Origin of the sequence: Anaerofustis butyriciformans, from assembly GCF_036289385.1 — a bacterium.
GTDB lineage: Bacteria > Bacillota > Clostridia > Eubacteriales > Anaerofustaceae > Anaerofustis > Anaerofustis butyriciformans.
Window position 1 is genome coordinate 1 of sequence record NZ_JAYFFH010000009.1, and the last position, 57671, is coordinate 57671.

The 57671-nt window shown below is 29.9% G+C and carries 44 protein-coding genes and 1 other annotated feature (1 of these 45 running past the window's edge); of the genes, 28 read left to right on the top strand and 16 right to left on the bottom strand.

From position 1 onward, the window contains the following. Nucleotides 1-16 precede the first annotated feature (16 nt). Nucleotides 17-139 carry a sortase B protein-sorting domain-containing protein gene (locus V2W16_RS11205; protein WP_425353964.1) on the top strand — a complete coding sequence of 41 codons (123 nt, stop codon included), beginning with the start codon at nucleotides 17-19 and terminating at the stop codon, nucleotides 137-139. Nucleotides 140-315: 176 nt separating this feature from the next. After that, nucleotides 316-5505 (top strand): Spy0128 family protein, encoded by a 5190-nt coding sequence (locus V2W16_RS10145; RefSeq protein WP_329385382.1) that lies wholly within the window; start codon nucleotides 316-318, stop codon nucleotides 5503-5505. A gap of 41 nt (nucleotides 5506-5546) precedes the next feature. On the opposite strand, the gene V2W16_RS10150 is transcribed toward V2W16_RS10145, so the two are convergent. Next, a complete protein-coding gene (locus V2W16_RS10150; protein WP_329385385.1) occupies nucleotides 5547-7910 on the bottom strand; it encodes a SpoIIE family protein phosphatase in 2364 nt (787 codons plus the stop codon). A gap of 164 nt (nucleotides 7911-8074) precedes the next feature. On the opposite strand from V2W16_RS10150, the gene V2W16_RS10155 reads away from it, so the two are divergent. The 10 genes from V2W16_RS10155 to V2W16_RS10200 all read left to right on the top strand — a co-directional run bounded on the left by V2W16_RS10155 (nucleotide 8075) and on the right by V2W16_RS10200 (nucleotide 18125). Beyond that, on the top strand, nucleotides 8075-10138 hold the full coding sequence (locus tag V2W16_RS10155) for a U32 family peptidase (RefSeq protein ID WP_329385389.1): 2064 nt from the start codon (nucleotides 8075-8077) through the stop codon (nucleotides 10136-10138). A 9-nt stretch (nucleotides 10139-10147) separates the two neighbouring features. Next, entirely contained in the window at nucleotides 10148-11002 is an 855-nt protein-coding gene (locus V2W16_RS10160; protein WP_329385391.1) for a PHP domain-containing protein, read from the top strand. 90 nt (nucleotides 11003-11092) lie between these two features. Next, entirely contained in the window at nucleotides 11093-12355 is a 1263-nt protein-coding gene (locus V2W16_RS10165) for a UDP-N-acetylglucosamine 1-carboxyvinyltransferase (RefSeq protein WP_329385394.1), read from the top strand. Nucleotides 12356-12438: 83 nt separating this feature from the next. After that, on the top strand, nucleotides 12439-13227 hold the full coding sequence (locus V2W16_RS10170) for an MBL fold metallo-hydrolase (protein ID WP_329385398.1): 789 nt from the start codon (nucleotides 12439-12441) through the stop codon (nucleotides 13225-13227). A 9-nt stretch (nucleotides 13228-13236) separates the two neighbouring features. Next, a complete protein-coding gene (locus V2W16_RS10175) occupies nucleotides 13237-14349 on the top strand; it encodes a S1C family serine protease (protein ID WP_329385401.1) in 1113 nt (370 codons plus the stop codon). A gap of 86 nt (nucleotides 14350-14435) precedes the next feature. Then, entirely contained in the window at nucleotides 14436-15071 is a 636-nt protein-coding gene (locus V2W16_RS10180; protein WP_329385404.1) for a phosphatase PAP2 family protein, read from the top strand. Between the two features lie 82 nt (nucleotides 15072-15153). After that, nucleotides 15154-15888 (top strand): tRNA1(Val) (adenine(37)-N6)-methyltransferase, encoded by a 735-nt coding sequence (locus V2W16_RS10185; RefSeq protein WP_329385407.1) that lies wholly within the window; start codon nucleotides 15154-15156, stop codon nucleotides 15886-15888. After that, nucleotides 15866-16735, top strand: coding sequence for a DNA-3-methyladenine glycosylase family protein (locus V2W16_RS10190; protein WP_329385410.1), 870 nt, complete (start codon nucleotides 15866-15868; stop codon nucleotides 16733-16735). The genes V2W16_RS10185 and V2W16_RS10190 overlap by 23 nt, the downstream gene beginning before the upstream one ends. Then, nucleotides 16735-17376 (top strand): HAD family hydrolase, encoded by a 642-nt coding sequence (locus V2W16_RS10195; protein WP_329385413.1) that lies wholly within the window; start codon nucleotides 16735-16737, stop codon nucleotides 17374-17376. Before V2W16_RS10190 ends, V2W16_RS10195 begins: the two co-directional genes overlap by 1 nt. A gap of 194 nt (nucleotides 17377-17570) precedes the next feature. Next, nucleotides 17571-18125 (top strand): manganese efflux pump MntP, encoded by a 555-nt coding sequence (locus tag V2W16_RS10200; protein ID WP_329385416.1) that lies wholly within the window; start codon nucleotides 17571-17573, stop codon nucleotides 18123-18125. Nucleotides 18126-18279: 154 nt separating this feature from the next. On the opposite strand, the gene leuB is transcribed toward V2W16_RS10200, so the two are convergent. The 6 genes from leuB to V2W16_RS10230 form a co-directional block, all read right to left on the bottom strand. Then, complete coding sequence (leuB, locus tag V2W16_RS10205) at nucleotides 18280-19350, bottom strand: 3-isopropylmalate dehydrogenase (RefSeq protein ID WP_329385419.1); 1071 nt, start codon at nucleotides 19348-19350, stop codon at nucleotides 18280-18282. Nucleotide 19351: 1 nt separating this feature from the next. Further along, nucleotides 19352-19846, bottom strand: a complete 495-nt coding sequence (leuD, locus tag V2W16_RS10210) for a 3-isopropylmalate dehydratase small subunit (RefSeq protein ID WP_138268001.1) — start codon at nucleotides 19844-19846, stop codon at nucleotides 19352-19354. Beyond that, on the bottom strand, nucleotides 19846-21126 hold the full coding sequence (gene leuC / locus V2W16_RS10215; protein ID WP_329385423.1) for a 3-isopropylmalate dehydratase large subunit: 1281 nt from the start codon (nucleotides 21124-21126) through the stop codon (nucleotides 19846-19848). Before leuC ends, leuD begins: the two co-directional genes overlap by 1 nt. A gap of 22 nt (nucleotides 21127-21148) precedes the next feature. After that, nucleotides 21149-22810, bottom strand: a complete 1662-nt coding sequence (leuA, locus tag V2W16_RS10220) for a 2-isopropylmalate synthase (RefSeq protein WP_329385425.1) — start codon at nucleotides 22808-22810, stop codon at nucleotides 21149-21151. A 95-nt stretch (nucleotides 22811-22905) separates the two neighbouring features. Further along, nucleotides 22906-23162: a binding site (T-box leader), on the bottom strand. A gap of 210 nt (nucleotides 23163-23372) precedes the next feature. Beyond that, the gene (locus tag V2W16_RS10225) at nucleotides 23373-23621 is read right to left on the bottom strand and encodes a TM1266 family iron-only hydrogenase system putative regulator (RefSeq protein ID WP_138268004.1); all 249 of its coding nucleotides are present in this window, start codon (nucleotides 23619-23621) and stop codon (nucleotides 23373-23375) included. Nucleotides 23622-23631: 10 nt separating this feature from the next. Continuing rightward, a complete protein-coding gene (locus V2W16_RS10230; protein ID WP_329385429.1) occupies nucleotides 23632-24330 on the bottom strand; it encodes a gamma-glutamyl-gamma-aminobutyrate hydrolase family protein in 699 nt (232 codons plus the stop codon). A gap of 162 nt (nucleotides 24331-24492) precedes the next feature. Between V2W16_RS10230 and V2W16_RS10235 the strand changes: the two genes are divergently transcribed. From V2W16_RS10235 to V2W16_RS10260, 6 genes are all read left to right on the top strand, one after another. Continuing rightward, nucleotides 24493-26073 carry a clostripain-related cysteine peptidase gene (locus tag V2W16_RS10235; protein ID WP_329385432.1) on the top strand — a complete coding sequence of 527 codons (1581 nt, stop codon included), beginning with the start codon at nucleotides 24493-24495 and terminating at the stop codon, nucleotides 26071-26073. A 126-nt stretch (nucleotides 26074-26199) separates the two neighbouring features. Then, the gene (gene pfkA, locus V2W16_RS10240) at nucleotides 26200-27159 is read left to right on the top strand and encodes a 6-phosphofructokinase (RefSeq protein ID WP_329385435.1); all 960 of its coding nucleotides are present in this window, start codon (nucleotides 26200-26202) and stop codon (nucleotides 27157-27159) included. A gap of 40 nt (nucleotides 27160-27199) precedes the next feature. Beyond that, on the top strand, nucleotides 27200-28927 hold the full coding sequence (gene pyk / locus V2W16_RS10245) for a pyruvate kinase (protein ID WP_138268008.1): 1728 nt from the start codon (nucleotides 27200-27202) through the stop codon (nucleotides 28925-28927). A 25-nt stretch (nucleotides 28928-28952) separates the two neighbouring features. Beyond that, nucleotides 28953-29825: a YitT family protein gene (locus V2W16_RS10250; protein ID WP_329385440.1), complete on the top strand. Its 873-nt coding sequence runs from the start codon at nucleotides 28953-28955 to the stop codon at nucleotides 29823-29825. A gap of 2 nt (nucleotides 29826-29827) precedes the next feature. Continuing rightward, nucleotides 29828-30757 (top strand): RluA family pseudouridine synthase, encoded by a 930-nt coding sequence (locus V2W16_RS10255; protein WP_329385444.1) that lies wholly within the window; start codon nucleotides 29828-29830, stop codon nucleotides 30755-30757. 67 nt (nucleotides 30758-30824) lie between these two features. Then, on the top strand, nucleotides 30825-31742 hold the full coding sequence (locus V2W16_RS10260; RefSeq protein WP_329385449.1) for an immunoglobulin-like domain-containing protein: 918 nt from the start codon (nucleotides 30825-30827) through the stop codon (nucleotides 31740-31742). A 23-nt stretch (nucleotides 31743-31765) separates the two neighbouring features. On the opposite strand, the gene V2W16_RS10265 is transcribed toward V2W16_RS10260, so the two are convergent. From V2W16_RS10265 to recF, 4 genes are read right to left on the bottom strand one after another with little or no spacing between them, the layout of a single operon-like run. Beyond that, complete coding sequence (locus V2W16_RS10265; protein WP_138268011.1) at nucleotides 31766-32413, bottom strand: lactate utilization protein; 648 nt, start codon at nucleotides 32411-32413, stop codon at nucleotides 31766-31768. Between the two features lie 14 nt (nucleotides 32414-32427). Continuing rightward, complete coding sequence (gyrA, locus tag V2W16_RS10270) at nucleotides 32428-34890, bottom strand: DNA gyrase subunit A (protein ID WP_329385454.1); 2463 nt, start codon at nucleotides 34888-34890, stop codon at nucleotides 32428-32430. 12 nt (nucleotides 34891-34902) lie between these two features. Next, the gene (gene gyrB / locus V2W16_RS10275; protein WP_253230279.1) at nucleotides 34903-36816 is read right to left on the bottom strand and encodes a DNA topoisomerase (ATP-hydrolyzing) subunit B; all 1914 of its coding nucleotides are present in this window, start codon (nucleotides 36814-36816) and stop codon (nucleotides 34903-34905) included. Further along, entirely contained in the window at nucleotides 36800-37912 is a 1113-nt protein-coding gene (recF, locus tag V2W16_RS10280; RefSeq protein WP_329385459.1) for a DNA replication/repair protein RecF, read from the bottom strand. The genes gyrB and recF overlap by 17 nt, the downstream gene beginning before the upstream one ends. Nucleotides 37913-38125: 213 nt before the next feature. Between recF and V2W16_RS10285 the strand changes: the two genes are divergently transcribed. The 7 genes from V2W16_RS10285 to V2W16_RS10315 all read left to right on the top strand — a co-directional run bounded on the left by V2W16_RS10285 (nucleotide 38126) and on the right by V2W16_RS10315 (nucleotide 44433). After that, nucleotides 38126-38731, top strand: a complete 606-nt coding sequence (locus V2W16_RS10285; protein ID WP_329385462.1) for a hypothetical protein — start codon at nucleotides 38126-38128, stop codon at nucleotides 38729-38731. 113 nt (nucleotides 38732-38844) lie between these two features. Next, nucleotides 38845-39201 (top strand): Asp23/Gls24 family envelope stress response protein, encoded by a 357-nt coding sequence (locus tag V2W16_RS10290; RefSeq protein WP_138268016.1) that lies wholly within the window; start codon nucleotides 38845-38847, stop codon nucleotides 39199-39201. Nucleotides 39202-39220: 19 nt separating this feature from the next. Further along, nucleotides 39221-40870: a DAK2 domain-containing protein gene (locus V2W16_RS10295; protein ID WP_329385465.1), complete on the top strand. Its 1650-nt coding sequence runs from the start codon at nucleotides 39221-39223 to the stop codon at nucleotides 40868-40870. A gap of 1 nt (nucleotide 40871) precedes the next feature. Further along, the gene (gene recG, locus V2W16_RS10300; RefSeq protein WP_329385468.1) at nucleotides 40872-42899 is read left to right on the top strand and encodes an ATP-dependent DNA helicase RecG; all 2028 of its coding nucleotides are present in this window, start codon (nucleotides 40872-40874) and stop codon (nucleotides 42897-42899) included. 11 nt (nucleotides 42900-42910) lie between these two features. Further along, entirely contained in the window at nucleotides 42911-43453 is a 543-nt protein-coding gene (gene rsmD / locus V2W16_RS10305; RefSeq protein WP_329385470.1) for a 16S rRNA (guanine(966)-N(2))-methyltransferase RsmD, read from the top strand. Beyond that, nucleotides 43454-43942: a pantetheine-phosphate adenylyltransferase gene (gene coaD / locus V2W16_RS10310; RefSeq protein WP_329385474.1), complete on the top strand. Its 489-nt coding sequence runs from the start codon at nucleotides 43454-43456 to the stop codon at nucleotides 43940-43942. It abuts the gene before it with no gap. Beyond that, nucleotides 43942-44433 (top strand): BAR domain-containing protein, encoded by a 492-nt coding sequence (locus V2W16_RS10315; RefSeq protein ID WP_138268021.1) that lies wholly within the window; start codon nucleotides 43942-43944, stop codon nucleotides 44431-44433. Before coaD ends, V2W16_RS10315 begins: the two co-directional genes overlap by 1 nt. Before the next feature lie 12 nt (nucleotides 44434-44445). Here V2W16_RS10315 and V2W16_RS10320 read toward each other — a convergent pair whose 3' ends face one another. Genes V2W16_RS10320 through murI form a run of 5 tightly spaced genes read right to left on the bottom strand, consistent with a single transcriptional unit; the run spans nucleotide 44446 to nucleotide 54411 of the window. Beyond that, the gene (locus tag V2W16_RS10320; RefSeq protein WP_329385477.1) at nucleotides 44446-45537 is read right to left on the bottom strand and encodes a hypothetical protein; all 1092 of its coding nucleotides are present in this window, start codon (nucleotides 45535-45537) and stop codon (nucleotides 44446-44448) included. A gap of 14 nt (nucleotides 45538-45551) precedes the next feature. Further along, nucleotides 45552-46745, bottom strand: a complete 1194-nt coding sequence (locus V2W16_RS10325) for a nucleotidyltransferase (protein ID WP_329385480.1) — start codon at nucleotides 46743-46745, stop codon at nucleotides 45552-45554. A gap of 1 nt (nucleotide 46746) precedes the next feature. Further along, nucleotides 46747-50262, bottom strand: a complete 3516-nt coding sequence (addA, locus tag V2W16_RS10330) for a helicase-exonuclease AddAB subunit AddA (protein ID WP_329385483.1) — start codon at nucleotides 50260-50262, stop codon at nucleotides 46747-46749. Then, nucleotides 50249-53593: a PD-(D/E)XK nuclease family protein gene (locus V2W16_RS10335; RefSeq protein WP_329385486.1), complete on the bottom strand. Its 3345-nt coding sequence runs from the start codon at nucleotides 53591-53593 to the stop codon at nucleotides 50249-50251. The genes addA and V2W16_RS10335 overlap by 14 nt, the downstream gene beginning before the upstream one ends. Before the next feature lie 8 nt (nucleotides 53594-53601). Continuing rightward, entirely contained in the window at nucleotides 53602-54411 is an 810-nt protein-coding gene (murI, locus tag V2W16_RS10340; RefSeq protein ID WP_329385489.1) for a glutamate racemase, read from the bottom strand. A 95-nt stretch (nucleotides 54412-54506) separates the two neighbouring features. Here murI and V2W16_RS10345 point away from each other — a divergent pair, with 95 nt between their 5' ends. The 3 genes from V2W16_RS10345 to lysS all read left to right on the top strand — a co-directional run. Next, a complete protein-coding gene (locus V2W16_RS10345; protein ID WP_329385492.1) occupies nucleotides 54507-55391 on the top strand; it encodes a hypothetical protein in 885 nt (294 codons plus the stop codon). Nucleotides 55392-55452: 61 nt separating this feature from the next. After that, nucleotides 55453-55929 (top strand): transcription elongation factor GreA, encoded by a 477-nt coding sequence (gene greA / locus V2W16_RS10350; protein WP_253230289.1) that lies wholly within the window; start codon nucleotides 55453-55455, stop codon nucleotides 55927-55929. A gap of 17 nt (nucleotides 55930-55946) precedes the next feature. Continuing rightward, nucleotides 55947-57671, top strand: partial view of a lysine--tRNA ligase gene (lysS, locus tag V2W16_RS10355; protein WP_329385497.1) — the 5' portion only. Its footprint extends 186 nt past the window's final position; only the first 1725 of its 1911 coding nucleotides appear in the window; the start codon lies at nucleotides 55947-55949; its stop codon lies off the right edge, out of view.

Here is a 57671-nt window from a genome sequence, read left to right on the forward strand (position 1 = left end):
AGGTGATATATTCTATATAGATTCTGTTAAAACTTCTGATGAAAATAATATGGGATTATACATGTTATTATCATTTATAAGTTTAGCTGGTGTTATTGGAATTGGAATAGGTTTAAAGAAAAAACAATCTAATTTATAATAGTATCTATAAGGTAATTCTAAAATAAAAAAGAACGGGGAACCGTTCTTTTTTTGTATAAAATTAAAAAAATCTATATATTATCAATTAAATTTCTAAAATGTGATAATAGTATGATATACTGTATAATAGTATAAAGTCGGATTATACGTTATAAAACAAAGCGGGGGATGTTTATGAAAAAGTCGATAACTCTAAAAAGAATTTTTGTTCTTCTTTTAATGTTTTCAATTGTTTTCTCAGGAAACGGCATAAATGTAAAAACAGTTAAAGCCGCAGATGAATTAGTTCCTGGGACACAACAATACTATCAAGCAAGATGGGAAGACGCAAAAGTAAAAGCCGGCAATCTTTCAGCCGGAACATCTTATACAACTTACCTTGGAAACAACGATACAACAAAAGTTGAAGGTCCTTGGATGGTTGAAAATCTAAAAGAAAAATATGATAACGGAGATATCTCTGCCCCTTGGGATGGAACTGCAGTTATGCCTACGAAAACTGATAACGGAGGAGCATATGATGCAGCAAGTAACCCATGGAAAGTGTATACGGCAGAAGAGCTTAGATGGGTAATGACTAACCATCAATCATTTAAACTTCAAAATGATATTGACCTTGGTGGATATTTAGGAAAAGTATGGACTACGCCAGCGACAGCAAGTAATACTTGGACAGCTGATGGTAATGGGTATACTGTTTATAATTATTATTGTAATACAGCAAGTAGCTATACATCTATGTTTGGAGCATCAAGTAATATCAATATAGCAGACTTGCGTGTTGCTAATGCATATGGTAATTATTCAGCTGCTAGTGAACATGCAATAATTATATCCGGTGCAAGTAGTGTAAAAATAATTGATTGTGCTGTAGAAGATACAATGATGTATTGTAATACTCCTGGAGTTTGGGTAAATAGTATAATTGCAAATCGTTGTAACGAAATAACAATTGAAAATACATATACAAAAAATAGTCATATTGCAACCCTTGCTAGAAGTAGTTATTCATGTTGTTGCCAAATTATTGAGGGATGTACAAATCCTATTGTAAAAAATACATATGCAATAGATGGCAGTGTAGTAGGTGATGGTGGACATAATGGTGGTTTTATGAGTTGCAACTTTGGTTTGGCTAAAATAGAAAATTGTTTTTCAAATATAGATGTTTATGGAAATACAACAGCAGGAGTATTTATGGGAGTATCTCATGGTGCAACAAATTTTAAAAATTGCTTTACTACAGGTAAAATTGAAGGAACAAACTCTTTAGGAGGTTTTGCCGGTCCTGTTGATAGTGTTGCAGGTAGTGCTCCATATAATCAATCATTTGAAAATTGTTATAGTACTGCTTTGGTAGGTATTGTTGGAAAACCAATAAATGTTGGTGGTTTTTTTGCTACTGATACAGGTCATGCTATATCATTAAAGAACTGTTATACAGCAGGCGAGGTAGGAAATATTTCAACAGTAGTAGATAGTACAACTGCACCTGGAAATACAGGTGGATTTACCGGAACATATAATGCTAGCAGATTCACATTTGAAAATTGTTATTATGACAAACAAACAACAGGAATGAAAGAATGGGCGATAGGTAATATGACCAGCGACCAAATGTCAAATAACGGACTAAAAGGTGTACTAACAACAACAAGTGAAAAAAGCGGAGCAGGTTTAACATCTGCACCTGGAAATAATGGGTTCACAGGATTTGGAAGTGATGACGATAAATGGACATATGAGGAAGGATACTATCCACAATTAAAAGTATTCACAAATCCAACAACATTCACAAATACAAACTGGATGAGTGAAGAAGATCTTCATAATACTATAAAAGCATACTCAAAAGCATCAGCATCAACAGTAAAATTAAATACATATGATGAAGATTATGCAGGGAACAAACTTTCCAAAGAGACATATGACACGGTAAGGGACGTAACAAGTAAATTCCCGCTAAGCAGTGATGAAGGAATTGAATGGAAAAGATGCGGTGTAACAGGACAAGGAACATTAGCAACGGGAGAAGGGGCGAAATCATATGCCTTTGTAACGGGAGATAACGATGTGATGTCCGATGTAATCAACCTATATAACGAAGAAGGAACATGGTATGGAAATAATCCAATGCCTGGAATAGACTGGTTAAGAGTAAATGCAAAAGAAGGAAACATCACAGGAACAAGACAGCTAAGAATATGTCCGACAGTAGGTTTAAGTGCGGGGCTGTCAAAAAATATAGGTGCAAACACTTATTATGACCATGCAGACGATGTAAGACTTGTATATTCTACAGGAGCAAGAATGGCAGCAAACAGCAAGGACTTCACATACGGGGTATATCCTGATAATCCTTTAGAGCAAAGTCAAAAAGATATTTTAAACACTTCAGCATATGCAAATGTCAGCGCATTAGAAAACAAATATACACAAAGCGGACAAAATGATGCATTTGGTGATATTGATGTATTGCATATGGAAAGAACAGGAACAGCATTAGACAGCGGAGTACCTGCAATTACAGCCAGTGAAACCGGTGCAAAAATTAATGAAGTAAATATATATGAAATATCTGCAGAAAACAGCGATGGTTCTGTTAATGCAAAAACAAAGGTAAACCTAGAAAATACAGAAAACCAAAATAAATGGAATGGAAAAGATTTCTTTGCAACAGACGGTAAAGACCATAAATATTCCGTTGAATATGTATGGTCATTGGCAGATGGAAGATATGTAAGAGATACAAAAAGAATAGAATCTACTCCTGTAACCCATAGTGCTACAGTTGAAGTTCAAACTCCAAGCGGAAACCCATATCCTGGACAAGCATATTTGGATGTATATTCAAAATCAGATGAAAATGGTGCGGTTGATCCTGGTATAAAAGAAGATTTTGGATCATCAACAAAAGTAAAAGATGAGCTGGAAAGTCAACCTTATGGACACCCTGCAGAAGTTGCATGGAAATGGGTAGATGGAGCAAACAGTTTAATAGGATGTGATATAACATTTACATCATCTGATAAACTAACATCAAATAAAGTAACATTAAAACCATCAGATATCCCAACAACACCGGGAGAATCAAAATCATTTAAGGTAGAAACACCATATAGATCATATAGTTATGACAATAATGGAAATATTGTATGGCAACAAACAAATGTAGAAAAAACATACAGCATTCAACTGGGAAATGACGGAGTATATAGATTAACATTTGACGTAGAAGAAAAAGACTATGGTGATGGAGTATATATAGATGATTTAGATTTCAATGTAGCAGTTGTTTTAAAAGTAGAAATTCAATCTGAAACAATAAGCGGGGATACAATAAAAGTTCAAAAAGACTTTAGCGGAAGAGAAAATGATGAATGGTATAATACCGATAAATTCAGCTTTAAGTTAGAAGGAGCAGATGAAAAAACAAAAGAAGCCATAAAAAATGGCGGTATTGTTTTACCTGAAAGCTCAAAAGGTTTAACTATTGGAAAAAATACAGAGAACAAAGAAGCTGTGTTTGGAGATATTGTATTTAAAAGCGAAGGTGAATATACATTTGCAGTAAGTGAAATATTACCTGAGGGTGTTAACAAAGATAATCCACAAAAAAATAGCATTAAATACGATACAACCATTAGATACATAAATGTAAGTGTAAAACTTGAAGGAAGTAAATATGTTGCAACTATTAAGAAAGCAGACAGCTTGATTTTCCATAATGAATTCATTCCTAATAAAGGAAGTATAGGAACCGGAGAAATAAGCGGACAAAAACAAGTAGAATCAGTTGATGACAGCTTTACATTTAAAGGTGATGATTTTAAATTCTATATGTATGGGGTAAGTGCTGTTGATAAGAATTATCAAGAAATAAAAAGCTGGGATAATGAAAAAATTGAAGTAACAAACGATGAAAACGGAAATATTATTTTCCCAGAAAGAAGATTTGACCAAGAAGGAACTTATACATATGTAATAGGCGAAAGCGGTAAAGAAACATCAGTGGGAATAGACCAAGATGAAAGTCTGCTTATAGTAACATATAAAGTAACATATGATAAAGAAGCCAATAAGCTAACATATACAAGAACAATTACAAAGAATAATGCAGAACAAGATGATATTACTTTTATCAATAAACATGACCCTAATCTATCTGAAATAAGTGTAGATGTAAATGGAATAAAGGTACTTACAGGAAGAGCATTAAAAGAAAATGAATTCACATTTGAATTAAAAGCTTTAAATGGTGCTCCACTACCACAAAATACACAGGTAAAAAATAATAAAGATGGAAGCTTTACATTTGGGAATATAGTATTCGACAGAGAAGGTGTATATGAATACGAAATAACAGAAAAGGTAGAAGACTTAAGCGGTGTTGAATATGATAAAAGTGTATGCAAAGTAATAATAACCGTAACAGAACAAAAAGGTGTTTTAAAAGCAACAGTAGAATACAAGAAAGACGAAGAAGATGTCGATAATGTATATTTCTTAAATAAGTTTGATATAGACGGACAAACAGATGTAGATATAGACGGGGATGGAAATCCAGATATTAATGTTGATACGGACGGGGACGGAAATCCTGATATAAATATCGATACTGATAACGACGGCGATCCAGATATAAACATTGACACTGACGGCGACAAAAATCCTGATATCAATATTGATGTTGATGGAGATAAGATACCAGACATAAATATAGATACAGACACAGATAAAAAACCTGATATCAATATAGATACAAATGGAGATAAGAAGCCTGATATCAATATAGATACAGATAATACAGGAACATGGAAGCCAAGCGGTGAAGGTGGAAATGGGGATGGAATATGGAAACCTGACACAGATTTAGATACAAACGGAGACGGAAAGGTAGATATAGACCACAGCTATAGACCTGGCTATGATAATGATAAAGACGGAGTAGATGATAACTGGAAACCGGATAAAGATGTAGACTTAGACGGAGATAAAATACCTGACTATGACACATCACATCCGAATATCAACGTAGACACAGACGGGGATGGAAATCCTGATATAAATATCGATACTGATAATGATGGTGATCCAGATATAAACATTGATACAGACGGAGACGGAAATCCTGATATTAACATCGACACAAACGGAGACGGTAAACCTGATAAAAATATCGATAAAGATGGAGATGGAAAAGTAGATCCTGAAACTGGCAGCAGTAATGATTCAGAAAAAGACAGTGCAAGTGTTGATACATCTGATAATAATAATGTAAATATGTATATATTTATTGCACTAGCAAGTATTGTTGCTTTAAGTGGAACATGTTTAATATTAAGAAAGAAGTTTAATAACTAAGATTTATAATTAAAAAAAAGAACGGGTAACCGTTCTTTTTTTTAGTCATATATTTCTTCTCTTACTTTAACTACAATTATGCTTACATCGTCTTTAAGCTTGCCAAGGCTTCTTGCATAAGCTTCATTAAACAGTTCATCAGCAATCTTTTGAGGATTTCTATATTCCATGTTAAGGATTTTTTCTTTTATAAGTTCTCTATCGTTCATAAATGCTTCTAAAAAGCCGTCACTTACCATATAAATATAATCATTGTTTTTTAATTTTATGGTCTCTTTTGCTATATCTATATTTTCTATTATTCCTATTGGAAGAGCCTGAGCAGAAAGACTGGTTACTTCACCATCTCTTTTTAAGTAGCTTTCGGTTGCTCCTGCTTTTATAAATTCAGCTTTCGCTGTAAACAAATCAAATAATATAATATCAAGTGTAGAAAAAACTTCTTTTTCTTCAAGAGATAAAATTGTATTTATGGTGTTTATACTGTCAATTTCTTCACTTTCGCAGCCGAGCATTTCTTCTAGAAGATTTAATACTCTTTCACTTTGCATATTGGCTTTTTCTCCCGTTCCCATACCGTCTGCAAGAGCGATTAAGTGTTTGTTTGTAGGAAGAATTATATTTGAGTAATTATCTCCACATTTCTCTTTATCGTTTCGTTTTCCTCTTTTAATTCCAACACTTAGAGAAAATGGCATTCTTTCCGTAAAAGTATATTCAAAAGCTTCAAGAGAGGACTCAGTGAAAGAATCATAATCATACATGATATTTTTATTTAATATCTCACTTAGGAGTAAAGGTACTGTTATTCTGTATTCTTCAGAGGATAATCGTTTGCTTGTTTTAATGTATATTCTCATTTTCCCTTGAAAATCTTCCAAAACGACACTTTCTTTTGCTATAATTCCCATAGCAAAAAGGCTTTCTCTTATATTTTCTTCATCTTTTGAAAAGTAATTTAATCCCTTTTTTATGTTTGTATAAATATTGTCTAAAGTTTTATTTATACTTTTGAACTCTATTTTCATAAGTTCTTTGAATTTAGATAGTTTATTTTTGTAATCTTTTTTTATTTTGAGATTGTCACATAAGTAAGATGCGCTTTTAAAAATAAAGAAGTTGTATTTGCATTTATTTACAAAACTTTTGGGTAAATCTTTTTTTGATGTTATTTTACCATTATACGTATCAAGTATTACTTGAGAAAAGTTTACAAATGTTTCTTTTCCGTCTTCATTCCAACACTTAGCAAAGTTCTCACAGTTTGTGCATATATCGGCAGTTAGAACTTTGCAAATACTTTTTGTTATATTCTCATTTTTTTCTTCTTCCTCTAAGGTTATGTTATAACTTACTTCGTTTATCATATTTTTCTTATTTTCAATTTCTTCTTTTATTGTCTTTTTTATGGCACTATTAAATATATTTCCGTGAAAATCTTTTTGTTTTGTATTTATCAAATTTAAAATTTTTTGATTAAAAGATGTTGATACAATAAGAAATATAACACCTGCAATTAATACATCAAGTATTGGGATAGTAAACATAATACTTTTATTTACATAGCAAGAAAGGGTAAGAGTAGTAAATATAAATACCAAGGTGCTTATTCCTTTTGATAAATTTTTTGTCATTGAAGAGAATAAAGTTGCTACTGTAAAAATTAAAATTATATCAGTACTGTATCCACCTTTTAGAGTAAGTAAAATACTTCCTATAAGTGAAAAACTAAGGCAAAGGCTTAATGAAAAGTAGGTAGATACAAAAAGCAACATGAAAGAGGTTATAATAAGAGCAATGGAAACTGTAAATATTTTTATATCACTTAATCCAAGTACTATTATTGAAAAAATAATAGATAGGCTTATTGCTTCAAAAGAGGAGAATTCTTTTTTTAAATCAAAATTTTCTATAAGATTATAAGAGGTATTAAAAACAAAAAATACCAATATTAAACTTAAGCTTTCGATTAATGAATAAACGTTGTTAATCGGTGGGTTTTTAAAAATATAATTAACAAAGAAACCGCTTAACAAAGTAATAAGGGCACATATAACGGAATATGTGCTTTTATTTTCTTTTACTATATAATTTTGATTTACTATAAGCATAAAGCAAAATGCAATAATTAACCTAAAAGCTGAGGATATATTTAAAGTGAAAGCTGTTAACACTGTCATAATAATTAAAGGTAAATTATTTAATTCCTTTTTATAAATTATAAAAGCACCAAATCCAAAAACAAATGGCAGTGTATAAGAAAAGAAAACACAAAAGCTATTTAATATTGACATAACGAGCATGAAAACATTGCGATAAGTTAAGAATTTGTTTTCTTTTCTTTTATTTTTTAAATTTTCAGCGTATGTATTGTTGATTTTTAGTATACCTTCTCTACTTATCATATTAAAGCCTCCCATAAGTTATATAAAAATTATAAAAAGCCTCGTTGGTGAAATTTGATGAAAAAAAGAATAAAACTAAAAAAAATAAAAAACCTTTTAAGTATTTGTATTTAATTTGCTAATATTATATACTTACAGTGTAAATTAACTTAGAGGATAAAATCATGTTAGTAAATGGAAATGAAATAGAAATTTTAGCACCTGCTGGAAATTTCGAAAATTTAAAAACAGCAATATTAAGCGGTGCGGATAGTGTATATTTTGGACTTGGTAATTTTAATGCAAGAAGAAACGCGAAGAATTTTTCTACATTTGAAGAGGTAAAAGAAGCGGTTGATTTTTGCCATTTAAGAGGTAAAAAAGCTCATGTAACTTTAAATACTCTTGTTTATGATAATGAAATAGAAAAGTTAATCGAAGAAGTTGAAATGATTAATAAAGCCGGTTTTGATGCTATTATAGTTCAAGACCTTGGAGTAATAAATATATTAAAGCAAATATCTCATGTTCCTCTTCATGCTTCAACACAACTTAGCGTTCATAACGTAAGCGATGCGAAAAAGCTAAAGGAAATGGGTTTTGACAGGGTTGTGTTATCAAGAGAATTATCTCTTGTGGAAATTCAAAGAATACTTGATGAAGTAGATATCGAAGTTGAAATTTTCATGCACGGTGCTTTATGCATGAGTGTTTCCGGACAGTGTTACTTTTCTTCAGCACTTGGAGAAAGAAGTGGAAACAGAGGATTGTGTGCCGGGGTGTGCAGACTTCCATTTTATGTAAATGATAAAAACAGATATAACCTATCTTTAAAAGATGCTTGTTACATAGATTATATTGATACTTTTGCAAAAATGGGTATTGCTTCTTTAAAAATAGAAGGAAGAATGAAAAGCAATGAGTATGTTAAAAGTGTTGTTTGTGCTGTTAAAGATAAAGTTGAAAAAGGATATTATAATAAAAAACAACTTGAAAATGTATTTTCAAGAAGCGGTTTTACCGATGGATATATAACAGGAAAAAGAAATGATATGTTTGGTATAAGAAGCGAAGAAGATAAATCTTATACTAAACAAATAAGTGAAGAAATCAAAAATATGGATATTGAAGAAGAAAAAGTTAAAGTTAATGTGACTTATGACTTTTCTTTGGGTGAAAAAGCATATGTTAAAGTAACCGATAAAGAAGGGGTGTCGGTAGAACAGTTTGGTCCTATAATAGAGCAGGCAAAAAATAAACCTACTTTAAAAGAAAATATAGAAAAGAATTTAAGTAAGTTTGGTGATAGCATATATTTTGTAGATAAAATGGATGGAAATACTGATGATAATATTTTTATTCCAGTATCAGCTATTAATGAAATGAGAAGAAATGCCATAAAAGAAATGGACAGTATAAGACTAAACAGGTTTAAAACTTATGATATAGATACGTTAAAGAAGATTAATAAGAAAGATATTGTAAGAGAACATAAAAATATTGCCGTATTAAGTAATATAAATTTATTAACAAATAAAGTTTTAAATTACTTTGATATTATATTTGTTCCATTATTTCAAGTTAAAAAAATATCTAAAGATGTAATAGAAAAGTATAGTGAAAAGCTTGGGGTAAAAATACCAAGAATTTATTTTGACAGGGAAGATAATATAGAATTAATGCTTGATACTGCAAAAGAGATTGGAATAAACAAAGCATTATCTCATACCATAGGTAAAATATACTTAGCCGATGAAAAAGGATTTGATGTATACAGTGGATTTGGCAGTAATATAACAAATTCATACAGCGTAGATATACTTGAAAAAAATATTAACAATTTAAAAAATATTACTTTATCTTTTGAAAATACCGTAAATAATATAAATAAAATAAAAACAAATACTCCTTTATCTGTAATAGTTTACGGATATTTACCTTTAATGACTGTAAGAAACTGTCCTGTTAATGAAGAAGTAGGATGTAAGAATTGCAATAAAAATAAAAGCCTTACGGATAGAATGGGTAAAAATTTTAAAGTTAAATGTAACGGACAAACCAGTGAAATTTTTAACACATATCCCGTATGCATATTTGACAAATTAGATAAACTAAAGGATAATATTGATAGAGTATTCTTATTTACAAATGAGAATAGTAAAGAAGTTGATATTGTAATTGATAAATATTTACGAAAAGAAAGATTAGCAGAAAGTACTAAAGGTTGTTATTTTAGGAAGTTATTATAGGAGGTAACTATGGAAAAAGTTGATTTTCATATTCATACTAACGCATCTGACGGGAGTTGGGATAGCGAAGAAGCTGTAATAAATATAAAAAAAGCAGGAGTTAAATATTGTGCTATATCGGATCATGACAGCATCTCAAACGTTAAATTAGCAGAATATATAGCAAAACAAGAAGGAATAAATTTAATCAGGGCAACTGAAATATGCTCTAAGTCTTATGATAAAGAAGTTCATATTTTAGGTTATGATATTGATATAGATGATATAGATCTTACTTATACAATGACAAGAACAAAAAGAGTAAGACAAAACAGAGATACAAGAATAATAAATTGGTGCGCAAAGAGATATGATAATGTAAGTTTGGAAGAATACAATATATATAAAATGCAGGAAATGGCAGGTCTTCCAATTATGAATTATCTTGCTGAGAAAAACGTATGTAAGGGAATAGAACCTTTTAATGCAATTAAAGCTCAAGTGCCCGTTCCAAAAGAGGAAGATTTGTTATCTTCAGAAGAAATTATAGCAGCCATTAAAAAGGCCGGAGGTGTTGCTGTTCTTGCTCATCCATCATATTATTTCCCGGGAAATGTAATGCCAAAGGATATGCTTGAAAATTATCTTTCAATGGGAATTGATGGTATTGAGTGTTACAGTACTTATAATCCTTTAAAGGAACAAAATGAATATTATTTTGATTTTTGTAAAAAACATGATTTAATAGTAAGTGGAGGTTCTGACTGTCATGGGAGTGTTTACACAACAAGATTTGTAGGAACTCCTACGGTAGATTTATCACAAACAAACTTACTTTCAAGAACAAGAAACTATGCAAAATTGCAGCCTAACCCATGTTTTTAGTTGGTTTTTAGCTATTAGTCTTTATTTTTAAAGTAAATTTTAGTATAATACTAAAGCTAAAGGAAAAAGAATTTAAAGGATGAAAATAGAATGGAAAAAATTATTATAAAAGGCGGAAACAGATTATCTGGAGAAGTTACAATTACAGGTGCAAAAAATGCAGCTCTTGGAATCCTTCCAGCAACTGTTCTTGCCAGCGATAAATTTATTATTGAGAATTTACCTGATATTCAAGATATCAGAAACTATATAAGTATTATGAAAAAACTTGGTGCAAAAATCAGAAAGACATCAAAAGGTTTAAGTGTAGACACAACAAATATTGCAGATTGCACAAGTGATGAAATTGCAGAAGAAAGCACAAAAATGAGAGCAAGTTACTATTTGCTTGGTGCCTTACTAGGAAGAAACGGAAGCGTTGAACTTCCACCTCCTGGAGGATGTGATATCGGTGCTAGACCAATTGACCAACATATTAAAGGCTTTGAAGCGTTAGGGGCAAAAGTTGATGTTAAAGGTTCAATAAAAATAGAAGCTCCAAATGGACTTAAAGGTACAAACATTTATATGGATGTTGTAAGTGTAGGTGCAACTATTAATGTAATGCTTGCAGCAGTAAAGGCAAATGGTTTAACCGTTATTGAAAATGCTGCAAAAGAACCTCATGTTGTTGACATTGCTAACTTCTTAAATTTAATGGGAGCAAATATAAAAGGTGCCGGTACTGACGTAATAAGAATAAACGGCGTAGAAGAACTTCATGGTTGTGAATACTCTGTTGTTCCTGACCAAATAACAGCGGGAACATACATGATTGCTGCCGCTGCAACAAAAGGGGATGTTTTAATTAAAAACGTTATTCCTCCTCATCTTGATTCAATAACAGCTAAGTTAATAGAAATGGGTGCTGAAGTTACAGTTGATGAAGATGACAATATTAGGGTAATAGGAAGAGAATACATTAAACCTTGTAATGTTAAAACATTACCATATCCTGGATTCCCAACAGATTTACAACAACCTATGGGGTTATTTATGTGTTTAGCAAATGGAGTAAGTACTATTACTGAAAGCATATTTGAAAATCGTTTTAGATATGTAACAGAACTACAAAAAATGGGTGCAAACATAAGGGTAAATGGTAATACAGCAGTATTCACAGGTCCTTGTGAACTTTACGGTGCAAAAATTCAAGCAACTGATTTAAGAGCCGGTGCTGCTATGATATTGGCAGGGCTTGTTGCAAAAGGTACTACTGAAGTTACTAATTTAAAATATATTGACAGAGGATATGAAAATATAGAAGAGAACTTTAGGAATTTAGGTGCCGACATAGAAAGAGTTGATTCATAAAGATTTAATCCCCTAAATATGCAGGGGATTTTATTTTATATTATAAATATATAAAAATTACATAAAATGAAAGGGAGAATAAATTGAAGTTTACAAATCTCTTTTCTTCATCAAAGGGAAACAGCTTACTTGTTGAAAGTGAGAATACAAAAGTTTTAATAGATGCCGGGCTTGCAGGTAAACATATAATAAATGAGCTTAAAAAGGTTGATGTTGATATTCATGATATAGATGCAATACTCATTACTCATGAACATTCTGATCATGTAAAAGGTGCAGGTGTGTTGTCCAGAAAAGCCGATATACCTATTTATATTCAAAAGGATGCTTGCCCTTCGGTTTTAAAAAAGATAGGAAATGTTAAAGGAGATAATATATACAGAATAGAAGAAGAAAGACCACTATATATAAATGATTTATTAATTGATAGCTTTTCTATTCCTCATGATGCTGTTGCTCCTGTTGGATTTACTATTGATGATGGTAAAAATAAAATCGGTGTGGCAACTGACATGGGAATGATAATGGAAAGTGTAATAAATAAGCTTAAGGATTGTAAATTTGTTTTTTTAGAAGCAAACCATGATGAAACAATGCTAAAAAATGGGTCTTATCCAATTGAATTAAAACAAAGAATTTTATCGCCTTTCGGTCATCTTTCAAATACAGACAGCGGTAAAGTATTAAGTGAGCTTATAAAAGGAAAGACAGAAAGAATCAGGCTTGGACATTTAAGCGAAGAAAATAATCTTTCTTCTGTTGCTTTTGAAACGGTAAAAGACGTTGCAAAAAGCAATGATGCCATTGAGGGAAAAGATTTTGTTTTAGATGTTGCAAACAGAATAGGAATTAACGGTACTATTCATTGTTAGGAGGTCAATATGCAAAAAAAGGGGAAAAGCGGACTTACCATATTCTTTTTGGGATTAATTATAGGTGGAATTATATTCGGTTCATTAGCTTTTTTTATAACTAATATGAGAATGAATGCTTTAATTGATGAAAAACTGGGTATGGAAAGCGAAATAGTAACAGATGATTCTTCAGGAAGCGTTACACTTAAGGAGTCTACTACCGAAAAAGTTGCGCAAAGTGTTACTCCGGCTGTTGTAGGGGTTGAGACAATCACTGTAACCAAAGATATATTTGACAGAGAGTCTGAGGTTGGAGGAATAGGAACAGGTTTTATCGTAGATAAAAACGGTTTAATACTAACAAATCAGCACGTTGTAAGTGAAAACCCAAAACAAATAAACGTAACATTAAAAGACGGAAGAAATTTTGATGCGAAGGTAATATATTCATCTACTACTATTGATTTGGCAGTAATAAAAATTGATGCAAAGAATTTGCCTGTTGTGAAACTAGGGGACAGTGAAAAAATAAATATAGGTCAGACTGCAATTGCAATAGGTAATCCAATGGGGCTAACTTTTGAAAGAACCGTAACACAGGGAATAATTAGTGCCCTTAATAGAAGTATTGCTGTAGATTCTTCAACAGTTGCTGAAGATTTAATTCAAACAGATGCTTCAATAAATGAAGGAAACAGTGGAGGTCCTTTATTAAACCTTGCGGGTGAAGTTGTTGGAATAAATACTTATAAAATTCAGTCCGGAGAAGGTCTTGGTTTTGCAATTCCAATAAACATTGCCAAACCAATTATAGAACACATAAAAAAAGACGGAGAATTTGTTCCTACGGTTATGGGAATTGAAGGTGTAGATAAAGAAATCGCAAGATATTATTCAGAAGATATAGATTTGGAAAAAGGAATTTTAATTGTCGGCGTTGTAAATGGAATGGGTGCTGATAATGCCGGCATAAAAGAGAATGACATAATAACAAAGGTTAATAATGTTGAAATAAAAAATATGCTTCACTTTAGAGAACAGCTATATTATCATAGCCCCGGAGATAAAGTTAAAATTACTTATGAAAGAGACGGGAAAAGCAAGACAGTTGAAGTCGTATTAAGCAAAGGAAATAATTAAACAGCTTTAGGGCTGTTTTTTTATTATTATGAAAAAATATTTTTATAAAATCCTTTTTAATGGTAAAATAAAAAAGAGGTGTAATTATGGATGAAGTTATAAAAAGAAAACATAAAAGTTATATAAAATGGATTGTAGCAATAATCGGGCTTGGGTTATTTCTTTATTTGTGTGCGAAGCTTAGTGTAAATGACCTTAATCATTTTGATTTTATGGTTTATAATTTTGTATCTTCGTTTATTTCACCTAAAGCAACAAAGATATTTAGGTTTATTACAAGGTTTGGTTCTGTTGAAGTAATATTTCCTTTATGTATTTTAATCTTTATGCTTATGAAAGATAAGAAAAAAATTATTTTATCAATAGTAAATATACTTGGTGCAGTATGCTTAAACCAAGCTTTAAAGTTTATAATAGAAAGACCTCGTCCTGCAGTTGTAAGACTTGCAGAAGCAAGCGGATTTAGTTTCCCAAGCGGACACTCAATGTGTTCATTGGCATTTTATGGATTTTTGTTGTATCTTCTTATAAGGAGTAACGGTGGGTTTTGGTTTAAGTTTTTTGGAAGTATTGTAATATGTTCTCTTATTATATTAATAGGAGTAAGCAGGATTTATCTTGGGGTACATTATTCAAGCGACGTTATTGCAGGGTTTGCTCTTGCACTTGCATATTTAATTGTGTTTACTGATATTACCGATAAAATTGTATATAACATATAAAAGAACGCTTTGACGTTCTTTTATTTATAATTGATGTAATTATATTTAGTGTATGATATAATATTTCCTTAAGGAGAACAATATGAATTTAAGATTAGATGATTTGCAGATAAAAGATTATTATATATATCAAGATACAGATACTTTTTGTTTTGGTGTAGATGCTGTGCTCCTTGCAAATTTCACATCAAAATATATAAATAAAAAGGATAGTTATATTGATTTATGTACAGGAAGCGGCGTTATACCGATTCTTGTATATGCAAAAAGAGGAAATAAAAATATTAAAGCAGTTGAGATTGATGAAGAAATGTGTATGGTAGTAAAAAAATCTCTTAACTACAATAATATTGACAATATTGAAATAATAAATCAAAATATCAATAACCTTGATAAAAGTTTATATAATAAATTTGACAGTTTGTCTGTAAATCCACCTTACTATAAATCAGGTAGCGGAGAAGTAAGCATAAATGATAAAAAAAGTTATGCAAGACATGAGATACTATGCAGTTTTGAAGATATTGCAAGAGTTTCTTCAAAGTTATTAAAGGATAAAGGAAAGTTTTTCTTGGTACATAGAACAAATAGATTTGAAGAAATTATGAAAATACTTGGAGAGTATAGATTTGCTGTTAAAGATGTTCAGTTTATTTATCCAAAGAAAGAGAAAAATTCAAATTTATTTTTGCTCAAAGCTGTAAAAGGAGGAAAAAGCGGATTAAATATTTTGCCTCCTCTTGTAATGTATAACGAACAAAACGAATATACAAAGGAATTTTTGGAGTATTACTATGAAGATAGAACAAATAAATAGCGATTTAATACTAGTTGATGTTGACCATTTTAATTTGAAAAAGACCTTTGAATGTGGGCAATGTTTTAGATGGAATGAATTAGAAAAAGATGAATTTATCGGCGTTGTAAATGGAAAAGTAATTCACATAAAAGAAGAAGACGGAAAATTTACATTTTATGATACAACAAAAGAGTATTTTGATTCTTTTTTAAAAACGTATTTTGATTTTGATCTTGATTATAATGAAATAGATAAAAAGATAAATACAGATGAGCATATAGAAAAATGTATAGAATACGGTAATGGTATAAGAATATTAAAACAGGATTTATTTGAAACAATTATTTCTTTTATAATTTCTGCAAATAATAATATACCAAGAATAAAAGCTATAATAGAACTTATTTGTGAAAGATATGGAAAAGAAATAGAGTATAAAGGTAAAAAGTATTATTCTTTCCCAAGTTATATAGATTTAAAAGATGTAACAAAAGAAGAATTTCATGAACTTAAAATGGGATTTAGGGATAAATATTTAGTTGATGCCATACATAAAATAAACACAGGCGAAATTGACCTTGAAAAGATAAGTGAAATGGATACTGAATTAGCTAAAAAGGAACTTATGAAAATAAAAGGTGTAGGGGAGAAAGTATCGGATTGTATTTTGTTATTTGCCCTAAAAAGATTAGAACTTTGCCCTATGGATGTATGGGTTAAAAGAATATTTTTAAATAGATATGGGCTTACTGATTTAACTTTTGAAAATGGATTTAACCTTGCTAAGAGTAAATGGGGTGAATATGCCGGTATTGCACAACAGTATTTATTTTATTATGAAAGAGAAACTTCAAAGGAGAAATAATGAAAAAGAAATTATTAATATTTGATTTTGACGGAACCTTGGTTGATTCACTTCCTCTTTGGCAAAAAGTAGATGATATCTTTTTTAACGAAAGAAGAGGTATACAATATTCAATAGAAGATATTGACTTTAGACCTATGAGTATTGAAGAGGCTGCAAAGGCGACAAAAGATGTATACAAGGTTGAAGAAAGTATTGAAGAAATTATTAAGGAATGGGTAGATATAGTAAATGAACTTTATTTAACCGAAGATATATTAAGAGATGGTGCAAAAGAGATTATAAAAGAAGCTAAAGATAAAGGTTATAAGCTTGCAATTGGGACAAACAACACAATGGAACTTATAAAAAGCTTTTTAGATAAAGAAGGTTTGCATGGTGTTTTTGATTTAGTTGTTACCGCTAACTGCGTAAAGAGAAGCAAACCTGACCCTGATATATTTTTGCACATTGCAAGAAAGCTTAATATAAATCCTGAAGAATGCATAGTTGTGGAAGATTCTCTTGCCGGGACAATGGCTGGAAAAGCTGCTAATATGTATACTTATACAATTGAAGAAGAAGAAAGTATAGAGCATAAAGAAGAGATTTTAAAAATAACCGATAAATATATTTACTCATTAAGAGAAATTAAGCTATAGATCTTTTTATTTTGACAAAATATTTTATATATGATATAGTATTAATTCGTAAGGGAGTAATCGGCGTGAAGGCGTAATAAAGTCAACATATTGGAAAGAAATTCCTGGCTTTATTTTAAACGATGAGACTTATCTGTTTTTTAACGGATAGGTCTCTTTTTTTATCAATAAAATTTTGTAATGAGAGGAAAAAAATGAATTTAATTGAACTGTTTATAATCGGTGTAGGTCTTTCTATGGATGCATTTGCGGTATCTGTTTGTAAAGGTCTTTCTACAAGGAAATTAAGAAGTAATAATTATCTTACTGTTGGAGTATACTTTGGTGGATTTCAGGCTTTAATGCCCCTTATAGGTTATTATCTTGGTTATTATTTTAAAAATATAATAACGGATTTTGATCATTGGATTGCCTTTATTCTTCTTGGTTTTATAGGTTTTAATATGATAATGGAATCAAGAAAAGAAGAAAATCTTGATTCAAGATTTGATTTTAAAACAATGATTCCACTCGCAGTTGCAACCAGTATAGATGCTCTTGCTATAGGGGTTACTTTTGCATTTTTAAACGTAAATATATTTTTAGCAATATCTATAATAGGTTGTACGACGTTTGTATTATCTATGATTGGATTAAAAGTTGGTAATATTTTTGGTAAGAAATATAAACAAAGAGCCGAACTTGTCGGGGGTATTATTCTTGTTTTAATGGGTATTAAAATTTTGCTTGAACATCTTGGTATTTTGTAAAAACGATACAGTGATACATATATTATTTTATATTGTATTTATAATGGCAATAATGAAATAATGTAATTATATAAAAAAGACTGTTATATTTTTTAACAGTCTTTTTTATGTATTTTGTTAGTTAAAATAATGAGAATGTGTATAAGCTTTATTTTTATATCGCCTCTGTTATTAAATCTCCCATTTGTCTTGTGCCGACTTCTTTTGTGCCTTCGCTTACTATATCAGGAGTTCTATATCCCATATCAAGAACCTTTGTTACGGCATTTTCGATTGCACTTGCTTCTTCTTCAAGGTTAAATGTATATCTAAGCATCATTGCCATTGAAAGAATTGTTGCAATAGGGTTAGCCATGTTTTTACCTGCAATATCAGGAGCAGAACCGTGAATTGGTTCATACATTCCAAAAGAATTTTCTCCAAGACTTGCTGATGGAAGCATACCAATAGAACCTGTAATTTGGCTTGCTTCATCTGATAAAATATCACCGAACATATTTGATGTTACAATAACGTCAAATTGTTTAGGGTTTCTTACAAGCTGCATAGCTGCATTATCAACATACATATGTGTAACTTCAACTTCCGGATAATCTTTGCTTATTTCTGTTATGATTTTTCTCCAAAGTCTGCTGCTTTCAAGTACGTTTGCTTTATCAATACTTGCAAGTTTTTTGTTTCTTGCCATTGCTGTTTCAAATGCAATTTTACCTATTCTTCTTATTTCCATTTCTGAATAGCTTTCTGTGTCGTAAGCTTCGTTTCCGTATTTACCTTCTCTATATCCTCTTTCTCCAAAGTAGATACCACCTGTAAGTTCTCTTACAACCATAATATCTAAGCTGTCTCCTATAATTTCTTTCTTTATAGGGCAGGCATCGCTTAGAGCTTTATGTATTATTGCAGGTCTAAGATTTGCGTATAATCCTAGGGCTTCTCTTATGCCAAGTAATGCTTTTTCAGGTCTTTGATCTCCTGGAAGATTATCCCATTTAGGACCTCCGACAGCACCTAAAATAACGCTGTCAGAGTTTTTGCAAAGCTGTACTGTTTCTTTTGGTAAACATTCACCGCAATTGTCGATTGCGTCTCCGCCTGCTCTAACATATGCAAATTTAAATGTATGAGAATATTTTTCTCCTATTTTATTTAGTACTTTTACAGCTTCAGCTGTTACCTCAGGACCTATTCCGTCTCCTTTTATTACCGCCAAATTAAATTCCATATTATTCTCCGATCTTTTCCTTTGTATATTCTACAAGTCCGCCTGCTTTCATGATTTTTTGCATGAATTCAGGGAAAGGTTGTGCTTTATATTCTTTGTTTGTTGTTAAGTTTGAAATAATACCTGTGTTAAAATCAACTTTTACTTCATCGCCTGCTTTAATATCATTTGCTGCTTCTTCACATTCAAGAATAGGTAAGCCGATATTTATTGCGTTACGATAGAAGATTCTTGCAAATGTTGATGCGATAACACAAGATACCCCTGCGCATTTAATTGCAAGAGGAGCATGTTCTCTACTTGAACCACAACCAAAGTTTTTCGTTGCAACGATTATGTCACCTTTATTCATTTTATTTACAAAGTCTTTGTCTATATCAATCATACAATATTTTGCAAGTTCATCTCCGCTTGATACATTTAAGTATCTTGCAGGGATTATTACGTCTGTATCTACATTATCACCGTATTTGAATACTTTTCCTTGTGCTTCCATTAAAAATCTCCCTCCATTACTTTCTCTGGGTCAATAATATATCCGGCAACTGCTGATGCTGCTGCAACGGCTGGACTTGATAAGTAAACTTCACTGTCTACATGTCCCATTCTTCCTACGAAGTTTCTGTTTGTTGTTGAAATTGCTTTTTCTCCTGCAGCCAAGATACCCATATGTCCTCCAAGGCATGGCCCGCATGTTGGAGTAGAAACAATTGCGCCTGCTTTTATTATATCTTCAACATATCCAAGTTTGATACTGTCAAGATAAATTTGTTGTGTAGCAGGGATAACTATTGCTCTTACTTTTTTGTTTACTTTTCTGCCTCTTAAAATATCAGCAGCCATTTTGATATCTTCAAGTCTTCCGTTTGTACAAGAACCGATAACTGCTTGATCAACATATACCTTTTCTTCCATAGATTCATCTACTGTTTTTGTGTTTTCAGGTAGATGAGGATAAGAAACAGTAGGTCTAAGCTTACTTAAGTCGATTTCTATAACTTGTTCATATTCAGCATCTTCATCAGCTTCAAATACTTCAAAAGGTTTTGTTGAATGAGCTTTTGCATATTCGATTGTTTTTTCATCAACAGGGAATATACCATTTTTTGCACCTGCTTCTATAGCCATATTAGCCATTGAGAATCTATCATCCATAGATAAATACTTAATCCCATCTCCAACAAATTCCATTGATTTGTATAGAGCACCGTCAACACCGATTTTACCAATAATATGTAATATAATGTCTTTACCGCTTATCCATTTTGCAGGTTTGTTTTTTAGTACAAATTTAATTGCTTCAGGAACTTTGAACCATGCTTCACCTGTTGCCATACCTATTGCCATGTCTGTACTTCCAACACCTGTTGAAAAAGCTCCAAGAGCTCCATATGTACAAGTATGAGAGTCTGCTCCGATTATAACTTCTCCGGGAACTACTATTCCTTTTTCAGGTAAAAGTGCATGTTCGATACCCATATCCCCAACATCAAAAAAGTTTTTAACATTCATATCCCAAGCAAAATTTCTACAGCTTTTACATTGTTCAGCTGCTTTGATGTCTTTGTTTGGTGTGAAGTGGTCAAGTACGATTGCTACTTTGTTTTCATCAAATACTTTCTTTGCACCGGTTTTTTTGAATTCTTTTAAAGCAACTGCAGTTGTAATGTCATTACCCATTACAATGTCAAGTTTTGCTTCAATTAATTGCCCTGCAACAACGCTGTCTAGTCCTGCGTGTTTTGCAAGGATTTTTTGTGTCATTGTCATTCCCATAATAAATATCTCTCCTTAATTTCTACTTAACAATTTTATTTGCAACACTTACTACGGCATAGAATGAAGATAATGTTATGTTACTTGATACTCCGGCTCCGTAGTACATTTTGTGGTTATGTCCTTCAATTTGAATGTATGAAATAGCTCTTGCATTTGTACCGTATTCCATAGAGTGTTCTCTATAATCGGTTACTTCCATTTCAATGTTAAATTCATTTTCAAGAGCATGTGTGAATGCATCTATAATACCATTACCAACGCCGCTTATTTCTCTTTCTTCGCCTTTATATTCAATTATAGCTTTGATAGAAACTTCTTCGTCGTGGTCTTTAGTTGTTTCTTTATATTTTTTAAGTTTAATAGGATTTTCGTTGTTGATGTATTCTTTTTTGAATATATCAAATATAACTTCAGGTGCAAGGTCACTATGATGTTTATCTGATACTTTTGTTGTAACTTTGCTGAAATCTTTTTGGAATTCTTTAGGAAGATATAATCCATAATTTTGTTCAAGTACGAATGCAACCCCGCCTTTACCAGACTGTGAATTGATACGTACGATTGGGTCGTATGTACCTCCAACGTCTTTTGGGTCTATTGGAAGATAAGGAACTTCCCATATTGTTTGTTTTCTTTCTTCTCTTTTGTTCATTCCTTTTCTTATTGCATCTTGGTGTGAGCCTGAGAATGCAGTGAATACTAAAGAACCAACGTAAGGATGTCTTGGGTTTATTTCCATTCTTGTAAGTCTTTCGTACATATCCCCAAGTTCTCTTATTTTTGAAAAGTCAAGTTTAGGGTCTATTCCTTGAGAGAACATATTCATTGAAACAACCATAATGTCACAGTTACCTGTTCTTTCTCCGTTTCCGAAAAGTGTTCCTTCAACTCTGTCTGCTCCTGCCATTAAAGCAAGTTCTGTTGCGGCAACTCCCGTTCCTCTGTCGTTGTGAGCATGAAGGCTTAATACAACGTCTTCGCGGTGATGAAGTCTTTCTGAACAATATTCTATTTGGTCTGCATAAACATTGGCAGTTGCCATTTCAACAGTTGATGGAAGGTTTATTATAATTTTATTATTTACTTTTCCATGCCATGTATCTATTACTGCATTACAGATTTCAACTGCATAATCCATTTCTGTTCCTGTATAGCTTTCAGGAGAATATTCAAAAGTAAAATCTGTTTCAGGATATTTTTTCATTTCTTCCAAGAATTTCTTAGCGCCTCTTACGGCAATTTGTGTTACTTCTTCTTTACTTGCATTAAATACTACGTCTCTTTGAAGAACTGAAGTAGAGTTGTAAAGATGTACTATTGCTCTTTTAGCACCTTTTATGGAAGCAAATGTTTTTTCTATTATTTCATCTCTTGATTGTGTAAGAACTTGAATATTTACATCATCGGGAATCATGTCTTTTTCTATTAATGTTCTTACAAATTCAAATTCTGTATCGCTTGCAGCTGGGAAGCTTACTTCGATTTCTTTAAAGCCTATTTCCACAAGCTTGTTATAAAATTCAATTTTTTCATCTAAGCTCATAGGAATTTCAAGAGCTTGGTTTCCGTCTCTTAAGTCAACGCTGCACCATATTGGAGCTTTTTCAATAACTTTATCCGGCCATTTTCTATCAGTTTTTTTCATTGGCGGATATGGTCTGTACTTTTCAAAATTTTTCATATTTTTTACCTCTTTAATTATTTATGAACGCACCTTATTTAAAATTTAACACACTTTTTAGTTGGAATTTGGTATAAAAAAACTTCCGTTCTCAAATAAGAGACGAAAGTTACTAATTCCGCGGTACCACTCTAATTTATTCTTTAGTAAATAAGAATACACTCATTAAAGATACGGGCAGTGTGCCGATATCTCGTCACTGTAACGGGTGACACCCGTTTCCACTTACTCTCCGTAGATTTCAGTAAACCACTCTGAGGCGAGTTCGGTTTTTGTTAAGTACTGTTTTACACCAACCAACAGCTCTCTGCGACTTGTTAAAAAACTTACTATTCCTCTTCTTTGTGTTTAAAGGTATTAAGTTCATATTGATAATAATCTATCACATGAAAAGTTAATTGTCAATAATATTTAGAAAATTCTTTAATTTTTAGATGCATTTTACATTTATTATATTTGTAACGTTTAGGGTATTGAATTTATGAAAATATATAGAAAATTTTATGTAAATTATTTTATTTTTCATTAATGTAAAACAATAAAAAAACACCTTAAAAGGTGTTTAAATTTCTTTTTTTGAGAAAGATGTTTTTACTTGAACGTGGTCGATTTTTCCAAGTCTTCCCGTAAAAGCATTTATTGTATCAGCTTCGCCGATTACGGCAATAGATATAATTGATACATTTTCTCTGTCTAATGGGATTCCCATTCTTCCTCTTATAATATCTTTATAGCTGCTTATTACCTCATTTACTTCTTTTTGTACTTTTTTAGGTTCATCTAGAACCAGACTTATTACTGCTATTCTCATACTTCCTCCTTTATTTACATTTGTTTATGAATTCTTTAATTATTTTTATGCTTGTTTCTTCTTTTTCATAATTGAATTCAGGATGCCACTGAAGTCCCCAAACAAATTTTTTATCCTCTAAATATACTCCTTCTATTAATCCGTCTTTTGAAACTGCCATAGGTTTTAAATTAACTGCCAAATCTTTTATTGCTTGGTGATGATAACTGTTTACTCCTATTTCATTTAAGTTTAAAAGATTATATAAAGGGGTATCTTTTATTATATCCACTTTATGAAAGTTTATGTCGTAAGGTGGTTTTTGAACGTGGTTTAATCCTTTTTGTGTTTGTAAGTCTTGATATAAACTACCTCCAAGAAGAACGTTTATTATTTGTATTCCTCTGCAAATTGCAAGAAGAGGTTTATCCTCTTTTATTATTTCTTCAAATAATATTGTTTCCATTTCGTCACGTTCAACACATATATTATGGCATTTATTGGATTTTTCTTCTTTATACAGATTAGGGTTTACATCGTGTCCACCGGAAAATAAAAATCCGTCACAGTACTTTGTAAGTTCTTTAATATTTCCCTTATTTGTTGTTAGAGGCAACATTATAGGTATTCCACCGCATTTTTCAATGCTTAACATATATCCCGGAAGCATCCAATAGCTGTCTTTGTATTCGTCAAAAAGCGGTACTATTCCGATTATTGGTTTTTCCATTTTGTCTCCTTTTTATGTCAATGCTTTTATTAAAATTTGTATAGTTTTATTTTAGCTAATAATAAAAGAATATCATATATAAAAAAATAATTCCATATTATAAAAATTCTATTTTTATAATAAAAATTACATATTTATATTCATTTACTAAATAATAATGGTATGAAAAAGAAATTATTTTTTTGCTTTATTTTTATAGCATTGATATATTTATTTTGTGAAAACTATTCGTGTGAAACATTTGATAGAACTTTCATGATATATATGAATGGTTCTGATTTGGAAAGCGAAGATAAAATTGCCAGCGGTGATTTAAAAGAAATATGTGAAAGTGAAATCCCCAAAGGCAGTAAGGTTTTAATATATACAGGCGGAACAAAGAATTGGAATAATGAAAAAATAAATGAAAATAATAATCAAATATTTGAAATAAAAAACAAAAAACTTCATTTAATTAAGAACCTATCTAAAAAAAGTATGGGAAGCAGTGAAACACTTAGTGAGTTCATTGATTTTTCAATGGGACATTATAAAAGTGATGAAAATATACTGATTTTTTGGAACCATGGAGGAGGAGCAATATCGGGATTTGGTAAAGATGAAAATTTTGATAATGATACGCTTTTGCTTAGTGAACTGAAAAAAGGACTTAAAACTTCATATGAAAATCATAAAACAAAACTAGATATGATTGTTTTTGATGCGTGTTTAATGGGCTCTTTGGAAACGGCATATAGTATCAAAGACTACTCTAAGTATATGGTCGCAAGTGAAGAATTTGTTTTAGGTTATGGACTAAATTATAAAAATATTATTGAAAAATCATCAAACAGAGATATAGAAAGTCTAGGAAGATTAATTGTTGAAAGTTATTATAAAGAAAGCGTAAGAAAAAATAAAGATAAGATAATAACAATGTCTTTATTAAATTTAGATAAGGTTGAAGCTTTGTATGATGAATTTAATTTTTTAATTGAAAATAATATAAATGAATATGATGTAAGTAATCTAAAGGAAGATATTTTAAAAGGAACAGTTTTTGGAGGAAGAACAAAAGAAGAAGGGTTCAGTAACATGGTTGATTTCCTTTCTCTTTTAAAAAATATATTTAAAAAAAGTGATTATATAAAGCTTGAAAGACTGGTAGATGATGTTGTTATATATAATAGGAAAGGATTTATAAATAATGATGCTTGCGGGGTATCAATTTTCTTTCCTTTAGATTATAATAGTAAGACGTTAAATGAACTTATATTATACGAAACGCTTAACACAAATAGTTCTTATTGTGCTTTTTTAAAGAAATATGCTTTAAGCCGTGATATGAAAAAATATAAAGATATTTTCAAAGTTAAAAGGGTGCAAAATAAAAATATAATATATGAGATAACAAAATATGGTCAAAAAAGTGACAATTCTCCATTCTATTTTAATGGATATATGCTTTCTTGTTATAAAATTAACTCTGTGGGTATGAATGAAATTTATGCTGCTCCTATAATATATAACGGTAAGGAAGCAAGTATCAGATTTGAATATAATGTGTATAATAATAAGGTAGATATTTTAGGCATTGTCATGGGTAGAGGTAACTTAAATATTTCTGAAAAAAAGTTAATTGATATAGCTTTTGGAGACAAAATATGTATAATAAATTACGAACTTTTAAGGGGAGGGGATGTGAAGATTTTGCGTAGAAATGCGCTTAAAGTCACAGAAAACATCAAATTATTACAAATGTAATCAAAATATGAAAATTTTTTCATATTTTTGTAAAAAAAGTATAATGTTTTTTTTCATAATATAGTATAATATAAAACGTGAACCTAGAAATTTTTTAATAATTCATATAAAAAAGGAGAGAAAAAATTGAAAAAAATAGCAGTTTTAACAAGCGGCGGAGATGCGCCGGGTATGAATGCAGCCATAAGGGCTGTTGTTAGAGCAGGAATATATTATGGATTTGACGTTTACGGAGTACAACAAGGTTATCAAGGTTTAATGGATGATAATATCGTTAAACTTGATGCTTATTCCGTATCAGATAAGATTCAAAGAGGCGGAACTTTTCTTCGTTCTGCAAGATGTTTGGAAATGAAAACCGACGAAGGCTTAAAAAGAGCTGTTGATACATTAAATAGACATGAAATAGAAGGCTTGGTAGTAATCGGAGGAGACGGTTCCTACAGAGGTGCTCAAAAATTAAGCAGAGCAGGAATTAACGTTATCGGAATTCCTGGAACAATTGATAATGATATTTCATGTACTGAATATTCTATAGGATTCGATACAGCAGTAAATACTGCAGTTGACGCAATCAATAAAATCAGAGATACATCTTCTTCTCACAACAGAGTAAATGTTGTTGAAGTAATGGGAAGAAACAGTGGTTTTATTGCTCTTTATGCAGGTATTGCAGCAGGAGCTGAAGCAATTTTAATTCCTGAAAAAGAATTAAACTTAGATGTTGTTTGTGAAAAAATAAAAGAAGGCTTTAGCCTTGGAAAATATTATGGACTTGTTATTCTTGCCGAAGGAGTTGGACATTACGAAGAATTCTGTGATGTTATTGAAAAATACTCTGGTGTAACAACAAGAGGAACTAACTTAGGATACATACAAAGAGGTGGTTCTCCAACTGCATTTGACAGAATGCTTGCAAGTAAAATGGGTGCTTTAGCTGTTGAATGTTTAAGAGATGGAAAAACAAACAGATGTATGTGTTATCAACATGGAAGATTTTTAGATATGGAAATTGAAGAAGCATTGGCTATGCCATATGTAATTGATGAAGAAGCAAAAAGAATTGCTGAAATGTTAGCAATATAATATAAAAATAAGTTTATGATTAGGAGATGGGCATAAAATTATGAAGAAAACAAAAATTGTATGTACAATAGGTCCTGCAAGTGAAGATAAAAAAATTCTTACACATTTAGTTGCATCAGGTATGAATGTTGCAAGACTTAACTTTTCACATGGGGATTATGAAGAACATCAAGCAAGAATAGACACAATAAAAGAAATCAGAGAAAAATTAAATCAACCAATTGCTATCTTATTAGATACAAAAGGTCCTGAAATTAGAACAAAGAAATTTAAAGACGGTGGAGTATTCTTAAAAGAAGGAAGCATGTTCACTCTTTATGTTGGTGATGAACTTGGAGATGAACATGGTTGTGCTACAACATATGATCATTTAGCAGAAGAACTAAAAAAAGGTGATGTAGTTTTAATCGATGACGGTTTAATTAAATTAACTGTTAGAGAAATTAAAGGAAGCGACGTTGTTTTAAGAGTAGATAACGGTGGCCCTGTAAAAAATCATAAAAGTATAAATATTCCTGGAGTAAATATTAAACTTCCAGCTCTTACTGAAAAAGATACAAATGACTTATTATTTGGTATTAAAAATGATATTGACTTCGTTGCAGCATCTTTTATCAGAAGCAAAGAAGATGTTTTTGCAATAAGAGAAGTTTTAAATAACAATGGTGGAGAAGATATTCATATTATTTCTAAAATTGAAAACAGACAAGGTGTTGACAATATTGATGAAATTATCGAAGCCAGTGATGGAATCATGGTTGCCAGAGGTGACCTTGGGGTAGAAATTCCAGCAGAAGAAGTACCAATCGTACAAAAAGATATCATTAAAAAATGTAACTATGTTGGTAAACCTGTTATTACAGCTACACAAATGCTTGATAGCATGATAAACAACCCAAGAGCTACAAGAGCCGAAGTTACAGACGTATTTAATGCTATTTTTGACGGTACTGACGCAATTATGCTTTCAGGAGAAACTGCTGCCGGTAAATATCCTATTGAAGCAGTTCAAACAATGGGTATTATTGCAGAATCTGCAGAAAGCAAATTAGCAAGTGACTTTAGAACAAGAAGTAAATATGTAAATGATAAGAGTATGACAAGTGCTGTAAGTTTATCAACAGTACAAATTGCAGATTCTCTTAATGCAAAAGCAATTTTAACACCTACAAGTTCTGGTTATACAGCAAGAAGAATTTCTAAACATAGACCAAACTGTGATATAGTTGCTTATACAGATAAAGAATACGTACAAAGAAGACTATCTATAGTATGGGGTGTTGATGCTTATAAAATTGATGTATTCTCAGATGTAGAACTTTTATATAAAGAAGTAATTAACAGTGCAAAAGAACATATGCATGTAAAAGATGGTGATATTGTTGTTATTACAGCTGGTATCCCTCTTGGTGTGAAAGGTACAACAAACTCAATCAGAATTGAAACAGTTGGAGAACATGTTCTTAAAGGGGCTGGTTTAATCAGCGGTAGAGTAAGAAGCAATATCAGAATGTATAATGATGATTTAAAAGATTTTAAAGAAGGTGAAATCTTAGCTCTTACAAAATGCTCAAAAGAAGCTAAACCTTTATTAGAAAAAGCAGGCGGAGTTGTTTATACAGAAAAGGCATTGTTAAATGAATTAGCAATGGAGTTAAGAACAGCAGGTATTCCTGTTTTGGTTGGAGTAGAATCTTTTGAAGGATTTGAAGATAACGATAAAGTTACTCTTGATGCTACAAGAGGTATTCTATATAAAACAAAATAATTAAATAATCTTATAGGGGCGTAACATGAAGACTTATTTAGAAAACGGTAATATAATGAAATTTCTTGTGGATATGTTTTTTGTTACAATTGCATGCATTATTATGGCATTTGCATTTGCAGCATTTTGTATTCCAAATAATATAGCACCGGGTGGGTTTTCAGGTTTGGCTACAGTCCTATATTCTTTTACAGGGGCACCGGTTGGTGTCTCTTCTTTTGTTATGTGTATTCCTTTGTTTATTATTTTATATAAGGATATGGGTGTTATAAATTTTCTAAAGACATTGTATGGTACATTTGTTTTCTCGTTTTTTATAGATTTAATGACGGGAAGATTTAATTTTACAAATGATTTATTTTTAGCATCTGTATTCGGAGGAATAGTTTTTGGTTTTGGGGCAGGCGTATTGTTTAAGTTTAAAGGGACTACAGGTGGAACTGAACTTCTAGCCTTACTTATTCATAGAAAACTTACCCAGATATCTTTAGGTAATTTAATTTTAATAATAGATGGTATTGTAATATTAATTGCCGGTATTGCATTTAAAAATTTTGAAATAATGCTTTATTCTGCAATAAATATTTATGTTGCAACAAAAGTTATAGACTTTATTCAGGAAGGTTCAAGCTATACAAAGGCATTTTATATATTTACTTCATATCCTGAAGATATTAAAAATGCAATTTTTCAAAATCTTGACAGAGGCGTTACTTTCTTAAAGGCAAAAGGCGGATTTACGAATGAAGATAAAGATATTGTCTTTTGCGTTGTAAGCAGAATGGAAGTTGCAGCTTTAAGAGAACTTGTTACTGATATTGATAAAGATGCTTTTGTTATTCTAGCAGAGGTTAGTGAGGTTCTTGGTGAAGGATTTAAGGGTGTAACAGAGGAATAACCATGAAAGAAATAATTATAAATGATGAATATAAAGATATGAGACTGGACAGGTTTGTTACTAAAGTGACAAACCTGTCTAAAGTTGAAATTCAAAAGCTTTTAAGAAAGAAAAATATCAAGGTAAACGGTAAAAAAGAACAAGGAAGTTACAGAACTAAAAAGCTTGATAAAATTCAGTTTTATATAAATGAAGAATATTTTAAAATAGAAAAAAAAGTAAAAGCCGTAAATACAAATAAACTAGATATTATTTATGAAGATGAAAATATTATTATTGTAAATAAACCGGCAGGTATTTTATCTCAAGGAAACGGGAGCAATAAAGCTGATGTTGTAAGTATGCTTAAAAGCTATTTGAATACAAATACTACCGGAATAATAACGAGGCTTGATCTTAATACAAGTGGTATAGTAATTGCAGGTAAAAACAGAAGAAGTTTAATGTTGTTAAATGAAATATCAAAGAAAAATTTAATTGATAAAAGATATTTAACTTTGGTATATGGTGAATTTAAAAATGAAGGTAAAGTAACTCTTTATGGAATAAAAGATAGAAAACAAAACAAATTAATTTTAAATAAAGAAAAAATAAACGGTGCATTTGAAGTAAGCGCCTTTTTTAAAATAAAGAAAAAATATAAGGATTATACTTTACTTGAAGTAAAACTTATTACAGGGAAAAGTCATCAAATTAGAGCTCAGCTTAATGCCTTAGGATACAGTGTAATAGGTGACAGAAAATATAACGATAATAAGAAAACAGACTCAAATATAACTTTAAACAGACAGTTTTTACATTGTTATAAAGTAACAATAAATTACGATGAAAAATATAAAGATATAATTAAAGAAAAAAAACAATTTAATTCTCCTCTTCCAAAAGATCTTGAAAAAGTTATAAGTTTATTGGAAAAAACAGATAAATTTTGATAATTTATTTTAAAATTATATTTTATAATTTTATTTGTTAAATTATGATATTTATTGGAGTGATTATATGTATATAAGTAGAAAAAAGAAGATAATTTTTATCGTTTTTTTTGTTGTATTTCTTTTATTTTTATTTATTGCTTTTGCATCGAATGTTTTTAAATCAGATAAATTATTACCTATAAATAAGGATATTGAAGCAGGGGAGAATATAGATACTTTATCTCTTGTAAAATTAGGTGATGATTATAAAAACTATATTGTTAGTGCAAAGAGTGAAAAGATAACGCTAAATAAAACAGGAAAAACAACAATTACATATTACATAAGAAAAAACGGTGAAAGCAAAAAGGAAAAAGTTGAAGTATCATTTAATGTAGTTGATACTACTCCTCCTGATATAAAAACCGAAGATGTGTTAAGTGTTGCTTATGGCAGTGAATTTAATATAAAAAATTTGGTTAGTGTGTATGATAATGTTGATGAGAGGATAAATGATATTGATGTAAGTGGAGAAGTTAATACAAAAAAATTAGGACAATATAAGATTACTGTTACAGCAAAAGACAGCAGTAAAAACACCGCAGAAAAAGAAATTTTGGTATCAGTGGTAAATCCATATTTACCATATGAAGATATTTCTTCAATTAGCGGTAAATGGTTAAATAAAGAAGATGATTTGATTTTGAGCTTTTTTAATAACTACGGAAGAGCTAAATATTCTGTTAGTGTGAAAGGTGAATTATCAAATTATAACGGATTTGTAAGCAGTATAGATGTAAACGGAAATAAAATAACTCTTGTTTTAAGTTATAATGCTTCAAATTGGCAAGAAGGAGAAAGTCCTGATTATAAATTTGCTAAAATGGTTTTAATAAAAGATGATAATAAATTAACCTTAAAAAGCTTTATGAAATATAAAGATATTGATTTTTCTTATGCCGGAGAAAGTTGGCAAGAAGTAGATGAAAAATACACAAATTAAAAAAGACCCGTTAGGGTCTTTTTTTATAATCCTAAATTATCGTCATTTAAGAAAAATACTTTAATTCTGTCTTTATTTTTTTGATATCCAGTCAAAGTATAGAAAATACATATTTTGTCATCACTCTTGCAGTTAGCACATCTTCCAAGTTCTCTGCAAGGAGTCTTCATATCAAGTCTTTCACAGTTCATTGGACCTGTTTGTTCTTTTACTCTGTCGATTGCAGCATCTACACTTGATACGATTTTATTAGGACTTGCTATAATTATTACATGTTCAGGTCCGTAAATTAAAGCTGAAACTCTGTTTCCTGTTCCGTCAACGTTATATAATTCACCGTTAACAGTTATTGCATTGGAGCTCATAAAATAGTAGTCAACAAAATTTGCTTCCATTGCGATTTTTCTTGCTTCTTCTTTTGAGTTAGCTTCTTTCTTTCTGTCTTTAAAGTCATAACTTTGAATAAGTTCGCTTAAGCCTTCCACTTGTTTGATAGTATAGCTTCCGCCCATTGCAGTTGTTGAGCCTTCAGGAATAAGTTCCCTAACTGCATTTAAAAGTTCATCTTTACTATCAAATAATCTTGCATCAATATTGTTTTTCTTTAAAGCTTTAATTGTTGTTAAAATTTTCTTTTCATTAATTTTCTTTATGCTGCCGATATAATCCATTTTTTTATCTCCTTTTATTCTTCGGATAATTCTTCCTCATCTTGAGATGGGGCTTTTGCAATTGTTGCGATGTTTACATCTTCATCAAGTTTCATTACTTTAACGCCTGATGTGCTTCTTCCCATTTGAGATATTCCGCTTACATCAATTCTAATAACTGTTCCGTCATCACTTATAAGCATTATATCGTCTTTTTCTTTTTCAACTACGCACATTCCTGCAAGGTTACCTGTTTTGCCTGTAATTTTATAGTTAAGCACGCCTTTTCCGGCTCTTCCTTGTGTAGGATATAAATTAGCTTTTGTAATTTTTCCAAATCCTTTTTCTGTAATAGAAAGTACGTATCTGTCATTCTTAGCAATGTCCATTCCGATTACGAAGTCATTTTCTTTAAGAGTAATACCTTTAACACCTCTTGATACTCTACCAATTGGTCTGATATCTTCTTCTTTGAATTTGATTGCAACACCTTTATGAGTTCCAAGTATTACTTCTTGGTGTCCGTCTGTTAGACATACTCCGATAAGTTCATCGTCTTCTGCTAAGTTAATTCCGATAATTCCGTTCTTTCTTGAAGAGTCATATTCAGTTAGGCTTGTCTTTTTAAATATACCGTTTCTTGTTGCCATTAGAAGGAATTCGTCGTCTTTAAATTCTTTTATAGGTATAACAGCGGTTATTTTTTCGCCTGGATCAAGAGCTAAAAGATTTACTATTGCAGTTCCTTTTGCTGTTCTTGATGCTTCAGGAAGTTCATAGCCTTTAAGTCTATATACTTTACCTTTGTTTGTAAAGAACATAATGTAGTGATGAGTTGTAGTAAAGAATAGATGTTTTACGAAGTCATTTTCTCTTGTAGATAGTGCCGTAACACCTCTTCCACCTCTCTTTTGAGCTTTATATGTGTTTGCAGGAAGTCTTTTTACATAACCTACGTGAGTTATTGTAACTACAATATCTTCTTCTTCGATTAAGTCTTCCATGTCAAAATCTTCATCATCTGCTTCAAAAGCTGTTCTTCTTTCGTCGTTATATTTACCTTTGATTTCAAGAAGTTCTTCTTTTATGATGTTCATAACCAAATCTTCACTTGCAAGAACGCTTTCTAAGTATTCTATTGTTTTAAGAAGTTCAGCATATTCATTTTCAAGTTTTTCTCTTTCAAGTCCTTGCAATCTTCTAAGTCTCATATCGACGATTGCTTTTGCTTGTACTTCAGAAAGTTCAAAGCGTTCCATAAGTTTTAATTCAGCATCGTTGTAACTTGCTCTGATGATTTTGATTATTTCATCGATATTGTCAAGAGCAATAAGAAGCCCTTCAACAATATGAGCTCTTGCTTTTGCTTTCTTTAAATCAAATTCTGTTCTTCTTACGATTATTTCTTTTTGGTGATTTAGATAATGAACTAAAATTTCTTTTAGGTTAAGAACTTTAGGTTGGTTATTTACAAGAGCAAGCATTATTACGCCGAATGTATCTTGCAGTTGTGTATATTTATATAACTGATTTAAGATGATTGAAGCATTAACGTCTTTTCTTAAATCAATTGCAACCCTAATTCCGTTTCTGTCTGATTCATCTCTGATATCTGAAATTCCAACAACTTTTTTGTCTCTTACCAAGTCGGCAATTTTTTCAACAAGTTTTGATTTGTTAACCATATAAGGAATTTCTGTAATGACAATTCTTTGTCTTGTTTTACTTATTTCTTCTATATGAGTTTTACTTCTTAATTTAATTCTTCCTCTACCTGTTGTGTATGCGTTGTAAATACCGCTTTTACCCATAATGATTCCGCCTGTAGGGAAGTCAGGACCTTTGATATATTTAATAAGATCGTTTATTTCTATGTTTTCATCGTCTATTAAAGCAACAATTGCATCTATTACTTCTCCTAAGTTATGAGGTGGGATGTTTGTTGCCATACCAACGGCGATACCGTTAGAGCCGTTTACAAGAAGATTTGGGAATCTACTTGGAAGAACTACAGGTTCTTTAAGAGTTTCATCAAAGTTAGGTATATAATCTACTGTTTCTTTGTTTATGTCTCTTAACATTTCTCCTGTAAGTTTTGTCATTTTTGCTTCGGTATAACGCATAGCCGCTTGGCTGTCGCCGTCGATTGAACCGAAGTTACCGTGACCGTCTACAAGAGGATATCTTGTAGAGAAATCTTGGGCAAGTCTAACCATTGCATCATAAATTGCTCTGTCACCATGAGGGTGATATTTACCCATTGTATCCCCAACGATTCTGGCACTTTTTCTAAAAGGCTTATCGTAGGTTAAGTTAAGTTCTGCCATAGAATATAATATTCTTCTATGAACAGGTTTTAAACCGTCTCTTACATCTGGAAGAGCTCTTCCGACAATTACGCTCATGGCATAATCTATATAAGAGGTTTGCATTTCTTGTACTATGTCACGTGTTTCTATTTTTCCATGAATATCTTGAATTTCTTCTTTTTTCGCCATATTTTATACCTCCTATATATCTAGATTTTTAACCTTTCTTGCGTTTTCTGTGATGAAGTCTTTTCTTGGTTGAACTTGGTCTCCCATAAGGATAGAGAAAATTTCATCAGCATAAGCTGCATCATCTATTGTAACTTGTAATAAAGTTCTGTTTTCAGGGTTCATTGTTGTATCCCAAAGTTGTTCACCGTTCATTTCCCCAAGACCTTTATATCGTTGAAGACCTATTTTATCTCTTCCGATTTCGCTTAATTTTTCTTCAAGTTCTTCATCTGAGTATAGGTACCATACTTTCTTTTGTTTTTCAAGTTTATATAAAGGGGGCTGCGCTATATAAACATACCCTGCGTCGATAAGACCTCTCATATAACGATAGAAGAATGTAAGAAGTAATGTTCTGATATGAGCACCATCGACGTCGGCATCGGTCATGATTACAATTTTATGATATCTTGCTTTTTCAATGTCGAATTCGTCTGAAATACCTGTACCAAAAGCAGTAATCATAGAACGGATAGTATCTGCATTTAGCATTCTGTCAAGTCTTGCTTTTTCTACATTTAAAATTTTACCTCTAAGTGGTAATATAGCTTGAGTTTTTGGGTTTCTTCCCAGTTTTGCACTACCACCCGCACTATCCCCTTCCACAAGGTATATTTCACATTTTGCAGGGTCTTTTTCTCTGCAGTCGGCAAGTTTTCCAGGTAATGCTGTACTTTCAAGTACGCTCTTTCTTCTTACAAGGTCTTTTGCCTTTCTTGCTGCTTTTCTTGCTCTTTGAGCAGTTAGAGCTTTTTCAACAATTATTTTAGCTTCTTGAGGATGTTCTTCAAGGTAAGCTGTGATGTTGTCTCCAACCGTAGTATCAACATATCCTCTTACTTCAGGGTTACCAAGTTTTGTTTTGGTTTGTCCTTCAAATTCAGGATCAGAAATTTTTACGCTGATTACAACAGTAAGACCTTCTCTTATGTCATCTCCGGAAAGATTTTCTTCGTTTTCTTTTAAGATAGAATATTTTCTTGCGTATGCATTGATACTTCTTGTTAAGGCTGTTTTAAAGCCGTTTACATGCATACCGCCTTCAACGGTATTGATGTTGTTTGCAAAAGAATAAATACTTTCGCTGAAACTTGTTGTATACTGCATAGCAACATCTAAAAGGCAAACATCGCTTTCTTTTTCAAAATATATTATTTCATTTGTAAGTTTTTCTTTGCCTCTGTTTGCGTATTCTACAAACTCTATGATACCACCTTCATAATGGAAAGTTTCTTCTTGTTCTTTGCCTTCTCTTTCATCTTTTAAAGTGATTTTTAATCCTTTATTTAAGAAAGCAAGTTCTCTTATTCTGTGTTTTAAAGTATCATAGTTATATACAAGTTCAGAGAAAATTTCATAGTCTGGTTTAAAGAACACAGTTGTACCTGTTTCTTTAGTTTTTCCTATAACTTCAAGTTTTGTTATAGGTTTACCTCTTTCATATTTTTGCTGATGTATTTGACCGTTTTGGCATACTGTAACGGTTAAATGTTCTGACAATGCGTTAACAACCGATACACCAACACCGTGTAAACCACCTGATACTTTATATGTACCAGAATCAAATTTACCACCGGCATGAAGTATTGTAAGGGCAATTTCAACGGCACTTTTTTTGTATTTAGGGTTAATTCCAGTAGGAATACCTCTACCGTCGTCTTTTACGGTGATTGTATCTCCTTCACCTATTGTTACAACTATATTTTTACAAAAACCGGCTAATGCTTCGTCCACACTGTTGTCTATGATTTCATATACAAGGTGATGAAGACCTTTTTCTCCTGTACTACCAATGTACATACCCGGTCTTTTTCTAACAGCTTCCAGACCTTCCAGTACTTTTATTTTACTGGCATCATAATTATTATTATCTTGTTTGGCCACTGGTTACCTCCTTTAAATTTCCATTTTCTATTTTATATATTTTATAATCATTTATATCTTCTAAAAAAGAATGATTGACACAAGTTATAAATGATTGTGTGTCCTTTATTAAGTTTAATATTTGTTTTTGTCTGAATTTATCTAAATCACTCATTACATCGTCAAGAAGTACTATCGGATAGTCTTCAAATTTGTCATAAAGTAATTTTATTAGGGATAATTTCATGCAAAGGGCAATGCTTCTTTGTTGTCCTTGAGATGCAAATTTTTTTGTATCCAAGTCATTTATAAAAATGTTTATGTCGTCATGATGTATTCCGACAGTTGTTGTTCCTCTTGATAGATCCTCTTTTCTTGCTTTTTTTAGAGTATTTTTATACATTAGCTTTATATCAGTTAAGTCACTGTTTTTTAGTACATTTGAAGAATAGAAAAATTTAATATTTTCATTTTTGCATACTTCTTTATTTAGATTATCTGTAATTTTTTCTATTTTCTTTAAAACATTTATTCTTGTTTTTATGATGTCACTTCCTATTGTGTATAATGTTTCATCATATACATCCAGTAAACTTGAAGCGATGTTTCTTTTTGTGTAATCTTTTAAAATAGTATTTCTTTGTTTTAAAGCTTTATTGTATTTTCTTAAAGCACTATGATAGGCAGGAAAAATAAGGCTTATACTTTCATCTAGGAATTTTCGTCTATCCTTTGGATATCCTTTTATAATTTTTAAATCTTCAGGAGTAAACAAAACTATATTGTATTCTTTTAAAAGTTCTGTTCTTGTTTTTACGGGGGTAGAATTAATTTCATATTTTCTTGTATCTTTAATAGTGAGTTTTACGTTTGTATCTATGTCATCTTCCTTTTTTACATTTGCCGAAACTATGCAAAAATCGCTATCTTGTTTTATGAAATTAAGAGTACTTTTTTCTCTGTGAGAAATTCCGTTTAAAGTCAAAGAAAGGGCCTCTAAAAAATTAGTTTTGCCCTGTGCGTTTTCCCCATAAAAAATATTATATTTTTTATTAAAGGACGTATTAATTTTTTCAATATTCCTAAAATTTGTTATATCAATATTTTCTATATACATAAAAAAACCCCTTTAGGATTTATACTGTAATTATAGCATAAAATGGGGTTTTTTCATAGAATTTAATTAAAATATGAAAGATATTTTGATTAAAAAATATGTATGAAATTTTTGTTTTATAATGTGTTAAATTAATACAAAATATTTTGACATGAGAATGTTTTGATATATAATAAAGATAATTTATTTTTACTAATCGGAGAGAATTATAATATGAAAAATTTTTTAAAACAAGTTAACTTATTTTACGGAGTAGTAATACTTCTGATTTCAATTTTATTTTTACGTCCAAGTTTAATTGGACAAATAAATCCAGAACAGTTAAAGGTGTATTTAAACATTGAAATATACTATGCCATAGGATTGCTTGCAGCTTTGATTTCTTTGGTATTTATGAATTATATTTATACAAAGGTAAAGTATGGAGTAATTAAAAGTGTTGACGATATTAGATACATAAAACCAAGAAGAATCATGTTCTTTTTCATGGCAATAGCCGTAATAGCATTTTTAGGAACATTTTGTTATGAATTTCCAAAACTATCAGGACTAGTTGATGTTGGTTTTGTTGGAATTCTTTTAGGTAAATCTACATTTTCATATTCTATATGGGGTATGTTTGTTAGTGCTGTTATAGTGCTTTATGTAATGTTTTTTACAAAGTCTCTTGAAAATGAACTTCCAAGACGTAGAAGATCAAAACAAAAAGTTAAAGTTGATATGAATGATTTCTTTAGTATTTTTATTCCTCATATACCTGCTTTAATAAACTTAATAGTTGTTGTTGTGTTCTTTGTTGGAATGAGAAGTCTATTGTAAAAAATTGTATTTTTTTGTTTATTAACTAAATCATAAATTTTAACAAAATATATTTTATTAAGTTTTTATTATGGTATAATAAAGGCAAATATAAGGTTATAAGGAGAAGATTAATGTACGCTAAAAAGACAGATAATATAGGAGATGTAAATATCTCTACTGAAATTATTGAACAAATGGTAGGGCTTTGTGCAATGGAATGTTTTGGTATTGTAGGAATGGCAAGCAGAAGCGTAACCAATGGTATTATAGAACTTTTAAAGAAAGAAAACCTTAGAAAAGGTGTAAAAGTTGTTGAAGAAGATGGCAGACTTATAATAGATATTTACGTTATTGTTGAATTTGGCGTGAAAATTGTTACGGTTGCAGAAAATCTTATTGACACCGTAAAATATAATGTTGAAAAACAAACGGGACTAAAAATCAAAAAAATCAATGTTCACGTTCAAAGCGTTAGAGCTAATCAATAAAATAACGGCGAGGTAAAAAATGATAGATTCAAAAATGTTTAAAAAAGTATTAAAAGGGGCATATGCTAACCTAGAAAATAATAAACAAATGGTTAACAATCTAAATGTTTTCCCTGTTCCTGACGGTGATACAGGAACAAATATGTCTTTAACGGTTAAAACTGCCGTTGAAGAAATGAGTAAGGTTACATCTGATAAAATCGGCGATATTGCTGCAAGCATGTCAAGCGGAGCTTTAATGGGAGCAAGAGGAAACTCAGGTGTTATTTTATCACAACTTTTCAGAGGCTTTGCAAAAGGTTTAAAAGACGTAAAGGAAATTGATATTGACTCTTTAATAGGAGCATTTGAGCTTTCTACAAAAATGGCTTACAGAGCCGTTATGAAACCAACTGAAGGAACAATCCTTACAGTTGCAAGAGAAATGTATGAATTTGCTAAAGAACACGGTAATAGCTATTCTTCAGTAGAGGATTTTATTTCTCATGTTCTTGAAGCAGGTGAAAAATCTCTTCAAAATACACCAAATCTTTTACCTGTATTAAAAGAAGCAGGCGTTGTTGATGCCGGAGGTAGAGGTTTACTTTGCTTATTTGAAGGTGCTTTAAAAGTTTTAAAAGGTGAAGAAGTTGTATTTATTGATGTTGAAGATGTAGAAAAAGAAGAAAGCGGAGTACAAGGCTTTGAAATAGATTCTTCTGATATTAAATTTGGATACTGTACTGAATTTTTAATTAAGGTTCATGAAGAAAATTTAAAATATGAAAGCGCTATTACTGCAGCATTAAAAGATAAACTTACTCCAATCGGAGATTCTTTGGTTGCTGTTCATGATAATGGAATTATTAAAATTCATGTTCATACAAATGTGCCTTGGAATGCAATGAAGATGGCGGCTACTTGTGGTGAACTTTCAAAAATTAAAATTGAAAATATGAGAGAACAACACAGTGAGCTTATTTTGAAAGAAGCTGAAGAAGCAAAAGAAGAAGAAAAATATTCTAAAGAAGAAAAAGACTTCATCTTTATTGGTGTTGCTGCCGGAAGCGGTATGAGCAAAATCCTTAAAGATCTAGGTATGGACTATGTTATTGAAGGAGGACAAACAATGAATCCTTCAACTCAAGACTTCTTAGATATAATTGAAAATACAAATGGTAAAAATTATATTTTAATGCCAAATAATAAAAATATCATAATGGCTGCAAGTCAAGCTAAAGAAATAAGCGAAAAGAATATTGAAGTTGTAAAAACAAGAACAATTCCGGAAGCTATTTCTGCTTTAATGGTATTTGATGCAACATCTTCTTTAGCTGATAATGCTGAAAATATGACAGATGCAATAAGCGAAGTTAAAACAGGTCAAGTAACATTTGCCGTAAGAGATACACAAATTGGTGATACTGTAATTTCAGAAGGTGACATTCTTGGTATATTAGGTTCTGATATTGTTTGCGATACAAAAGATGTTTCAACTGCAACAGTTGAGTTGATTGATAAAATGGTTGATGAAGACAGCGAACTTATTAGTATTTACTATGGTGAAGATATAAAAGAAGAAGATGCAAACAAAGTTGCTGAAATAGTTGAAGAAAAATATGAAGATTTAGATGTTGAAATAACATACGGCGGACAGCCATTATATTACTATATTGTAAGTGTTGAATAATATGAGTTATGAATTAACAAACCTTAAGGGTGTAGGAGAAAAGAAAGCCTTAGAGCTTAATAATTTGGGCATTTTTTCCCTAAAAGAACTTATTGATTACTATCCAAGAACCTATGAAGTGATTGGTGATGCAAAATATATAAAAGATGCAAAACAAAATGAGAAAGAACTTATTAAATGTACTTTTGTAGAAGTTCAAAAGACGAGGATAGTAAGAAGAAATTTAAAAATAACAAAAATAAAATTTGAAAGTGAAGGTAGTATATTTTATGCTACCTTCTTTAATAATCCCTATATTTCTTCGTTCTTTAAAAGAGATGAAGAATATAAACTTTATGGTAAAGTTGAGAAAAAGGGGAATTATTATGAAATGGTTTCTCCAAAGTATGCAAAGTTAAATGATGAAACATCTATAAAAAGCGGACTTAATCCTGTTTATCCGTTAAGTAATAAAAGCAAAATAACAAATAAAGAACTTAAGAAATTTGTTTTAAATGCATTAGATATTATGACAATAAAGGATTTTATTCCGGAATATATAAAAGATGAGTATAATTTATGTTCATTATATGATGCATATAAAGGAATTCATAATCCAAAGAGATTAGGTGATACTCTTAAAGCCAATGAACGTTTGACTTTTGATGAGTTTTGTGGATTTAATTTATCTATGATACTAAATAAGAATCTTAATATGGGTGTTAAGGGAGAGATAATAGAAATAAATTACAAACAAGATTTCTTAGATAAACTTCCCTTTACACTTACTGATTCTCAAAATAAAGTTATAAAAGACATAGAAGATGATTTTATGTCTGGAGTAAAGATGAATAGACTTGTTCAAGGGGATGTAGGAAGCGGTAAAACAGTTATAGCCATGTATGCGGTATTTTTAGCTGTTATGAGCGGATATCAAGCAGTTTTTTGTGCTCCTACAAAGATACTTGCTTCTCAGCACTTTGAGAAAATGAAAGAAATCTTTGATAATTTTAATATAAGAATGGAATTTCTTTATTCCGGTATGACAGCTAAAGAAAAACGTTTGGCTTATGAGAGAATAGAAAGTGGAATAAGTAATGTAATTGTAGGTACTCATGCAGTTTTTTCAAAGAAAGTAAAATACAAGAATTTGGCTCTTGCTGTTATTGACGAGCAGCATAGGTTTGGGGTTATGCAAAGAGGGTTTTTAACAAAAAAAGGGGATAGCGTTCATACTCTTGTAATGAGTGCAACACCTATTCCAAGAACATTGGCTCTTAGTATTTACAAAGACCTTGATGTGAGTATAATAGATAAAAAACCTTCCGGCAGAAAAGAAATAAAAACATACTTTAAAGATTATTCATATTATGACAGAGTATATAGATTTGCTGTAAAGCAGATTAGTGAAGGAAATCAGGTATATGTTGTTTGCCCATCAATTGACAGTGAAGATTTAAAAGCTGCAGAAAATATTTATGAAAAATTAAATAAAACGTATTTTAAGAATATTAACACAGCATTAATTCACGGAAAAATGGCAGAAGATGAAAAAGACAGAATAATGGATGATTTTTACAGAGGGAAAATAAAAGCATTGGTTTCTACAAGTGTAATAGAAGTAGGTATAGACAGTAAAGATGCAACACTTATCATTATAGAAGATGCTGATAGGTTTGGACTTGCTTCTCTTCATCAATTAAGGGGAAGAGTTGGAAGAAATGACAAAGAAAGTTATTGTATACTTTTAAGTAATAATCAAAGTAAAAAGAGTATTGAAAGGCTAAGTTTTTTATCAAAGAATACCGATGGGTTTAAAATAGCTCTTTATGATTTGAAAACCAGGGGAAGCGGCGATATTCTTGGTGTAAGACAAAGCGGGAAAGACGGATATAATATATATAAACTTATTGAAAACAGCGAGCTTTTTAATAAGGCAAAAGATGCAATGGAAGATATTCTAAACGACAATACAAATGAAAACAGAGATTACTTAAAATATATAAAAGAAAAATACAGCAGTATTTCAAAGAATATTACATGGAATTAGAGGAAAAATAAATGAGAGTTATCGGTGGGAAAATGAGAGGAACGAATCTTGACAGTCCAAAAGACAGAAGAGTTCGTCCTACAACAGATAGAATAAAGGAAGATTTATTTAATATTCTTATGCCGTATATTCCGGAAAGTAAATTTTTGGATTTATTTGGCGGTAGTGGTGCAATAGGTATAGAAGCAATAAGCCGTGGGGCGGATAAAAGTTATTTTATAGATAATAACATGGACAGTATAAGACTTATAAGAAGAAATATAAAGAAAACGAAATGCGAAGAGTTTTGTAAGGTTATAAAAAAAGATGCATTAAGTTTTGTTAATAATACAGAAGAAAAATTCGACGTTATTTTTCTAGATCCTCCATATAAATATGAAAAACTAAAAATTTTGATAGAAAATATAGTGAAATGTGATATACTATGTAATAATGGTATATTGGTTGTAGAGCATGACAAAAATATACCAATTGGAGAATTTGAACATTTAACAAAAATCAGATCAAAGTCTTATTCACTTACAAGTATCGATTTTTTTGTTTGGGAGGATTAGATGAAAAAAGCAATATATGCAGGAAGTTTTGACCCAATAACAAACGGACATTTGGACATAATAAAAAGAGGGGCAAAAGTTTTTGATAAGATTTACGTTGTACTTATGGAAAACACAAAAAAAACCCATCTGTTCTCTTTGGAAGAAAGATTATCGTTGCTTAAAGAAAGCGTAAAAGAACTTGGTGATAAAGTTGAAGTAGATTTTTACACGGGACTTATAGCAGATTATTGCAATATAAAAGATACTTATATTTTAATTAGAGGTTTAAGAGCCTTAACTGATTTTGAATATGAATTCCAAATGGCTACTATAAACAGAAAGCTTAATAAGGAAGTTGAAAGTGTCTTTTTCGTAGCAAGTAATAAATATACCTATGTTTCTTCTAGCAATGTAAAACAAATTGCTGAATTCGGAGGGGATGTTTCTTCTATAGTACCTGAATGTGTAAACAATGCACTTATAGAAAAATATAAGGGAGAGGAATAATGAAAGTTTTAGAATTATTGGATAAATTGCAAGATTTAGTGGAAAATGGGGCAACAGTTCCTTTTTCAACAAAAATAATTGTTGACCCTGATGAAGTTTTAGATTTGTTGGATGAAATAAGAGCAGAAATGCCTGGAGACTTAAAAGATGCAATCAGAATTACTGAACAAGAAAAAATGATTGTTGACGGGGCTCAAAGAGAAGCAAATAAGATTATGAATGCAGCTGAAAGAAAAGTTAAAGAGCTTATTGATTCTGATGAAATTACGAGAAGTGCATATAATAAAGCTCAAGATATGTTAAAAAAAGCAAATACAGAATCTTTAAATATGAGAATAGGTTCAATCGAATACTCTGCTGCAATGCTTAAAGACTTACAAGATAAGTTAAGAGAAATGATGAATACAATTGAAGATAATAAAATAGAGTTAAAAGAACTTAGAAAATCTGCAATTAACAGCAGACCACCGGAAGTTAACGAAGAAAAATAAAAAGAGATATTTTTATATCTCTTTTTTTAATATCACCGCTGAAACTGTGATTATAAAAGTATATATTACACAAAAGAAAAAGACTGATGTAATACTATATGGAAAAGGTAGAAAATTGCTTACGGCAAATGTAGTTATTTCTCCTCTTAAAAATATAAAGCTTAATATATAAGAAATAATAGCCGATATACTTCCAAGAATTATTTTTGAAATTATATATTTTAATATATTTAAGTCGGTATTTACTATAAAAGATATACATTGCATATTTGCACAAAAGCCACCAAATGATAGAAGGAATGTAATTGATGAAATTATTAGGGGTAGAGGAATTATATTAATGGTACTTAATGCTTTAATTCCGTTTGTCATTTCAATTAGACCCTTTATAAAAGCGGATAAAAATATATGTAACTTAAATGGAAGATGTTCACTAAAAAAAATAGTATTGTCTATTAAATTTATTACAAGAGAAAAAAACATTATATATCCCATTACGCTTAAAAGAGTATTTAGTGAATTAGTAATACTGTCGGAAAAAATTTTCCCTATATTATAATGTTTTTTATAATTTGAATGTGAAATATTTATTTTTGTTTCTTTATCATATTTAAAAAATATTTTAGCGTATATAAATAAAGCCGAGTATATGCTTATTAACATTATAACTGCACTAACTGGTAAATTTAAAAAGATACTACACACCGTGCCTATTACAAAGATTGGTCCTGGGGTAGAGCATATTGATATTAGTTTTGAGGCTTGTGGTTTTGTAAGTTTATTATTAAGATACATATCACAAACAGATTTGCTTCCTATTGGATATCCGCAAATAATACTTGTAATTAAGGGATAAGCACCTATTCCACTTGTTCTAAAAAATTTAGTCATAAAAGGGGAAAATATTTTTGCCATATATTTTGCATAATCAAGTTTGAAAAACATATTTGAAATAACTAAAAAAGGAAATAATGAGGGCAGTACTCCGTTAAAAAAGAGTATTGCCCCGTCTTTTATTGCATTCACTGCATTTTTTGTATTTAAAATTAAATATAATAATAAAATAATTAAAATAATAAAATATAAAATTCTTTGTTTTTTCATATTTTATTTATATGCTATCTATCAAGATAAAATGCCTGCTTGTAAAAATCCAGATTGAATTTATCTAAATCAATATTATATATATTGTCTGCCTTAATATTTTTTTCAATTATTTCTCTGTCTGTTTCATTTAGTTTATATATATCTTTGTTTAGATTATTAAATATCTGAATTCCGTTTTGTTTTATTTCTTTTAAAAGAGTTCTTCCTTTGTTATCAAAGGCAAGAACTTTGATATAACCGGGAGTATGATGTTTATATTTATCAAATTCTTTTTTTTGATAATTTGTAAGAATATGAATTAAAATTCTTCTTATTCTGTTTTTTGTATATCTTTTGGTAGATATTAAATTTATAAAACTTTCAACATCATTTGAATGAAAAATATTATTGTATATTCTGTTGTTTAGTCCTATTTCTACATCAGTATAATTATATAAGTCATCTTTGTTCATTGACATAATTATGCTTTTTAAAGTAAAGAAATAATCTTCCAATATCTTAACATGAGGAATATTATTATAAGTTTTTATTGCATTAATTGGAACATAGTCGCTGATGTCTTCACCTTTTAGAATTTTTTCCCTTATACCGTAAGCACTTAAAAAACTGTCTAAACTATCTGTGCTTTTGTAAGAAGAGGTTCTTTTAATTGGATAAGGAATTATCAATGAATTAAGGCTTATAAGTTCTTTAATATATTCTAATGCCAATATATTATTGGGCTGTTTTATAAAAGAAATATCTTTATTTAAAAGTTTATTTAATGCTTCTTGCTTTGATTCAATATAAGATTTTCCTTTTGATAAATTATCTTTTAATATTTCTTTAAATACATCGCTTTCTTTGAGTAAAATCTTTGCAATTTGAATTGTTTCTCTAAGTTTTGAGTTGTCTTCCATTCCAAAACAAAGATAATTTATTATTCCGAGGCTGTTTAATATTCTTACAGAAGAGGAAGCAAAAATTTCTGCCGTTGTGCAAGCATAAACAAAAGGCAGCTCTATAACAAGATTAGCACCGTTTTTTACTGCCATTTCAGCTTTTTTGTATTTATCAATGATTGATAATTCCCCTCTTTGGGTGAAGTTTCCACTCATTATACAAACTACGTTGTCGGCATTAAGATTTTCTTTTATTTTTTCTATTTGATATTTATGTCCGTTATGAAACGGGTTGTATTCAGCTATTATTCCGGCTGTTTTCATTTTATACCTCTGTTATTATGTTTTTACTTAAAAAGTATAGATAACTATGAGAGACTTTTTTATTCATTAATGTAGTTATTGCCTTTTTATAATAATTTATTTGAAGTTTATATTCTTTAATAAGCGTTTCTTTTTCTTTATCTGTTTTAAAATAGTTGGTTTTATAATCAACTAAAATCATATTTCCATTTTCATCTTCAAATGTAAGGTCAATAATTCCTTGAACTAGTACATCTTCATCGCTCTCAGTCCATTTGTCAGAAATATCTTTTGCAGGTATCGCAAGGTTAAAAGGAAGTTCCCTATATATTTTTTTTGAGTTTAATAATTGTTTGCCTATTTCACTTTCAAAAAACTTATATACATATTCAATATCAATGCTTTCATATTCTTTTTTAGAAAGTATTTCTTTTTCTATTAATTCATTAATTTGATTATCAATATTATCTCGTAAATTGCTATCTTCTTTTAATTTATTTATATCAATTGTCTCAAAAATAAAGTGAATAATAGTTCCTTTTTGTGCTGCCGATATTTCCGTTTCTTCTTTTAGGAAATCAGGTTCTTCTTTTATTGTAATGACATTGTTTCCAACTTCCAAAAGTTCTGTGTTTTTTAAACTGCTTACACCTGCTTTTCTTGGGATTTTAGTATCTATAATATTTTTATACTTATAATTTAGATTTTGAATTATTAACTTACTAAAATCTTCATTAATAAATTTTTCGTTTTTTGTTGTTTTATCTTCGTTATTATTAGTATCCGTTAATAAACTGTTTATATCATTGTTATATATTATAAAGTTTTTATCTTCAAAAACAATATTTTCTTTCGTATTAAAATGTTTATTATAAAGGATTGCTTTAACTATCCAGTCTAAATATGTTTTAGAATTTTTTATATTTGCCCTTGTTATTTCTTTAGGTATTTTTTCTAAGATATCTTCAATTTTAGCCTTTGATGTTATTATTAATTTTTCCTTTGCTCTTGTAAGGGCAACGTAAAGTAAACGCATTTCTTCACTTTTTAGTTCTTGTTTTTCAAGTTCATTTGCGGCAATTTTTGAAATACTGTTTATTTTTATTTTATTGTCTAAATCTATTAGGCTAGGGCAAAGTCCCAAATCTTTATTTAGAACGATATTTTCTTTTAGGTCTCTTTCATTAAAAGTCTTGCTTGTATCCATTAAAATAACTATTGGAAATTCAAGTCCTTTGCTTGCATGGATTGTAGTGAATTTTACACTGTTATCACTGTTTTCATTTAAGGCTATACCTGATTCATTTCTTTCTTTTGCATAGTCCATAAATTTAATAAATCCATATAAACCTTCATTTGAAAAGTTTTCGTATTCTTTTGCTTTGGTAATAAGTGCTTTAAGGTTGTTTTCTCTGATATTACCAAAAGGAAGAGCTTTTACATATTCTGTAAAAGAAGTCTTTTCATAAATATCTTCGATTAAATCACTGACAGACATATATAGACTTTTAGAGCTATATTCGTTTATTATATTTATCATATTTATTACTTTATTTTTAAGTTCTATATTGTCATTTTCTTCTTTAGTGAAATTTTCAACGCATTTATAATAATATTTTTCTTTTGAGTATAATTTTATTTCCAGTAGTTCCTCTGTGGAAAAATTAAAAATAGGACCTCTCATAACTCCAAGTAGTGACAAGTCGTCTTTGAAATTATTTATTATATTTAAGAAGTCTTTAATTATTGATATTTCGTGTGTTTTAAAATATTCCGTTTCTTTTTCGCTGTTTACGGGAATTGAATATTTGTTAAATATTTCTTTTAAAGGTTTTATTTTTGTATTGGCACTTCTTGCTAGAATGCAAATATCAGAAAATTTTGTTTTCCTGAATTTCTTAAGTTCACTATCATATATATCTTGCTTTATTAAATTGTTTATTAACATTGCCAGGTATGTGTATTCTTTTTCGTCATTTGTTAAAGGTTTGTCAAAATAATCTTTATCATTTTCATTTTCTTTTAAAAAGTGAAGTTCTATTTTACTTTCTATTTCTTCATCTCTTCCAGGGATAAGCTTTTCATTTTCGTTATAGTCTATTTTACCTATCTCTTTTGACATTATTTTTGAAAATAATTCGTTGATTCCTGATATGATATTTTTATTTGTTCTAAAATTTGTATTCATATATATTATTTCGTTTATATCATTTTCTTTTTCATATCTTTCTAAACGATTTATGAATACTTCAGGTTCTGCTTGTCTGAAACGGTATATACTTTGTTTTACATCACCTACGGTAAAAAGATTATTTTCTTTAATGATTTTTGTTATGATTGCTTCTTGTACAAGGTTAGTATCCTGGTATTCGTCTACAAAAACGAAATCAAACTTGTTTACAATTTCTTTTCTTGCATTTTCATTGTTAAGTATTTCAAGGCAGAGATGTTCAATATCATTAAATTCCAAAACACCCTTTTCCTTTTTTATTTCTTTATAGTAATAATCAAAATCAATCAAAGCTTTTTCGATTGTCTGCATTTGAGGATAAAGATTATTGTTGATTTTTAACATATCTTCAATAGAAAAAGCATATAAATTATTTATGATATTTTTTATTGTATCTTTTGCTAAATTCCTTTTTTGTGTTATTTCATTTTTTATTTGGGGATCGAGTTTATTTGTTCCTACAATTCTTGCTCTAAATATATCACCCATTTTTAAGCTGAAAACTTTGTTGGAATTATTGTCAAAATCTCTTTTTAAAAGTTTTATATTATTAACTTCTTCATTTAATAAGTCTATTAATTTTTCATTTGCTTTGTAAAATTTTGCTTTTTCCAAAGCTTCATTTAGTAGATTAAAAGAAAGTTCAATTCCGTCATAAGCTTCTTCTTTAATTATTTTAAAGGCAAGACTTTCTTTAAGCTCTTCTTCGTTTTGATTGAAAAATTCTACTTTTTCATGAAGCCATTTAAAAGGAGATGGTCTATTGTATATAAAAGTATATATGCTTTTTAATTGTTCCTTAAAATAGTCTTCATTTGTACGTGAAAAAGAATAATTTAATGAGGTTTGAATGAACTGTTCATCATTATTTTCATATCTATCATTAAACAGTTTTTCAAAAGCTTCATCCATAAGCATGTCTACATTTGTATCCGTTATTATTTGAAAAGATGGGTCTATTTCTACAATATGGTAATATTCTCTTATAATATTTATACATAGAGAATGAAGAGTACTGATATTTGCACTTTCTAAATTTGAAATTTGTTCAAATAAAAACTTTTTGTCGCTTTTTTCTTCTTTTAATTTTTCATAAAGAAGTTTTCTTATTTTTTCTTTCATTCCGTTTGCAGCAGCATTGGTAAAAGTTACTACAAGAAATTTATTAATGTCGATTTTATTTTCAAGCATTAATCTTATTATTCTGTTTGTTAAAATTGCAGTTTTACCACAGCCTGCCCCTGCGCTTACAAGGAGGTTTTTTCCGTCGTTATTTATTGCTTTATATTGACTTTCAGTCCATTTCACTTTCACTTTCCTCCTTTATAAGTTTTAATATGTCTTCTGCTTTTGCTTTTGGTAGTTCATTAAATTTATTATCTTTAAAGCAAGTATCAAAATGACATATGTTTTCATATTTACAATACTCGCATGGTGTTTCATTTGCTTTTTTATATGGAGTTATTGATATTTTACCATTTATAATATTATCGGAAATTTCTTTTGCTAAATTCGTAGCATGATTTATTAAGTTTGATAAATCTTCTTTTGGAATAACTTTATTTCTTTTGCTTTTAAGTTTCTTTACTATTCCGTTGTTTTCATCATCGTCAATATTATTTAATATATCCGTATTATCAATAACAACTCCGTCAATTTGGTTTTCTTCTGCTTTATCTATTAATGTTTTTAAATCCTCTGAATTTTTTACGTTTGTTATTTCAGGTGAGATTCTAAAATATAATGCACCGGCAGGTTCGCTATTATTATTTAATGTTGTTGCTGCAAGGTATATTGGAAGCTGCATATTTATTCCATAATAACTCTTTGAGAAATCGAATGTTTCTCCTTTTGTTTTATAGTCTATTACCTTTACATATTCTCCGTCATCAGCCTTATAAGTATCTATTCTGTCTATTTTCCCTTTAATGCTTACAATATTGTTTTCTTTTGTTACGAAGCTTAAATCATTTTCTTTATCTTCACCGAATTCACTTTCGCATTTTGAAATGTGAAAATTGCTTCTTCTTAACTGTGTAACTATATTTGAAAGGGCAAAGGAAGAATTTCTAAGAAGTTTCTTCTTAAAATAAGCACTGTTTACAATTTGTTTTACTTTCCCTTTTGAATATTTTTCTGTTACTTCTTTAGTTATTTCTTTTGTTAAATCATTAAGTTCTTTTGAAGTAATTTTGTTTACGTCAACTTCATTATTTATTATTTTATTTGAGAAAACGTATATAATCTCATGTAAGATATTTCCTATATCCGGGCTGTTTAATTCAAGTTTTTTTCGTTCAATTGGGGAGATTATATATGAAAGAAAATAACTGAAAGGACATTTTGCATAAGTTTCAAGCTGGCTTATGCTGGTTATCATTTTGCCGTTATATATTTCATTAATAAGTTTCTTATTAGAAATTTCTGAGTTGTTACTAAAGTTTATAGCGCTTTCCATTATGTCAATATAATTTTTTCCCAAGTTATCATTTTTATAAATATCATAAACTTCTTCCCAAAGATTATTCACTTCGTTGTTTTCACTTTTATTAATTTTATTATTTATTAAATGTTTAAATGTAGCATCAAAATTTGATATTAAACTTAAATTATCATCTAAATTATCTTTATTAAAAGTTTTTGTTCTAATGTTTGGCATAATGTTTTTTATTCGCATTATAATAGAACTTTCGGTCAATTCATCACCGGAAGGAGAAAGTATAGGATAAGAAAAATAAATGTGTTTTTGTGTTTTTAAAATCAACGATGTCAAAAAGTATTTTTCTTCCTGTTGTTTATATTCATTTGTACTTCTTATTTCTACTCCGCTTTCTATTATTTGAAGTTTTTCCTTGTTAGAAAAAATACCTCCTGATTGGGCAAAGTTTGTTGGGAGTATGCCGTCATTTACACCTAGAATAAAAAGATATTTTATGTCGCTGCTTCTGGAACGTGATAAAGTAGCGATATTTACGCTGTCTATGGTTGATGGGATTATACCTATTTTTAATGCTTTAAATCCGCTTTCCATTATTTTTGCATATTCTTTTAAGCTTAGTTTTTCTTCGCCAAGGAAGTTATAAAGCTGTTCAAATATATTTATTATGCTGTTATAAATTTGTGCGTATTTATTTGCATTTGTATAGTCATCTTTTTCTTCAAAGTCTTTTACTATTCTTTTTATTTTTTCATCTAATCCAAAATCTTTTAAGAATTTATAAAATACAGTAGTTGTTTCTTTTACATTTTTAGTATTTTTAAAGTTTTCTTTTAAAGTTATAAGAGGTAAAATAAATGCATCTTTTTTCTCATTCAAATAATCTAAATTATAGTCATTAAACTTATTGTTTCTTTTAAAGTCTTTAAGCCACATTGTTCCTTTTATGCCAAATTCCAAAGTATAATTTTCAAAGGTTTCGATGTCGTCTTTTGATAAATCTGTAAGCCCTGTTTTTAAAAAAGAAATTATATCGTTCGTTTGGAAGTTACTGCTTATTATATTTAATATTTTTATTATTCCTCTTAATATATTTGTGTCTATTACATTTGATGTATTGTCTAAGAAGTAATTTATTTTATATTTATTGAAAACTTCACTTATGACATTTTTATATGTTTCGTAATCTGAAGGCAAAACTTGTATGTCTCTATATAAAGCATTTTCCTCTTTTATAAGCTTTAAGATATTTATTGCTGTATTTTCAACTTCTTCGTATAGACTTGAGGCTTTAAAAATTTCAATATTTGTTACTTTGTCTTTATATTCCTTTGTGTCATATGAAAAAATATTATCTGCAAGGAATTTTAAATCTTTTTCTTTTTCTTCTTCATTTTGTGTTTGAATATTAAATTCTTCATTGCATTTATCTGCAAGTTTATGTAACTTATATATTGTATTTTCTACTATTTTATAAGCAGGGGAGCTTTTTATATCATCTTTTGCGGTAAATAAAAAAGTTTGATTAATTTCCCTTTTGCTTATAGCTTCTATAAGAGAATAAATGTTTTTATCGAAAGACTCAAAACCAAAGTAGTAAATTTCGCTGTTATCCAAAAATCTTGCTTTATCTAAATTTTGGCTTGCATGAAATGTTAAATCGTCAGCATCCCAAAAATCAGTGCCTAAAAAGTTATTATATCTTTCATAGATTTTATGAATATCATGAGTCTTTTTATATAGGAAATTATTCTTATTTTCTTCATCTGAAAATTTATCCGGGTTTAAATCTTCACCGGTTACATTGTTTTTCTTGAGTTCAGAAAAAAGTTCACATACATTTTCGTTAAAAGATGCATTATTTGTAAGTCGGTTAAAGCATATAAGTTCTTCTTTTAATTCATTTAAAATAAAGCTAAGAACCATGCTTTTCCCGCTTTCGTCTAAGGTTTTTGGCACTTCGCTTTTTGTCTTTGTAAGTATTCTGTTTGAAAGTCTTTTAATACTTAAAACCTCAATGTCAATAAGTCCTTTTGCTGTTAATTTATCTGTAAGCATTCGTTCTGCTTCTACTGTAAATTGTTCCGGAACTAAAAAGAGAATTTTATTTATTTCATTATTCTCTTTTAAAGTTCTCTTAATATCTCTGCTGGCTTTGAAAAAGGCTTTTTCTTCAATGTAACTGGTTATTATATTAATCATTTTCTTTATTAATCATCCTCAAATAATTTTATTTTTTCAAGTTTGTCTATGTTTATTTTTAATCTTTTTATATATGAAACGAATTCTAAAATATCTGCTGTTGTATAAAGAGATTTATAGCTTTCTTTTGTTTCGTTTAAGAAATCATAGTCTTCCAAATATTTTTTTACATTTCTTACCATTTGTTCCGCAGGGTCTAAAAGAGTAAGGTTTTTATATATTTCGTTTATTTCACTTTCTATTATTGGGAAATGTGAACATCCTAAAATTAATTTTGATACATCTTTGTTTTGATCTACTATTGGCTGTATACATTCTTTTATAAGTTCATTAAGTAAGGGTTTATTTTCGATTTGAGAGTCTATTACCTTTGGAAGTCTTGTTGAGTCGTTTGATATAATTTTAATATTTTCGTTTACTTTATGAATTTCTTTATTATATGATCCGCTTTCTACGGTAGCTTTTGTTGCAATAAGCCCGATTAAATTATCATTTTCTTCTTCGCATTTTTTTAGGGCATATTCGCTTCCTGCTTTAACAATACTAAATAAAGGCACATTTGCATTAAGACTTTTAATATGAGATGAAATAGTATTGCAGGCAAGTAAAACAGCTTTTACATGATGTTTTTCAAGAAAAGCTATCATTGCATTTGCATATTTAATTATGTCTTCTTTGCTTTTGTTTCCATAAGGCATTCTTTTTGTATCGCCTATGTAAATTATATTTTCATTAGGTAGGAGTTTTTCTGTTTGTTTGAAAACGGTAAGTCCTCCCACTCCACTGTCTAAAATGCCTATTGGTAGATTATTACTCATTAAAATTGACCTCTTTTTATAATAAATTTGAATTACTGTGATTATTCTATCATAAAAAACATAACATTAAAACAAGATAATTGAAGGAGAAGCCTATGAAGTTATGTTATATGCTGGATATTGATAAGTATGAGGAAAAATTTCCTTGTTCTAAGTGTAATAATCTGTATGAAAGGTTGTATCAAATGATTTTTAAACAAAGGAGAGTAAAAGGTCCTTTTTTAATTAAAAACGGTTCCTTTAAAGTTGTGGGGAGTGTTTTCTTGGTGGATTTTAATAATTTCATATCAAATAGGAATTTAAGATTAATAAATAATTATTTTGATAATGAAGAGGGGTTTATATGTCTTCCGAGAGATTTTAATGTAAAATATTTTTCAATGTGCAATATTCCATATATTCATGATGAAGATATATATTTTATTGCTTTCTTTTTAAAATTAAAAAAAATGGTAAAAGATGCACAAAAAATACAGGTTGGGGTTTGTTTGGATAAAAATACAAATTATGAATATATAAAGATGATTTGTGAATATTTTCCACTTGTAATATTTTTTGTTAATAATCCTTATATTGGGGAAAATATTGCAAGTAATATTCTAAAAGATACGGGAAGCAGTATATATGTAAGTAAAAGTATATCTTCAATGAAAAAATGCGACTATATATTTGATTTAAGCAAAGAGATGTTAAGCGATAAAATAAATCATATAGAATGTGAAAATTATATTTCTTTATTTAAAAAGAATGAATATATAGATTGTAAGAGGATAATTAACGATGTAAAAATTATTCCAAGTGGTTTTAATATTCAAAATATAGATATTGATTATTTTGATTTATCCTTTGTAAAAGGTCTTATATTATTAGAAAATAATGCAAACGACAAAAAAGATATATTAAATATTAATTTAGAGGAATTTTTACATAAAAAATCTTTAAAAATGCGGTTTTTTAATGGGTTTAAGCTCTTGACATGATTAATTTGAGTTATTATAATAAGTCCATTAGTATAAATGAAAATATAGTTAAGAGGTAGTTTTGATGACTGGTAAAGAAGTAATCTTATCAAAAGAAGGATATAAAGAATTAGAAGAAAGATTAAATTACTTAAAGGACGAAAAAAGACATGAAGTTGCTTTGAAAATCAAAGCAGCCAGAGAATTCGGAGATTTAAGTGAAAATGCTGAATATGATGAAGCAAAACAAGAACAAGGATTTATTGAAGGCGAAATAAGAGAAATTGAATATAAATTAAAACATGCGTTAATTTTTGATGATGAAACAAAAACAAAAGATGTTGTTTCTCTTGGAAGCAAAGTAAAAGTTTATGATACTGATTTTGATGAAGAAGTTGAATATATTATTGTAGGAAGTGAAGAAGTAGACTTAGACAACAATAAGATTTCAAATGAATCTCCTATTGGAAATGCTCTTTTAGGTAAAAAAGTTGGAGAAGTAGCAAAGGTTAAACTTCCTGATGGAATAGTTGATTTAAAAGTTTTAGAAGTAGAATAAGAATGGAGAGATGATAAATGAGTAGTGATTTTTATGAAAATGTTCCTGAAGTAGTTAAAGTAAAGATTGATAAATTTAAAGAACTTACAGCTCAAGGAAAATATCCTTATAAAGAATGCAGATTTGAATATAATGCATTATGTAAAGATATTAATGAAAAGTTTGAAGAATACGACGGCAAGGAAGTAAAAATTGCAGGTCGTCTTATGTCAAAAAGAGGACAAGGTAAGGTTGGTTTTTATGATTTAATGGATTCAACTGATAAAATTCAACTTTTCATAAAAAAAGATGTTGTTGGCGAAGAAGAATATGCTTTAATTAAATCTTACGATATAGGGGATATTCTTGGAATAGACGGAGAAGTATTTAAAACTCAAAGAGGTCAAATTTCTGTTAGAGTTAAAAAGGTAACAATGCTTAGTAAATCTATTCAAGTTTTACCTGAAAAATTCCACGGACTTAAAGATCCTGAACTTAGATATAGACAAAGATATGTTGATTTAATAATGAACCCTGAAGTAAAAGATGTTTTCTTAATGCGTTCAAAAATCGTAAAATGCATGAGAGATTTTATGGATGGAGAAGGTTTTATTGAAGTTGAAACTCCTGTTCTTGGAACGCTTGCGGGAGGTGCAAATGCAAGACCGTTTATTACTCATCATAATACTTTGGATATTCCAATGTATATGAGAATTGCTACGGAACTTCCTTTAAAAAGACTTATTGTTGGCGGATTTAACAGAGTATACGAAATAGGAAGAATTTTTAGAAACGAAGGTATGGATGCTACTCATAATCCAGAATTTACCACTATGGAATCATATCAATCATATGCAGATTTTAACGATGTAATGGAAATGATTGAAAAGATGTTTGATTACATTTCTACAAATACTGTAGGCAGTGATACAATAACATATGGAGAACATGAAATTTCTCTTAAAGCACCATTTAGAAAAGCTAAAATGGTTGATTTAGTAACAGAAGCAACAGGTGTTGATTTTGATAAAATAACAGATATTGAAGTTGCAAGAGAAGAAGCTAAAAAATTAAATGTAGAACCTGAACCTGATTGGGGAATTGGTAAAATTATCGAAGAATTATTTGAAGAACATTGTGAAGCAAATTTAATTCAACCTACATTTGTAACACATAATCCGGTTGAAATTTCTCCACTTGCTAAAAAATGTCTTGATGATGATAGATATACTCAAAGATTTGAACTATTTGTTGCAGGTCATGAATATGCAAATGGATTTAGCGAACTTAACGACCCATTTGATCAAAGAGAAAGATTTGCAGCACAAATGGAAAAGAAAGCAACAGGGGATGAAGAAGCTCATCCATACGATACAGACTTTATCAATGCTCTTGAAGTTGGACTTCCTCCAACAGGCGGTGTAGGTGTTGGTGTAGACAGACTTGTAATGCTTCTTACAAATCAAAGTTCAATAAGAGATGTAATCTTATTCCCAACAATGAAACCACTTGACAGTGTAAATACTAAAGTTAGTGAATCTAATGTAGAAGTAAAAGAAGAGGATAAAAAGATTGATTTTTCAAATGTAAAAATCGAACCTCTTTTTGAAGAAATGGTAGATTTTGAAACATTCTCAAAATCTGATTTCCGTGCTGTAAAAATCGAAAACTGCGAAGAAGTTCCAAAGAGTAAAAAACTTTTAAAATTTACTCTTAATGATGGAACAGACCGTAAACGTACAATCTTAAGCGGTATTCGTGAT

Coding starts and splice junctions, on each gene's coding strand:
- V2W16_RS10145 (WP_329385382.1), top strand. CDS start 316: ATGAAAAAGTCGATAACTCTAAAAAGAATTTTTGTTCTTCTTTTAATG.
- V2W16_RS10150 (WP_329385385.1), bottom strand. CDS start 7,910: ATGATAAGTAGAGAAGGTATACTAAAAATCAACAATACATACGCTGAA.
- V2W16_RS10155 (WP_329385389.1), top strand. CDS start 8,075: ATGTTAGTAAATGGAAATGAAATAGAAATTTTAGCACCTGCTGGAAAT.
- V2W16_RS10160 (WP_329385391.1), top strand. CDS start 10,148: ATGGAAAAAGTTGATTTTCATATTCATACTAACGCATCTGACGGGAGT.
- V2W16_RS10165 (WP_329385394.1), top strand. CDS start 11,093: ATGGAAAAAATTATTATAAAAGGCGGAAACAGATTATCTGGAGAAGTT.
- V2W16_RS10175 (WP_329385401.1), top strand. CDS start 13,237: ATGCAAAAAAAGGGGAAAAGCGGACTTACCATATTCTTTTTGGGATTA.
- V2W16_RS10180 (WP_329385404.1), top strand. CDS start 14,436: ATGGATGAAGTTATAAAAAGAAAACATAAAAGTTATATAAAATGGATT.
- V2W16_RS10185 (WP_329385407.1), top strand. CDS start 15,154: ATGAATTTAAGATTAGATGATTTGCAGATAAAAGATTATTATATATAT.
- V2W16_RS10190 (WP_329385410.1), top strand. CDS start 15,866: ATGAAGATAGAACAAATAAATAGCGATTTAATACTAGTTGATGTTGAC.
- V2W16_RS10195 (WP_329385413.1), top strand. CDS start 16,735: ATGAAAAAGAAATTATTAATATTTGATTTTGACGGAACCTTGGTTGAT.
- V2W16_RS10200 (WP_329385416.1), top strand. CDS start 17,571: ATGAATTTAATTGAACTGTTTATAATCGGTGTAGGTCTTTCTATGGAT.
- leuB (WP_329385419.1), bottom strand. CDS start 19,350: ATGGAATTTAATTTGGCGGTAATAAAAGGAGACGGAATAGGTCCTGAG.
- leuD (WP_138268001.1), bottom strand. CDS start 19,846: ATGGAAGCACAAGGAAAAGTATTCAAATACGGTGATAATGTAGATACA.
- leuC (WP_329385423.1), bottom strand. CDS start 21,126: ATGGGAATGACAATGACACAAAAAATCCTTGCAAAACACGCAGGACTA.
- leuA (WP_329385425.1), bottom strand. CDS start 22,810: ATGAAAAATTTTGAAAAGTACAGACCATATCCGCCAATGAAAAAAACT.
- V2W16_RS10225 (WP_138268004.1), bottom strand. CDS start 23,621: ATGAGAATAGCAGTAATAAGTCTGGTTCTAGATGAACCTAAAAAAGTA.
- V2W16_RS10230 (WP_329385429.1), bottom strand. CDS start 24,330: ATGGAAAAACCAATAATCGGAATAGTACCGCTTTTTGACGAATACAAA.
- V2W16_RS10235 (WP_329385432.1), top strand. CDS start 24,493: ATGAAAAAGAAATTATTTTTTTGCTTTATTTTTATAGCATTGATATAT.
- pyk (WP_138268008.1), top strand. CDS start 27,200: ATGAAGAAAACAAAAATTGTATGTACAATAGGTCCTGCAAGTGAAGAT.
- V2W16_RS10250 (WP_329385440.1), top strand. CDS start 28,953: ATGAAGACTTATTTAGAAAACGGTAATATAATGAAATTTCTTGTGGAT.
- V2W16_RS10255 (WP_329385444.1), top strand. CDS start 29,828: ATGAAAGAAATAATTATAAATGATGAATATAAAGATATGAGACTGGAC.
- V2W16_RS10260 (WP_329385449.1), top strand. CDS start 30,825: ATGTATATAAGTAGAAAAAAGAAGATAATTTTTATCGTTTTTTTTGTT.
- V2W16_RS10265 (WP_138268011.1), bottom strand. CDS start 32,413: ATGGATTATATCGGCAGCATAAAGAAAATTAATGAAAAGAAAATTTTA.
- gyrA (WP_329385454.1), bottom strand. CDS start 34,890: ATGGCGAAAAAAGAAGAAATTCAAGATATTCATGGAAAAATAGAAACA.
- recF (WP_329385459.1), bottom strand. CDS start 37,912: ATGTATATAGAAAATATTGATATAACAAATTTTAGGAATATTGAAAAA.
- V2W16_RS10285 (WP_329385462.1), top strand. CDS start 38,126: ATGAAAAATTTTTTAAAACAAGTTAACTTATTTTACGGAGTAGTAATA.
- V2W16_RS10290 (WP_138268016.1), top strand. CDS start 38,845: ATGTACGCTAAAAAGACAGATAATATAGGAGATGTAAATATCTCTACT.
- V2W16_RS10295 (WP_329385465.1), top strand. CDS start 39,221: ATGATAGATTCAAAAATGTTTAAAAAAGTATTAAAAGGGGCATATGCT.
- recG (WP_329385468.1), top strand. CDS start 40,872: ATGAGTTATGAATTAACAAACCTTAAGGGTGTAGGAGAAAAGAAAGCC.
- rsmD (WP_329385470.1), top strand. CDS start 42,911: ATGAGAGTTATCGGTGGGAAAATGAGAGGAACGAATCTTGACAGTCCA.
- coaD (WP_329385474.1), top strand. CDS start 43,454: ATGAAAAAAGCAATATATGCAGGAAGTTTTGACCCAATAACAAACGGA.
- V2W16_RS10315 (WP_138268021.1), top strand. CDS start 43,942: ATGAAAGTTTTAGAATTATTGGATAAATTGCAAGATTTAGTGGAAAAT.
- V2W16_RS10320 (WP_329385477.1), bottom strand. CDS start 45,537: ATGAAAAAACAAAGAATTTTATATTTTATTATTTTAATTATTTTATTA.
- V2W16_RS10325 (WP_329385480.1), bottom strand. CDS start 46,745: ATGAAAACAGCCGGAATAATAGCTGAATACAACCCGTTTCATAACGGA.
- V2W16_RS10335 (WP_329385486.1), bottom strand. CDS start 53,593: ATGATTAATATAATAACCAGTTACATTGAAGAAAAAGCCTTTTTCAAA.
- murI (WP_329385489.1), bottom strand. CDS start 54,411: ATGAGTAATAATCTACCAATAGGCATTTTAGACAGTGGAGTGGGAGGA.
- V2W16_RS10345 (WP_329385492.1), top strand. CDS start 54,507: ATGAAGTTATGTTATATGCTGGATATTGATAAGTATGAGGAAAAATTT.